Source organism: Janibacter cremeus, assembly GCF_029395675.1.
Lineage (GTDB): Bacteria > Actinomycetota > Actinomycetes > Actinomycetales > Dermatophilaceae > Janibacter > Janibacter cremeus_A.
In genome coordinates, this window is the sequence record NZ_CP115184.1 from 1,934,858 (window position 1) to 1,991,667 (window position 56,810).

Consider the following 56,810-nt stretch of genomic DNA (forward strand, 5'->3'; position numbering starts at 1 on the left):
CTGAAGAATGTGCCACAGCGCGCCTCTGACGTTCAGGTCGCTGCGGCTTTGCTTCCAGATCAATCCCAACGAGATGAACTCGGTGAGCAAGCCACCGGCCGCCGCCCACAGCATGGGTGTAGTGGGCAAGTCAACGGGGTCGGTCATGCGCATGCCGGCCATCACAATCACGACCAGCGCCATGCCCAGCAAGAAGCCGCCGTTGACCAGGGCGCCCACGATCTCGGCGCGATACCAACCGAAGCTGCGGTCCTTATCGGCCGGGCGGCGGGCCAGTCGGGCGGCGATGATGGCCACCAGCACGCCACCCACCGCCGAGAAGGTGTGGAAGGCGTCCGAAATCACCGCCACCGATCCCGTCCACAGGCCGATGCCCAACTCGATGACGAAGTAGATCCCCGTCAGCCACGCCGAAATCGCCAGGGCGGCGCCGCTGGAGGGCAGGTGCCCCGCGTGGCTGCGACCGCCGTTACCGTGAGCCATCGTCATCGGGGACTCCTTCGCAGAATGTTCGAGGCAGGACCAACCCTCACGTCGCGGAATGGTGATTCGATCCCGATCGTATTGAGGTTGGATGAAGGCCACCGCGCTGCCGGTGGAGGATCGGCGCCGCGGAGTCCGAGACCTGGTCGCACAGGCACGACGACTCACTGGACCAATGTCTGGGTGGTCCTTCCTGCATCCGTGGTGCTGATCACGCGCCCGTCGACGGACGCGATGATCTCCAGTTGTCCGTCACTAGTGCGGCCCGCCCACAACGCTTCGGCCGGCCCGATGCTCCCCGGATGAAGGGTCCAGGTCTGGCCGGCGTCGCTGCTGGTTGCCAGTCTGCCCGCGGCTGAAGAGGTGACGATGGTCTCCTCGTCGGCCCAGGCGGCGAGGACGGCGACCTCTGGTGGGGCGAGGGAGGTCCAGGTGGTGCCCTCGTCCTGACTCATGAGCAGGCCAGCGCTTGTGGTGGCCAGCACCTTCCCGGACGTGGGGGAAGCGGCCAGCACCCGTGGCGGTGAGGGAATGTCCCGCGTATCCCAGGTCTCTTTGTCGCTGGTGTGTCGAAGCGTTCCGTCGAACCCGATGACGCCGTTTGGGCCGGCGGTCAGAGCGTGGAAATCCGAGCGCCCGCCGCGTGAGGCGACCTGCCAGGTGCGACCCGTGTCCTGTGACGTGATGAGACCTACTGGCTGGGGGAGGTCGGTACCGGGTGCTGGGTGGCCGGAGGCATACAGAGTGCCGTCGTCGCCGATGGTGAAGCCCATCAGGTCGATGGCAGGACCGTTGCGGACGAGCTTGCCGTCGACCTGCTGGAACAAACCTTGATGGGTCGCCACCAGCACGTCGCCGGTTCGTGGATGTCGAGCGATCCCATGAACATGGATCAAGGGTGCGGGCTGTTGGCTCGCGTCGCTTCCCGCTGGGCTGGACGACTCACCGCCAGTGGACTGCGGTGTCCCGGTCTCGGATGTCGAAGAGCACCCGGCCAGCAGCGCCACCGCAGCCACCACAGCGATACCTCGGGCGACACGTCGTCGACGGGGCCTCATGCGATGTACTCCAACGCGATCATCATGCCGCCCTCTGCGTGGTAGATGTTGTGGCAGTGGATCATCCAGTCGCCCTCGTTGTCGGCGTCGAGGTCGATGGCGAAAGACTGCATGGGGGCCATGAGGACAGTGTCCTTCCTGAGCCCGGAGGGCAGGGCAAAGGTGTGGCCGTGCACATGCACCGGGTGAGTCATCATCGTCATGTTGGTGGCGTTGATCCGCAGTCGTTGCCCGGCCCGGACGGTCAGGGGCTCGTTCTTGCCGAACGGAGCTCCGTTCATCCCCCATGCGTAGGGCTGCATCGATCCGGTGAGAGTGAGCCGCGCGGTTGCATCGGGTCTCCTGCTGGGCAGCTTGGCTGCCTGGGCGGGTCTCAGGTCGGAGCCGATGAGGACCCGTCCGGTCAATTCTCGTGGGCTGGCGTCCCCGCCGGGTGCGGCGCCGCTTCCGGTGCGGGCTACGGCCATGGCCTGACCGCCGCTGGCCTTGCCGACCGGCTTGGCCACCAAGGGGAAGGCCCCGTCGCCGAGGGTGACAATCGCGTCATAACGTTCGCCCATCCCGATATAGAACGCGTCCGTCTCGGTCGGCTCGACCGGGAACCCATCGCTGTGCGTGATCGTCATCCGGTGCCCCCCGAGAGCAACGGTGAAGATGGTGTCGGAGGCGGCGTTGATGATTCGCAGACGAACCTTCTGCCCGGCCTTGGCTCTGAGCGTCTCGGGGTCCGCTGGCGGCCGTCCGTTGATCAGGAAGTGCGGGTAGGTCACGTCTCCGGCGTCGCCCCACGGCTCGGCCTCGTCCATGGCGCCATGGTTCATGCCACCCATCTCGCCGTGGTCCATACCACCCATGCCACCCATGCCCCCGGATCCGGAGTCATTGGCCAAGAGCTTCTCCAGGACCTGCTCGGGCGTGGTGCCTGTTCCGTCGATCCAGTCATCGAGGACAAGGACCCACTCGGCGTCGTAGCCGCCTGGCTCGTTCGGGTCGTCGATGATCAACGGGGCGTACAGTCCCCGGTCGAGCTGAACGCCGACGTGAGGGTGGAAGAAGTACGTGCCCGGATCGGGCGCGGTGAACTCGTAGACGTAGGAGGTCTCCGGCTTCACCGGGTCCTGCGTCATGCCGGGGACGCCGTCGGCCGGGTTGCGCAGACGAATACCGTGCCAGTGGATGGTGGTCTCGTCCGGAAGTTGGTTGTCGAGGGTGACGCGCAGGAAGTCGCCGGCGGTGGCCCGCAGAAGTGGACCAGGCACGGCGTCGCCGTATCCCCAGGTCGAGACGGTGCGGCCCGCTAGATCGAGGGTGATCGGCTTGGCGGTCAAGGACTTGGTCACCACCGTCTGGCCCGGGTCAGGTGAGACCGGCGTCGGAGCGCCGAAGGCCCCCTTCGGCGCGCTGGCACCCGATCCTTTGGTGGCGGCATACGTTCCCAAGCCCGCTGCGCCAGCGGTACCGAGGCCACCGATCAGCAGGCCACGGCGAGTGATAGAGCCCATAGTTCCCTCCAGGGGTCGGTGTACCGACGCGCGTCAGCGCCCATGAATGATCAGGTGACGTCGCTTTTCGTACTCATCGACGCTCAGGTCACCGCGGGCCAGTCCTTCGTCGAGAAGCGTCAGCGCGTCGGTCCGGGTAGGGCCTGTGGCGGTGCTTCTCTGGCCGGGGAACAGTGCGCGCACGGCGAGCACGACGATCACCCAGAAGGCGAGGACGCCTGCGGCCATGCCCAGCCACATCATGTCGCAGCCGTGATTCCACATCATCGGAGACTCCTTCTTGAAGCCGACCTCCCGGCATGCAGACAGGCTCCGGCGGGAAGGTCATGGGTTGGTGGTCGCCGCGTTGAGGTTTGACGAAGATCCTCGTCGATTCGCCGCTGATGTCGGCCGTGGTGCGGCCCTCGGGTGAGACTGTCTGTCGTGAGCACACGAACCCCTGTCGAGCCGTTGGCGAAGGTGCTCATCATCGAGGACGAGAAGACGCTGGCAGAGATGATCGCCGCCTATCTCGCCCGCAGCGGGTACCAGACCACAGTCGAGCACAACGGCGTCGCCGGAGTCGAAGCAGCACGAGAGCAGTCCCCAGACGTGGTGATCCTCGACCTGGGACTGCCCGGACTGGACGGCATCGAGGTCTGCCGCCAGATCCGCACCTTCAGCGACTGCTACGTCATCGTCGTGACCGCCCGATCGGACGAAGTGGACACCCTGATCGGCCTCTCCGTGGGCGCCGATGACTACGTCACCAAACCCTTCAGCGTGCGCGAGCTGGTGGCACGCGTGCAGACGGTCCTGCGTCGCCCACGGGGCGGGAACGCCGGCAACTCCAGCGCTGCGGCAACCCCATGGGTATTCGGCGACCTTCAGGTCGACCCAATCGGGCAGCAGGTCCACCTGAAGGGAGAACCAGTTCCGCTGACACCGACCGAACGGGATCTGCTGATGACCTTGGCCCAACGGCCCTCGATGGCCTTCTCCCGCACGCAGCTCATCGAGGAGGTCTGGGGTGGCGGCTGGGTCGGGGACGAGCACCTGGTCGACGTCCACATCGCTCACCTGCGACGCAAGCTCGGAGACAACCCCGATCTCGCTCGCTACATCACCACGGTGCGCGGCATCGGCTACCGGATGGGGCCCGGATGAACAAGCGCGTCAACACACTCTCCAAGGGTCTGGCGCCTCGACTACTGGCGGGACAGATCCTGGTACTCCTTGCGGGAGCACTGACCACCGGGCTCGTCGCCGCCGTCATCGGCCCCCCGATCTTCCACGACCACCTCCTCCAAGCCGGGCACCAGGAGAACGCACCCGAGCTGGTCCACATCGAGATGGCCTACCGGGACGCCTCGCTCATCGCCCTGGGCGTGAGCCTGCTCATCTCTCTGACTGGGGCGACCGCGGTGGCCTGGTTCCTCGCCCGACGGCTGCGCCAACCGCTGGCGCAGATGACCGATGCCGCGCGCGAACTGAGCCGTGGCCACTACTCCACCCGCGTGCCTCATGTCGGTGCGGGGACTGAGCTCGAGACCCTCACCGGCGCCTTCAACGTGATGGCGGCCCGCATGGAAGGAGTCGAGGACACCAGACGACGGATGCTGTCCGACCTCGCCCACGAACTGCGCACGCCGATCGCGACCTTGAGCGCCTACCACGAGGGACTGCACGACGGCGTGGTGACCCTCGGTGATGACTCTCGTCTCGCGTTGACCGCCCAGACGGAACGGCTGGCGCGACTGGCCGAGGACATCAACGAGGTCTCCACGACCGAAGAAGGACACCTCGCCCTCGACATCCAGCGCCACAAGGTGGCTGACTTGTTGTGGGCGGTCTACGGGGGCATGCGTGACAGCTACTCGGAGAAGGGCCTCAACCTGGCCCTGGACGTTGACGAGGCGACAGGACTCGAGACCCTGGTCGACCGGGTCCGATTCGCCCAAGTCATGACCAACCTCCTCACCAACGCCCTCAGGCACACACCCGCCGGAGGAACGATCACCGTCGCAGCGGGACGCGACGGCGGAGAAGCCATCATCACCGTCACCGACACCGGCGAAGGTATGACACCCGACCAGGTGCTGCACGCATTCGAACGCTTCTACCGCGGCGACTCAGCTCGCACAAACGACCAACGAGGATCCGGTATCGGCCTGACCATCAGCAAGGCCATCATCGATGCGCATCACGGAGGACTCACCGCATCCAGCCCCGGCCCCGGAAAGGGCTCATGCTTCACCATCTCCCTGCCGCTCGTGCGATGACGAGTAAGAGACCAAGGGAAGCCAGGCCTTGAGAACCACTGCCTCCAGCAACTGATCCACGGTGGGGCTCCGTCGGGCCCGTTGGGCGTGAGGAAGACGCGACAGGCTGAAGCCGGTTGCTCGTCACCCCGGGCAAACGGGTTGCGGCCGTCTACGAGGACCGTGGGCGAGCCGATGAAGCCCAGCCGTACGGCGCCCTCTGGTGTTTCGATCAGTACCTTGGTGACGGTCTGCTCGTCTCGGCCGAGTCGCGTTAGAACAGTGACTCGACGCTCGGCCAGTTTCGAGTGCGGGCATCCCTCGAGACATTCGGGAACGGGCGCCACACCGATGATCCCACGTCGTCCCTTCCGTCCCTCGCACCACGAGCTTGGTCTATATCCGCTCTTACTAGGGCAAACAGTTCCCGATCGCCTCAGTACTGCAGATAATGCGACCGGAGGTGGCGTCGCTGTCGGGCCATCCGGGCGATCACCGACGGACAAGCGCCGAGCATGGACTCCTAGATTGCACACGTCTGGGATCCAGGCCGGATCTGTGCAATCTAGGACGCGTGTCGTGTGCAGTCTTCGCTGCATCTCGACAAGTGTCGAGATGCAGCGAAGATTGCACAACGCGCCTTCGTATGCAGCAAAACCGCATTGTCATGAATAGTTGGAGTGTTGCGGTGTACCTCGACCTGATGTCTTCGCGCGGCGACAGTTCATGGGCGGCGCGGGGCGTCGGGTGGTGGGGTACTCAGCGTGACGCCCTCGAGTGACGCCTTCAGTGCGTGGTCCACCGGATGCGTATCGACCTGACGCGCGGCCTTGTCACGTGCGGCGCGCAGTTCGCCCAACCTGTCGAAGTCGTGGGCGTGGTGTTCGTCCACGCACTTCGTGAGCCACTCGCTGTATTGATTGAGCGGTGTCATGACCTCGTCGAGGAGCTCCCGTAGCGGCACCTTCTCGTGTGCTCGGGCGTAATCCTTCCCGGGGTCCTCGAAGGTGCGCAGGTCGACGTGGAGTAGGCGTGACGGGTACAGGGTGATGATTCGTCGGGTGGGCACCCCAATGATCGTGTCGAGCCCGACGCCCTGCTGGTACTTGTGTACGAGGGCGTTTCTCAGTCCTTGGAGGAAGGACAACGCTGGCAACTGCCATAGGGCCTTCGTGTGGGATCGCACGTCGATGCGCACTTCGGTGCCTTTGTAGGCATCGAGCACGTCGCCTTTGAGTATCTGGTCTCGGATGCTGTCGACGCTTGCCGCGAGATTGAATATGCGCTGGTCGAGTTCTAGGTGCTGATCCAAGGAAAGCTGCTCGATCGGGCCCGACTGGCGCTCGATCCGATCGAGCGACGCGACCAAGGTCGTTGCGTTTCGATGAGCGATCGTGATGATCCGGAAGACGTGTGACCACCTCACCTCGGCCAGCCACCCTGTGCTGTCACGGACCGCCTCCTCGGCAGCCTCGAGTGCGGGACCAGGGCGCACCGGCGTGGGTCTAGGGACGGCCGACCAGTCCCCGGTTTCATAGGCCTTGTAGACGGCCTCGGACTCGGAAGACCGCGGCGGGATTGTGCCTCGGCGGCGACCTTCGACACTCCACTCGGTGTCGTACAGTCGCTGGTCATCGACCCAGATGCCCGGGTGCGGCGCACGGATGTCTTCCATGATCTTTGGCGTCACCTGCTTGCCGTCGAGCGTGTACTGCCAGTCCTCGCCGGCGGAGACTGTCTCGAGCCATTGCATAGAAGTGACCGTAGCGATACCGCCTGCAGCGGGGAACCGCTCCACTAGGCCGTATGCCCTGGACGGCCTACTTTGCGCACTGGCGGCGCGTAGCCAAGTCTGTGCAATGTAGGCCGCGTGTCGTGTGCAGTCGGTGACGTTCTATGCAGCAACAGACGGGACTGCTGCACGATGAGATGACCCTGACCATGGACCCATCTACCCCTAACGCGCAGTAGCCCCTACGGGGGCGAAGCCGTTGATCGCTGGTCTACCAGCTGTAGGGCAACGTGACCGACAGACACTGTCGTGCTGAAGTCTGCGATGAAGTGGCCCGGAGCGGAGTCAGTACCAGGAGCCATCCAAGGCCAACCCCACGCGTGTGCGACTCCGCTGTAGACGTGGAAGAGCCATGTGAAGTGTTCAGCGATCTGTCGGGCGGGAAACTCCTCGTGCCCGCTCTCTCGCAGGAGCTTCTCGATAAGACGCGCTGATTCGCTCAGCATCACCTCGTCGCCCACTCTCTTCTTCTTACGCTCGAGGAGTGACTGGCGCATCACCTCCTGCTTCTCGACGAGAGCCGGGGGAGGACGGAGCTGACTCAGGGTTTCAAACTCCTTCATCGCCTCGTAGTGACGGCGTTGGCTCCGGGCGTCTTGGTCAAGCATGTCGAGGGCGTTCTCGATGCGCTCTTCATGGGAGTCGGGCGCCAGGATGTAGCAGCAGCGTGCGGATGCGAGCAGTGCTCGCCTGGCGACCGACTGCAAAACCGTGGGCAAGATTGTGTGCTGGCGCCGAAGGGCAGTAGGCATGAATGAGCGCCTAGGAGGAAGTGCCGCGCGCAGTTCCCGCTGGAGGTGCTCCAAGCTGACTCGTGTCGCTGACCATGCGGCAGGGAGGGTTCGCTTCAGCGGGACGGGATGCGGTGGCATAGCTATTCCCAAGCGATCGATGTCGCTTCCGGGTTCACCCCAATTGCCCCGGCGAGTCACGTTGTCGTGCAGCGCGATGATTAGGTCGATCTGCGCCAGCGACGACTCAAGTTGGTCGTAGTCCTCCTGAGAGTCCAGACCGATGTCCGCAACGTTCTGCATGTAAGGACGCTATAGGAGCAAGAGCAACCGGGAAGCCCGCGTCGCGGGCCGACGGTACCTTGCACACCCACGCTGGCGGGGGCCCGGTTGTGCGTCTCTCGAAGGCGTGTCGTGTGCAGTCTTCGCTGCATCTCGACATCTAGCAATGAACGCGGCTCGGAGTTGTTCGCGGACTTGAGCGTTACTCGTGGTGGGTTCATCGTCGAACGCAGCAGGTTCGCGGCCGTGACACACATGTACGGGACGTCGGATGCCGCTCGACGTGCGGGAAACTACACTCTTGAGCCGATTAACTCGACCAACCCATGGCGACCTACCCGAGCGGCCTCACCCGGACCTTCCCCGAACCCGACGACTTTCCCACCGCGGCCGCCTGGGGCGTCCAGCTCGAGCTCGCCCTCGAGGAACAGCCTCTAGGCCCCAGCGCAGCCTGCATGAACCCCGAGTGCGCCAATCCCGTGGACTACGCCCCGAGCGGCACGACCCTCATCTACTGCTCCTCCTACTGCCGCAACCGCGCATCCGACATCCGTCGCCGCATCACCCACCAACTCCGCGTCATCGACGCCGCCCTGGGACCCGACCACGCACGAGCACGAGGACTCCCCCGCGCCGCCCTCCAAGCACGCGCCCACCACCTCCACTGGTCGCGTCGAGACTCGGTGTGGGTCGGGCGGTCCGGCACCATCGGGCTCGCGCTCACGACGCCCGGCGGCGCGTCGTACGGTCGGCCTGACCTGGCGTGACGACGTCGAACTGGCGCCCGCGGCCGCTCGGTTCCTGGCGTTCGTCGTTCAGAACAAGACGTTCCCGGAGTGAGGTGTCAGATCACGAGCGCGGCGATCAGTCCGGGCGACGAGACGGGCGGCGTCGGACGCTGCGAAGAAGTCGCTGATGATGCTCGGGATCTGGCTCATGAGTCTGCTTGTGGTTGCTGCGCCAGGCGGCGCGCAAGGTACGGCGCGGTGGCACTGCCCTCGGTCGAGGCGACGTCGGTGGGGGTGCCGGTGGCGACCACCCTTCCACCCGCATCGCCGCCGCCGGGGCCGAGGTCGATGGCCCAGTCGGCGGTGGCGATCGTGTCGAGGTCGTGCTCGACGAGGACGACGGTGTTGCCGGCCTCGACGAGCAGGTGCAGTTGTCGCAGCAGCAGGGCGATGTCGGCAGGGTGGAGGCCTGCCGTCGGTTCGTCGAGCAGGTACAGCGCGTGGCCGCGGCGTGCTCGCTGGAGCTCGGTGGCCAGCTTGATGCGTTGCGCCTCACCGCCGCTGAGCTCCGTCGCGGGCTGACCCAGCCGCAAGTAGCCCAGCCCCACCTCGCGCAGCGTCTCGAGGCTCCGGGAGGCCGCGGGGACGTCGGCGAGGAACGTGGCCGCGTCGTCGACCGTCATCGCCAGCACGTCGGCGATGGTCTTGCCCTGGTAGGTCACTTCCAGCGTCTCGGGGTTGTAGCGGGAGCCATGACAGGTCGGGCACGCCGCGTAGGTGCCCGGCAGGAACAACAGCTCGACAGCCACGAAGCCCTCGCCTTGACAGGTCTCGCACCGGCCCTCGGCGACGTTGAAGGAGAACCGACCGGCGCCATAGCCGCGGGCCTTCGCCTCGTCCGTCGCGGCGTACAGCTTGCGCACCGCGTCGAACATCCCCGTGTACGTCGCCAGATTGGACCGCGGCGTGCGCCCGATGGGGCGCTGGTCGACCAGGACGAGACGGTCGAACGACTCGAGCCCCGACGCGTCCTCCACGTCGACCTCGAGGTCGGCCTGGTCGGGGTCCTCGGGGGCCAGGCCGAGGTGGCAGCGCACGAGCTCGGCGAGCACCTGCGTGACCAGCGTCGACTTGCCGGATCCGGAGACCCCGGTGACGGCCGTCAGCACGCAGAGCGGGATGTCGACCGAGACGTCGGTGAGGTTGTGGCGCGAGACGCCGCGCAGGTGCAGGTGGCCGTGCGGGGTCCGCGGGGTGTGGTCGAGGGGCTCGGCGCGCCCGAACAGGTACTGGCTCGTGGCGGACTCCTTGACGGCTTCCAGGCCGGCCACCGGGCCGCTGTAGAGCACCCGACCACCGCCTTCCCCGGCGCCCGGCCCGATGTCGACGACCCAGTCGGCGCGTCGTACGACGTCCATGTCGTGCTCGACCACGAAGAGCGAGTTGCCCGACGCCTTGAGTCGGGCCAGCACGTCGAGCAGCGGCTCGGCATCGGCCGGGTGCAGGCCGGCCGAGGGCTCGTCCAGCACGTACACGACGCCGAACAGGCCGGACCGCAACTGGGTCGCGATGCGTAGGCGCTGGGCCTCGCCGGGCGACAGGGTCGTCGAGGAGCGGCCGAGACTGAGGTAGCCCAGGCCGAGGTCGAGCAGCACCTCGACCCGCGCGACCAGGTCGGCGCAGATCCGCACCGCTACCTCGTTGGACTCCTCGGGCAGCTCGGCGACGGGCCGCAGGAGGGCGACCACTTCGGCGAACGACATCGCGTTGACCTCGGCGATGGAGCGGCCGGCGACGGTGATCGCGAGCGCCTCCGGCCGCAGCCCGCTGCCGTGGCATTCCGGACAGGGCACGCTCCGCACGAACCGCAGCGCCCGTTCGCGCATCCGCTCGCTCGTGGAGTCGGCGAGCACGTGCATGACGTGCTTGCGGGCGCTCCAGAACTTGCCGTAGTAGCCGTGGTCGACGCGGTCACGTTGTGGCTTGATCAGCACGGACGGCTGCTCGTCGGTGTAGAGCAGCCAGTCCCGGTCCTTCTTCTTCAGCCTGCTCCACGGCTTCTCGATGTCGATGCCGAGACCGCTGACGATGCTGCGCAGGTTGGCGCCCTGCCAGGCACCGGGCCAAGCGGCGATCGCGCCGTCGCGGATGCTCAGCGACGGGTCCGGGACGAGGAGGTCCTCGGCCACGTCGTGCACGACGCCCAGCCCGTGGCATCGCAGGCAGGCGCCGGCGGCGGTGTTGGGCGAGAAGGCCTCGGCAGCCAGGTGAGCGGCACCCTCCGGGTAGGTCCCGGCGCGCGAGTAGAGCATCCGCAGAAGGTTCGACAGCGTCGTGATCGTGCCGACCGTCGACCGGGAGCTCGGCGCACCACGCCGCTGCTGGAGGGCCACGGCCGGCGGGAGTCCGGTGATCTCCTGCACGTGCGGCGCACCGACCTGTTGCAGTAGCCGACGGGCGTACGGCGCGACCGACTCGAAGTAGCGGCGCTGCGCCTCGGCATAGAGCGTGCCGAACGCGAGAGACGACTTGCCGGATCCGGAGACCCCGGTGAAGGCGACCATGGCGTCGCGCGGGATGTCGACGTCGACGTCGCGCAGGTTGTGCTCACTGGCGCCCCGCACGTGCACGAAGGTGTCGCTCGGGTCGTAGGTCACCACTCATCTTACCCCCTGCGCCCTGGGGGGAGAACCCCTGGACATGACCTCCTACCGGTTCCTGGACGCCATGGGTGACGTGGTGGAGGAGGGCGACTTCGAGGACCACACCGCAGTGCTCGCCTGGGCGAGGGACGGCGACCACGACGAGGACGTGCAACGGGTCGAGTACCTCGGGCCGCAGCGCGACTGGCGCTGGGCGGGTCCACTGCTCGACTGACGTCCTAGGCCATCGAGGGCGCCGAGGGAATGTACGCGTGCGGCGACGGGGAACTGGCACATGACCAGCAGCTGGCGTGGCCCGCTCGCTCGAAGGCAGGTGGCCGTAGAAGTGGGCCGTCACCAGCCGGTGGAGCGTCCCGGTGGCAAGGGCAGGTCCAGCGCATCGCCGAGTACCACCACCCCTCCCGCAAGTCGCGGCTGGGGCCACTCGGGCCATCGCCGGCTCTGGTCGAGTCCCACCGTGAACCCACGCAGATGCCCGGTCAAGAACCCGGTGCCACAGGCAATGTGCACCGTGCGCCTCGGTGGCAGACCACGCACCAGTTCGACCACCCGGTGCACCTCGGCGTGCCACCTCGGTCGATCGCTATCGGCGAAGGTAAATCTGCCCCTCCTACCATTCGTCGTGGTCCGCGGAATGCCGGTCGTGGTATTACGCGGTCCGGCTCCCGCGCGAAACGCGGGCAAACGAGACGTCATGACCGAAGGACGCCACCTCGCGCGGGCTCATGCCCCTCTCAGACTTCCCGATCCCGTACTCCGATCCGCGTGCGGGTGACCGAACACCCCGAACTCCGGGTGAGCTAGCGTTCCGGTGTGGCGTTGAATCATGTAAGACGAGGGAGCGGCAGCCCACTGTTGCTGGTGCACGGTCTGGGCGCTGGGTGGCGATCCTGGTCCCCGATCCTCGACGAACTGGCTGAGACTCGTGAGGTCATCGCCGTCGACCTGCCGGGGTTCGGCGAAACGCCGCCGTTGACCGGCGAGGTCTCGATCGCCACCCTGACCGACTCCGTCGCGGACTTCATCCGCGAACAGGGCCTGGACGGGGTCTCGACCGTCGGCCAGTCGATGGGCGGCCGAATGGTGCTCGAGCTCGCCCGGCGGGGCGTCGGCGGCGACACCGTGGCGTTGGACCCGGGCGGCTTCTGGAGCGATCGCGAGCTCCTCGTGTTCGGTGCCACGCTGCGGCCGTCGATCGCATTGGTCCGAGCGCTGCGAGGCATGCTGCCAGCACTGCTCGGCAGCTCTGTGGGAAGGACTCTGCTGCTGGCGCAGTTGTCGGCGCGGCCCTGGGCGCTCTCGCGCGAGACCGTGCTGCCGGACGTGCGCGGGCTGGCCGACTCCCCGGCGACGGGCGCTGTCTTGGACGCCCTGACCAAAGGGCCTAAGCAGCAGGGAGCCCCGGCTGGCACAGTGCCCGGCCGGGTCACGATCGGTTGGGGTCGTCGTGACCTGGTGACCGTGCCGAGACAGGCCGCACGTGCTACGGAGCTGTTCCCCGACGCGGTGCTGCACTGGTTTGAGCGGTGCGGTCATTTTCCACAATGGGACGCACCGCACGAAGCGACACGACTAATTCTCGACAGCACCGATTGAGGTCTGTTGCTCGGCATTCCGACGGCCGTACCCGTCGCCGGAGGCGGATCCCTCACCGGAAAGTGCGCCGGCACCACGGCTATGAGGAGGGCGGCACTCAGGTCGGGAGCAACATGCTCGCAGCGATCAGCCTCCGGGTGACAGTGCGTAGCTCGGGATTCTGGAATCGCGTGGAGGTGTCGAGGCGTTGAATCGCCTGCTTGCCGTCCGCGGCGGTGTAGGTGACGACGTGCACCACGGCGTTGCGCAGCTTGTTCGCGGGCCGCCCCTCGCCGTGCACCCAGTCGACTACATCGTGCCGCCCGAATGCCCGAGCGCGGGTCTCTAGTTCAGTGATCGCCTGACCGAGAGTCAACCCAAACGGGTGATCCGATGGCGCACCGTCAAGACAGTTGATCAGGTCGCGCACGCCCGCGTGCAGCCGCGCGGCCGCCCACGTAACCCGGCCGAGCTCCACGAGCACGTCGGGATCGCATGGCATCGTGTCAACGTACGACTCAGGTGGGTCCATCGATCCATCATCGCGCGGAAGCGTGCCCGTGTGGGATCCGCTATCGGGTGGTCTTCTCTGGGCAGGTCAGACGAAACTTTGGTCACGTCGCTCGATTTTCTGGAACAGGCGGGTCGTGGACGGCAACGTGGGTGGTGCGGATCGACATAGACGCACACATGGACGGGAAGATCCCCGGGGGTCGGCTCCCCTCTCGGGCTTGACGGCTCGCACCCATAGAAGGCCGCGACAGTGACTCACTGACTGGATCCGCACCCGCGCCCTCTTCGGGTGTGCCCGGCGTTGAGCGGCTCTGGAACGTCGGTGACCACGTATCGCCGCTCACCCCACAGTCTGGGTGTGCCGCGCGGATCCCAGAGCCGCACTCCTGGTCCGCGTGGCACACCCTCTTTGGTTGGGAGGGGACCGTGGCCACCACAGACACGCCTGCCCCTTCCGCCGGCGAGGACCGCTTCCCCGGCTTCGGTGAGGACGCGCCCCTGGATATTCCCGATCTCAATCACCCCGAGAACGCCAAGCTGATCGCCCAGCGGATGCGCGACGGGTCGATGGATGATTTCTCCCAGGCACTGGGCGCCACGCACAACTGCGCCCACCCTGTCCGGCTGGCCGGGTCATCGGTCACCGTCGACACCAGGACCGGCGAAGTGCTCTCGTCCTTCGACGCGGGGCAGTTGCCGTTCGGGGTGCTCCATCGCCCGTGCGGCAACCGCCGTGCCTCGGTGTGCCCTTCCTGTTCACGCACCTACGCCCGCGACACCTACGCCCTCATCCATGCCGGGGTCGCTGGCGGCAAGACCGTCCCCGAGAAGGTGCGGGACAACCCGCTGCTGTTCGTCACCCTCACCGCCCCCTCGTTTGGGCCGGTCCACGGCCACCGAGGAGGGCGTGCGTGCCGGCCCCGGCGACGCGACGACCGCAGCCGCTGTCCTCACGGCCGGCCGTTGTGGTGCACCCGCGTCCACGACCGGGATGACGAGACCAGTGGGGCGCCGTTGTGCTTCCAGTGCCACGACACGGCGTCGGCGGTGATGTGGCAGTGGCACGCACCCGAGCTGTGGCGACGCTTCACCATCGCCCTGCACCGCGCCGTCGCCCACCACCTGACCATCCCGAGCTCGCGCCTGGGCGACCACGCGTCGATCCAGTACGCCAAGGTCGCCGAGCACCAGGCACGCGGCCTGATCCACTTCCACGCGCTGATCCGCCTCGACGGACCCGCCGCCGGCGGCACCGGTTCGCCCGCTCCCCCATCGCTGGACGGCGACACCCTCGCAGCCCTCGTGCGACAGGTCGTGCCGACCGTCACGACCATCGCCGAGCCCGTCGACTTCGAGGACACCCCACGGGTGCTGGCCTTCGGGACCCAGGTCGACGTGCGCACCGTCCGTGCCGGCTCGCGCACCGACGACCCGGCCGGCCCGCTGACCCCGGGCCAGGTCGCCGGGTATCTGGCGAAGTACTCCACCAAGGACTCCTCCGGTCTGCACGGCCGCGGTCAGCAGCGGCCGCACATCCTCGCCCTGCGCCGGCAGTGCCGGGAGATGGCTGCCCGGGCTGCGACCTTCCACGACCGGGACCACGACTACCAACGGATGGGCAAGTGGGTGCACTGCCTGGGCTTCCGTGGCCACTTCGGCACCAAGTCCCGGCGCTACTCCCTCACCCTCGGCGCGCTGCGTCGTGCCCGGTCGCGGTGGCAGGCACTGGCTGCCGAGTCCCGGCGTACCGGCCAGCCGCTCGACACCCGCGACCTCGAGGCACGGCTGCTCGCCGACGACGCAGAAGAGACCACCCAGGTTGTGGGCAGCTGGACCTACGTCGGCACCGGCTGGCGCGACCACCTCGAACAAGCCCTCGCCCTGGCCGTTGCGGCCCGCAGCCGCGAGTACGACCTGTGGAAAGCCGAACGGCGAAAGGCGCGATCTGGGCTAGAGAGGGGAGATGGCGATGTATGAGCAGGACACGAGGGATGTGCCGACATGATCGAGCGTCGAGTCCTGGACTCGGGACGAGTGCGTTGGCGGGTTCGGTACCGGACACCGGAGCACCGCCAGCGGTCCCGGACGTTCGACCGGCGTGCGGATGCCGAGGCATTCGAGGACGAGCTGCGGGGTCGAATGCGTCGTGGGGAGTTCGTCGACCCCCGACGTGGACTGGTGACGCTTTCGGCGCTGTGGTCAGAGTACGAGCAGGGCGGGATGACCCACCTACGTGTGACGACGCAGCAGAACTACCGCATGGCGTTTCGCCACGTGCTGAACCACTTCGGCACGTGGCCGGTCGCGAAGATCGAGCATGCCGACATCGCGGAGTGGGTTACCGAGCTCGGAAAGACCAAGGGCCCGGAGACCGTGCGCTACGCCCACCGAGTCTTCTGCCTCGTCCTCGACTTCGGCATCCGGACCCGGCGCCTGAGCCACAACGTCGCTCGTGGTGTGCGGTTGCCAGCGAGGCCACCATCGCGCGAGCGGATCCTGACCATGGCCCAGGTCGAGGCCCTGGCGGCACGCCTTGGTCGTGAGGGCGACCTCGTCCTGGCGATGGCCCTGCTCGGTCTGCGGTGGTCCGAGCTGGCCGCCCTCAAGGTCTCGGACGTCGACCTCGAGCGGGGCCGGGCCCGGGTGGTCGAGCGAGCCACCGAGGTCGGCGGTCGGATGGATGTCGCTGCTCCGAAGTCGCGGGCCTCTGCGCGCTCGATCGGGATCCCGCCCTCGATGCGGGAGGTGCTCGCGGCCAGGACCGCGGGTCGGTCTGCGGATGCGTTGGTGTTCCCGGCTCCGGACGGTGGCTACCTGCGCAACGGGAACTGGCGGCACCGGTCAGGATGGAGTGCCGCGCTGAAAGCAACGGGGCTCGAAGGGGTGACTCCGCACGACCTGCGCCGCACCTTCGGAAGTCTGGCGAGGAAAGCCGGCGCGGATCTGCGCTACATCCAACGGGCGATGGGCCACGAGTCGATCACCACCACGGCGCGCATCTACGCGCACCTCTACGACGACGAGCTGGACGAGCTCGCGATCGCGCTGGATGGCCTGCGGGGAGTCCAGCCATGAACCCCCTTCGCCACCCGATGTGCCCAAAGTGTGCCCATTTCGGCCCCGCTGAACTGCTCTTGGCGGCGCTTGCCAGCCTGGTCGCCATCCTTGCCGGCTCGACGAAAACCGCCCCTGACCAGCAAAAACGCCCCCGACCGTGTCGAGGGCGTTCCGCTGAGCCGCCTATCGGAATCGAACCGATGACCTATTCATTACGAGTGAATCGCTCTAGCCGACTGAGCTAAGGCGGCATGCGCCGTGGCGCGAGGCACGAGTATACGGAAGCGGTGGGTCGGGGTGAAATCGCGGGCCCACCCACCCCGGCCGCCGTGGGCACTACCCCAGGTGGTGCCTGTGGGCGAAGGCTGCCGCCTCCGTCCGGGACCTGACGTCGAGCTTGGTGAAGATGTTGGACATGTGCCGGGCGACCGTCTTGACCGAGAGGTGCAGCTCCTTGGCGATCTGGGCGTTGCTCCTGCCGGCCGTCACCAGGCGCAGCACCTCGACCTCCCTCCCGGTGAGTCCGCCGGGTCGGTCCGCCTCACCGAGCTGTCCAGCCACACCAAGTGCGTCAGGGACCGCCCCCTGAGCCACGAAGGTCTGCCTGGCGGCCTGCAGCTCGAGGACCGCGCCGGCCTCATCACCCAGCAGTCGCAGCGCGCGTCCGACGAGCACGCGTGCTCGCGCCGCCTCGTAGTCCGCTTCGAGCGCAGACCACCGCGCCAGCGCCGACCTCCCTGCGGAGAGCGCCGACTCGGGATCGTCACGGGCCAGGGCCACCTGCGCCGCCACGGTCTCGGACCCGGCACGCACCGCCGCGCAGCCGAAGTCCTCGGCGATCCCCGCGAGCTCGTCGGACAGGACGCCCGCCTCGTCCAGCAGACCTCCTGCCACGAGCGCCTCGACGCAACCCGGGATGACCCGGTGGCGGAAGATCGCGCCGTGTGTCCCGGCGAGGGTTCGTCGGACGGCAGCAACGGCCTGGTCGAGCTCACCCCTGGCCAGGGCCAGCAGGGCCCGGCCCGGCTGTGCGTCACTACCGTGCTGCAGTGCCTGCCCGTAGGCCCGGTCCGCCCCGTCGAGGTCCCCGAGCAGACGCAGGACGTCGCCGCGCTCGTGGTGGGCGAGGGCGACGGCCGGATGGCCGCCCGCCGCCTCGTACCTCTGCGCGGACCGCTCCAGCTCGATCACGGCGTCCCGGAGCGAGCCGTGGAGCCGCATCAGCTGCGCCCGGTGGACGGCGCACTGGCCGGTGAAGGCCACGATCGTGGGCTGGGCGTCGCACCACTGGGACAGGGCACGCGTCCACTGCGCCGCTCGTCCCAGGTCACCGACCCACTGGCAGGCCTCGATCATCGAGCAGTAGACCTCGCCCGCCACCAGTGGGTCGACCTCGCCCGCAACCACACCGACCATGGCCTCGTCGAGCAACCGCAGCCCCGCGGCGACCTCCCCGAAGACGGTCAGCACCCGCCCTTCCTGGTTGAGCCCGAGCGCCACGAGGTTGGGGTCGGCGTGGCGGCGTCCGCACGCCGTGATCTGCGCCGGCAGCGGCCGCGCCCCCTCCAGGTCGCCGACGCTCACCCGCTCGAGCATCCGCCCGACGAGCAGGTACCCCCGCTCCACGACGTCATCGTCGACCTCCTCGAGCACGCGTTCCCCGCGGGCCAACCAGCCTCCCGCGACCGCGCTCTCCCCCCTCAGCGCCAACAACGTCCCCAGCCGCGCCGCCGCGCGGGCGGCCAGCAGGGGGTCCGCGGCGTCGAGGGCGGCGTGGTGCGCCCGTTGCAGCGCCTGGACCGCGTCATCGGGACGGCCGAGGAGCTCGGCCGCGTCGGCCAGGGACAGGAAGTCCGTGGCGGCGAGCACGGCGTCGTCGAGGTCGGACAGCGTGCGGTAGGCCGCGAGCCACTCACGGCGCTCGTACGCGTCGCGCGCTCGGTGCAGATCCTCAACCACGCCCATGGCGACTCCCTCACCACCGATGCTAGCGGGACGGAGCACCCCGGACCGGCGTCGCGGTCTCAGGCAGCCGGCACGTGCGCCTGTCGACGGGCGATCCGGTCGGCGACGTGGGCGGCGTCGCGGCCGACACCGCACATCTCCCCCGAGCTGAACGCGTACTGGAAGGCCAGCCCGCAGAAGTACAGGCCGGGCACATCATCGACGACCCCTCGGTACTCGACCGGCCAGCCGTCCTCGACCTCCATGGGCACGTCCAGCCACGAGTGGTCGTGGCGCCACCCAGTGGCCCACACGACACTGGCGACCTCGAAGGCGCGCCCGTCCGCCAGCTGCGGCAGGCCGTCCGTGGACGCCCCGACGACGTGGTCGTCGATCCACTCGACCCCGGCCTCTGCCAGGTGGTGCGCCTTGACCCGCAGCTGCGGAGCGCCGTGGTGACGCATGACCCCGAGCATCTTGCGTCCCATCGGCGTCCGCCTGGTCAGGACGTGCTGGAAGGCGAACTCGATGAAGGGGAAGGCCCGTCGCATCCGCCACGTGCCCCACTCGAGCGGGACACTGCCGTGGACGGGGCCAACCAGCGTGGTCTCGCGCTCGGTGGCCAGCTCGAGTGCGATGTCGAGACCGCTGTGCGACGCACCGACGACGAGGACCGGCCCGGCGGGCAGGTCCCCGGGACCGTGGTACCGACTCGAGTGCACTTGGTGGACGGTCTCGGCGAGATCAGAAGCGAAGGGAGGCAGGTTCGGTCGCTCACCGAAGGTCCCCGTGGCGACGACGACCGCGTCGCAGGTGATCGGACGCTCGGCCGGCTCCTCCAGCTCGACGCGGAACCCCTCCCCGTCCGCGGCCACCCGACTCACCCGGCTGCGCAGGCGCACCGGCAGCTCGTGGGTGAGCGCGTACAGCTCGAGGTAGTCGGCCATCTCGTCCTTCGTCGGGAAGGCCCACGGGTCCCCCGGGAAGGGCAGCCCGTCGAGGTGGCTCCTCCCGGCGGGGGTGAAGAGGCGCAGGCTGTCGTAGCGTCGTCGCCACTCGTCACCGATCCGGGCGTTCCCGTCCAGGACCAGGCACTCGACCCCCTTGCGCCGCAGGTGGTAGGCGGTCGACAGGCCGGCCTGCCCCGCTCCGATGATCACCGTGTCCACGTGCTGTGTCTGCATGACGTCCTCCCGGGTTCGTTCCGTACCCATCACGCTATGGACGTCGGACGACTCCGGCATCGGCCGCAGTGCCCATCCACCGCCGAGGCCACGTGGGTGGTTCTACCCACCTCCACGCCCTGCCCTCGCCTACTCCCGGCAGGTCAGCTCCCCGCCCTCGGGCAGCCCACCCGTGAGCCAGTACTCCTCCACGGCGGAGTCGACGCAGTCGTTCTGTCGCATGTAGGCGGTGTGGCCGTCGCCCTCGTGGGTGACCAGCGCCGAGTTGTCGATCTGCTCGTGCAGCCGCACGGCCCACTCGTAGGGCGTGGCCGGGTCCCGGGTGGTGCCGACGATGAGGAGCGGGTCGGCCCCCTTCGCCTCGACCGGGCCGATGCCCTCGACCGGCTCGACGGGCCACGTGGCGCAGACCAGGCTCTCCCAGGCGAGGAAGGTCCCCCAGATCGGCGCCTCGGCCTCGACCTCGTCGACGACCTGCTGCCACTCCTGCGGGTCCTTGTCGACACCGTCGTCGAGGCAGCTGACCGCGGGCAGTGCCTCCATGATGTTCGAGGTGTAGGTCCCCGACGTGTCGCGCCCGGCGTACGTCATCCCCAGCTGCATCAGCGCACTGCCGTCACCCTGCCCGGCGGCGACGAGGGCCTCGGTGAGCATCGACCACATGCCCTGGTCGTACATGGCCTGGGCGATGCCGACGGAGGCCCACCCCTCGGTGAGCCGGGGGCCGCCACCGGCGGGCACCGGGCTCCGGTCGAGCTCCTGCAGCAGGCCCTTGACCGACGCGAGGACCTCCTCCTCCGTGCCCCCGAGGGGGCAGTCGTCGGTGAGGCAGTCCGCGGCCCAGGCGCGGGTGGCGGTGTCGAAGCCCTTCGCCTGCCCGACTGCCGCCTCGATGCCGCTGAGGTCGGTCGGGAAGACCCCGTCGAGGACCATCCGGCCGACCCGCTCCGGGAAGAGCTCCGCGTAGGTGGCTCCGATGGTGGTCCCGTAGGACTTGCCGAGGTAGGTCAGCTTGCCGTCGTCGAGGGCCGATCGGAGCACGTCGAGGTCCTTGGCGACGTCCTGGGTGGACACGTGCCCGATGAGCTCACCTGTGGTCTCCTCGCACGCCCGGCCGAACTCCGCCGACTGCTCGACCGCCGCCACGCGCTCCGAGGCGTCGTCCGGCGACGGGTCGTTGCCCATCCACTCGTCGAGCTCCGCGTCGCCGACGCAGTCGACCGGCGCCGACCGCTGGACGCCCCGGGGGTCGAAACCGACGACGTCTAAGTGCTCCCGGACCGCCGACCCGACGATCTGGTCGGCCGCGGCCGCGTAGTCCACACCGGAGCCCCCCGGACCGCCCGGGTTCACCACCAGGGAGCCGGCGGCGTCCCCCTTCGCCGGGACGCGGTTGACCGCGATCTCGAGGGTCTCCCCGTCCGGCTCGGACCAGTCGACGGGGACCTCGAGGCTCGCGCACTCCACCGCCGGGCAGTCGCTCCAGTCCAGCTCCTGCTCGTAGTAGCGCTCGAGGCCGTCGGTGCCGGGCGGCGGCTCCTGGTCGCCGGCAGACAGGCCGGTCGGCTCCGGGCCGGGCGCCAGGAGTGAGCAGCCGGTGACCGGCAGCACGAGCGCGACGAGCACCGCGGCGAGGCGAAGGGGGGCACGGCCGGGCGAGAGCATGTCGCCGACGCTATCGCGGCAGCTGCAGCCCGACAGCCATCGCCTCCAGGGCGAGGAGGGGCGCGCCGTTGGCACCGATGCGCTCGCGCGCGGTCGCGATCTCCTCCATCGCGAGGAGCAACCCCTCGGCACTGAAGGCACGGGCGACCTCCTCGACGACCGGCCGGGCGTCCTCGTTGACGAGCTCGACCGGGGTGCCCGCGTGCAGGACGAGCGCATCGCGGTAGACCGACATCAGGTCCACGAGCGCGCGGTCGATCATGTCGCGGGTGAATCGGGTGGCGCGGGTCTTCTGCTCCTTCTCCAGCGAGCTGACCTGGGCGCGGATGTGCGGCGGCTGGGTCCGGGCACTCGGGTCGGCGCCGAGCGTCTCGAGCAGGCGCGCCTTCTCCTGCGTGGCACGGGACTCGAGTGTGCGGTCACGCTCCTGCTCGGCGATCTGGAGCAGGTCGGCCGCGGCCCCCACCGCGTCGGAGACCCCTCGGATGCGCGAGGCCATCATGATGGTGTCGCGGCGCCGGATGCGGGCGCCCTCGTCGGTCGCCAGGCGCTTGGCCAAGCCGATGTGGCTCTGCGCGGCCCGCGCGGCGTACGTCGCCATCCCCGGGTCGATGCCGTCCCGGCGCTGCAAGAGCTCGGCGACCTCCGCGACCGGTGGGGTGCGCAGCCGCACGTGCCGCGCGCGCGAGCGCACGGTGATGAGCACGTCCTCCAGGCTGGGCGCGCACAGCAGCCACACGGTGCGCGGTGTCGGCTCCTCGAGGGCCTTGAGCAGGGCGTTGCCGGACTGCTCGGTCAGCCGGTCGGCGTCCTCGACCAGGATCACCCGGTAGCGCCCCACGCTCGGCGAGCGCCCGGCCAGCTGGACGAGCGCCCGCGTCTCGGCGACACCGATGGACAACGCCTCCGTCGCGAGCACCTCGACGTCGGCGTGGGTCCCGTCCAGGGCGGTGCGGCACTCGCGGCACTCCCCGCACCCGCCGCTCGGGCACAGCAGCGCCCCGGCGAAGGCCCGGGCCGCGACCGAGCGTCCCGACCCGGGCGGGCCGGTGAACAACCACGCATGTGTCATCGACGCCGGCTCGCCGACCGCCCGCTGCAGCGCGGCCACGGTCTGCGGCTGGCCGATGACGTCCCGCCAGATGCCCGGAGTGGTGGGGGGCGCGGTCACACCAGGCCGTCCTCGGTGACGCGCTCCCACACGAGCCGGGCGATCTCGTCCGGGGAGGCCGAGCCGTCGACGACGAGGTAACGGTCCGGCGCCGACTCGGCCAGGGCGAGGAAGTGCCCGCGCACCGCGGCGTGGAACCCCTCGGCCTCCGACTCCATCCGGTCGTGGACGTCGCCGCGGCGGCGCCTCCCTTCGCCCGGGTTGATGTCGACGACCACGGTGAGGTGCGGGACGAGCCCGTCCACGGCCCAGTCCTGCAGCTCGGTGACCTCGGCCGCGCCGAGGTCACGGCCGGCGCCCTGGTAGGCGATGGCGGAGTCGATGTAGCGGTCGGTGATGACCACGGCTCCGTCCTCGAGCGCGGGGAGGACGACCTCCTCGACGTGCTGGGCCTTGTCGGCCGCGAAGATCAGCGCCTCGGCCCGCGGAGTGACCTCGTCACCGTGGAGGACGAGGTCGCGCAGCGCTCCGCCGAGCACGGTCCCGCCCGGCTGCCGGGTGATCACGACCTCACGGCCGGCCTCCTCGAAGGCCCGCGCCAGGCGCCTGACCTGCGTGGACTTGCCGGCCCCGTCGCCCCCTTCGAAGGCGATGAAGGTCCCCTGTGGTTCACTCACCCCGCGAGCCTATGGCAGTGCCCGGACAACCGTGATCGGGGGCACTACGTTGTCCCCCATGGCTTTCACCGAGGAGACCGCACGTGCCCTGACCGCCCGCGCGCTGACGGCGCAGACCGACGGGCGGGTGCCCGGCCTCGCGGCGGGTGTGGCGCGCAAGGGTGGCCTCGAGTGGTTCCGCGGGATCGGGACGATCGACCTGGCCACCCCCGGGGACGCCCCGGACGAGGACACGCAGTACCCCGTGGCGAGCAACTCCAAGACCTTCACCGCCGTCGCGATCATGGCGCTGCGCGACGAGGGTCGCCTGAGCCTCGACGACACCGTCGAGGAGCACCTCTCCGACAGCTCGCACGCCCGCGTGACGATCCGGCAGCTGCTCTCGCACACCTCCGGGATGCAGCGCGAGCCCGTCGGCGACGTCTTCGACACGCTGGAGATGCCCACCCGCGAGGAGCTGCTCGCCGGCTGGTCGGGTGCCGAGCGCGTCGGCCGCCCGCACGACCGCTGGCACTACTCCAACCTGGCCTTCTCCGTCCTCGGTGAGATCATCGCCCGGCTCGACGGCGGCACCTGGGAGGAGTCGATCCGTCGTCGCATCCTCGACCCGCTCGGGATGAGCCGCACCGGGACCGCCCCGAGCGGTCGCGGGGCGAAGGGGTACTACGTCCCGCCCTTCGCCGACGTCCCCGTCGAGGAGCCCGTCCTCGACGCCCGCGCCATGGACCCCGCCGGCGGTCTCCTCTCCACCCCTGCCGACATGGCCCGCTGGGGTGGCTTCATCGCCGACCCCGTCGAGGAGGTCCTCTCCCCCGACACCCTCGAGGAGATGTGCCAGCCGCAGGTCATGGCCGACACGGTCGGCTGGGTCAGCGCGTGGGGCCTGGGATTGCAGCTGGTTCGGCACGAGGGCCGCTTCTGGGTCGGGCACACCGGCGGCTGGCCGGGCTCGATCACCGGGGTCTTCACCGAGCGCTCCTCTGCGACAACCGGCCTGATCATGATGAACAACTCCGCACCCGTGCCGCCGGCCACCGCTGCCGTCGAGATGGGCACCATCGCGATCGAGCGCGAGCCGGTCGAGCCGGAGCCGTGGGAGCCCGGCACCGAGCTGCCCGCCGACCTCGTCCCACTGCTCGGGCACTGGTACTCGGAGGGCACCCACTTCGTCCTGTCGGTCAGGCAGGGCGCGCTCGAGGCGCGCATCGCCGGTCAGCCCAAGGAGCAGCCGCCGTCGGTCTTCGAGCGCGAGGGCGCCGACCGATTCCGCACCGTCTCCGGCCGGGAGCGGGGCGAGCTGCTGCGCGTGCAGCGGGACGCGAAGGGGGAGGTCAGCCACTTCAACTGGGCCACCTACCGTTTCGACCGCCGGCCGATGGCCTTCGGCGAGTGGCTGTGACCGTCCTCAGCTCGTCGCGCGCTCCCAGTCGGCCACCGGCCCGCTGACCACGTCGAAGATCGGGTGGGCCCGCGGCTCATCGAGCATCAGGTCCGCCGCCCAGTCCGGCGAGCGGTGTCGGCACTTGGCGAGCAGGTGGCGCCACTCGAGCCGCAGCTGGTCCTCGGTGACTGTCATCCGCAGCGTCGGGTCGGGCGCCGGGACCACGCGGGAGCGGTCGAACCGGTAGCCGCGTCGGTCCGCCTCCTCGGCGAGCCCGAGGAGCCACGTGGCCACCCCGACGACCGGGTCGTCCAGTTGGCGGAAGCGCACCAGCTGCGGGTGCCGGGTGTACCCCTTCGTCCGGCCGAGCAGGACGGCCTGCGCAAGCAGCCCCTCCCGCCAGCCCGAGACCAGGGCCGCCCGGTCCAGCTGGGCAGGGTCGAGACTCCACAGCCGCATGACGTGAGCGTAACCGGAGGGGACGAAGGGGTGTGGCCGCCGGAGCGGGCGAAGGGGTGGGGTCGTCCGACTCAGGCCGAAGTCCGCGCCGTGCACCCGCGCAGCGCCTGCACCCGCTCGTGCGGACTTCGCGCCAAGGACGACCCCACCCCTTCGTCCGCGACGGTCTCGAGGCTCAGCCGTGGACGGCTTCGCGCCTCGATCATCACTCACGCGAAGTGCTTGCGCAGCTCCCGGTTGAGGACCTTGCCGGTGGCGTTGCGCGGCAGCTCCTCCAGGAAGAGGACCTCGCGCGGGACGCAGTGGCGGGCCCGGTGGGCTCGCACGTGCTCCTTGACCGCGTCCTCGTCGAGGGAGTGCCCCTCGTTGACGGCGACGAAGGCGGCCAGCCGCTGCCCGAAGTCGGGGTCCGGTACGCCGATGACCGAGACCTCGCGCACGGCGGGGTGCTCGGCGAGCAACCACTCGACCTCGGTCGGGTAGACGTTCTCGCCGCCGCTGACGATCATGTCGTCGTCCCGGCCGTCGACGAAGTACAGGTCGCCCTCGACGTGGCCGACGTCGCCGGTGGAGACCAGGCCGTTGATGAAGTCCTTGGACCTGCCCTCGTTGGTGTACCCGTCGAAGACCAGCTCGTTGCCCGCGAAGATGCGGCCCGTCTGGCCGGCGGGGACCTCGCGGCCCTCGTCGTCGTAGATCTTCACGACCGTGCCCAGCGGCGGGGTGCCGGCGGTGTTGGGGTCGCGGCGCATGTCCTCCGGGGTCGCGATGCAGACCCAGGAGGCCTCCGTCGAGCCGTAGAGGTTGTAGAGCACGTCGCCGTAGGCGTCCATGAACTTCGTGGTGAAGCCAGAGGGGAAGGCCGAGCCCGAGGTCGCGACGACCCGCAGGTTGCGCCGGGCCCGGGCGCCCGGGTCCTCCGGGAGCTCCATCATCCGCTGGAGCATCACCGGGATGGCGAACATCGCCTGCGGCTGCTGCTCCTCGAGCGCCGCGCGGGCCGCCTCCGGCGTGAAGCGGCGCTGCAGGATGATCGTGGCGCGCAGGGCCATCGACAGCTGCATCGCGGCGTACCCCCACGTGTGGAAGATCGGCGCGGAGATGAGGATCCGGTCGCCCGCGTGGAGCGGGATCCGGTCGATGATCGAGATCAGCGGGCCGAAGCCGCCCGGGGTCTTGCGGGCGGCTCCCTTCGGCGTCCCCGTCGTGCCCGAGGTGAGGATGATCGTCCTGCCACCGCGGGTGGGCACCGGCAGCTCGTTCGCGCGGGGCGCGGCCTCGACCCGGCGGGCCAGCTCGCTCTCCGTGATCTTCGGCATCGAGTCCGGCAGGTGGCTCACGACCTCGGCGAACTCGTCGTCGTGGACGAGCGCCCTGATCCCCTGCTGCTCGCAGACCTGGGCGAACTGCGGCCCGGACAGGCCGGTGTTGCCCAGCACGAGGTCGATCCCGATGGCCGAGGTGGCGCACATGACCTCGATGGCCTGCACGTGGTTGCGGGCGAGCAGGCCGATGCGGTCACCGGCCGTGAAGCCCATCTCGTTAAGGATGACCGAGATCTTCTCGGAGTTGGCCAGCAGCTCGGCGTAGGTCGTGGCGCCCCTGGTCTCGTCGACGACGGCGACGGCCTTGGGCGAGCGGTTCGCTGCTTGGCGGAGCTCACCGGCGAGGCCGAAGCCCCACTTCTTCAGGGCGGTCAGCTGCTTGACCTGGTTGGTGGGCGGCCCGGGGGCGAGCATGCCCCGCTTGGCCATGGTCTTGGCGACGGTCAGTGCATTGATGGACATGTCAGGCCTTCGGGATGTCGAACATGGAGGGGAAGGTGGCGGCGAGCGCGAGGTCGCCCTTCACCTTGATCTTGCCGCGCATCACCAGCATCGTCGGGTTGCCCCGACCGGTGGTCATCTTGAGGAACTCCGCGGGCGCCATCATCAGGGAGACGTCGTAGTCGTCGCCCGGCTCCTCGGAGACGCGGCACGAGCCGTCGTCGATGACGATCTCGTAGGTGTCGTGGGGCCGGCTCTCGGGGCCCCCGGTGATCCGGAACTGCGTGGTGGCGCTGACGCCCTCCGCCCGATCGGGGCGGAAGAGCGTCGGGAAGCGGGCGAAGACCGCGTCCAGGACGGCGATCCGGTGCTCGCCGCGCATGGTCTCGGCGATCTCACGGTCGGACATGCCCTTGACGAGCGCGGCGAACTCCTCGGGACTCATGGTCGCGAAGCTCGAGGGGTCCAGTTCCATGGCAGCTCCTTCGGTGCGGTGTGCCGCGACCATACCCGCGAGTAACGTGGCCCGCCAATGGTCGCGGCCACACCGCCACGTGCGTCCTGTCACACCGACGAAGGGAGCGTGCCTCGCCTCACGAGGTGGACTTCTTGGCTGCCGTCTTCTTCGTCGCGGCCTTCTTGGTGCCCGTCTTCTTCGCCGTGGTCTTCTTGGCGGTCTTCTTCGTCGACTTCTTCGCACTCTTCTTGCGGGTGCTCGGGCCCTTGGCCCGCTTGTCGGCGAGCAGCTCGAAGGCGCGCTCGGCGGTGATCGTCTCCGGGTCGTCCTCACGACGGAGCGTCGCGTTGGTCTCCCCGTCGGTGACGTACGGGCCGAAGCGGCCGTCCTTGACGATGACGGCCTTGCCGCTGGCCGGGTCCTCGCCGAATTCCTTCAGCGGGGGCTTGGCCGCGCGACCACGTCGCTTCGGCTGCGCGTAGAGGGCCATCGCCTCCTCGAGGGTGATCGTGAAGATCTGCTCCTCGGTCTCCATCGAGCGCGAGTCCGTGCCCTTCTTCAGGTACGGGCCGTAGCGGCCGTTCTGCGCGGTGACCTCCACCTCGACCTGGGTCTCGGTGCCGTCCTCGGCCGTCTTCGTCTCGGTCACGGTGCCCACGACGCGCGGCAGCGAGAGCAGCTCCAGCGCAGTCGGCAGCTCGATGGTCGCCGGGTCCATGCTCTTGAAGAGCGAGGCCGTGCGCGGCTTGACCTTGGCCTTGCCCTTCTTGGGCTTCTCCTCGTCCTCCTCGAGCACCTCGGTGACGAAGGGTCCGTAGCGACCGGTCTTGACGATGATGTCGCGCCCGGTCCCCGGGTCCTGCCCGAGGACGCGACCGTCGTCGGCGGCCTGGGCGAGCAGCTCGCGGGCCATCGCCGGCGTCAGCTCGTCCGGGGGGACGTCGTCGTTGATGGTGGCGCGCTTGGGCTTCGGCTCGGTCGTCGCCCCGTCGGTGACCTCGCCGGTCGCCGGGTCGACCCCGGTGGGCACGACCTCCTCGACGTAGGGGCCGTAGCGGCCGACGCGCACGACGATCCCGTCGCCGATGTCGATGGTGGAGATCGCCCGCGCGTCGATGTCGCCGAGGTCGGAGACGAGGTCCGCCAGCCCCTCGGTGCCGTCGGCGCCGTAGTAGAAGCGCTGCAACCAGGCGGCGCGCTCCGCGGAGCCGGACGCGATCTCGTCGAGGTCCTCCTCCATCGATGCGGTGAAGTCGTAGTCGACGAGGCGGGTGAAGTGCACCTCCATCAGCCGGGTGACGGCGAAGGCCAGCCACGTCGGGACGAGCGCGGACCCCTTCCTGCGCACGTACCCGCGGTCCTGGATCGTGCTGATCGTCGAGGCGTACGTCGAGGGGCGCCCGATCCCCTTCTCCTCCATGGTCTTCACCAGCGAGGCCTCGGTGTAGCGGGCCGGCGGTGAGGTCTCGTGGCCGGACGCGGTGGCGTCGACGACGTCGAGGTCCGCGCCCTCGGTGACCTTCGGGAGGCGGGCCTCGCCCCCCTTCGCCCCCTTGGTCTCGGGCTCGTCGGTGCCCTCCTCGTACGCCGCGAGGAATCCCTTGAAGGTGATGACGGTGCCGGAGGCGGAGTACTCGGCGGTCGTGGCGACCTCGCAGCCGCCGAGGTCCGCGGTGACCTTGATCGTCGCGGTCGAGCCCTTGGCGTCGGCCATCTGGGAGGCGATGGTGCGCTTCCAGATCAGCTCGTAGAGCCGGAACTCGTCGCCGCGCAGCTCACCGGCGACCTGCGCCGGGGTGCGGAATCGGTCACCGGCGGGACGGATCGCCTCGTGCGCCTCCTGGGCGTTCTTGGCCTTCTTGCCGTACATCCGCGGCGACTCCGGGACGAAGTCCGCGCCGTACATGTCGCGGGCCTGCCCGCGGGCGGCGGAGACGGCCGAGCCCGACAGGTTGGTGCTGTCGGTACGCATGTAGGTGATGTAGCCGTTCTCGTACAGCCGCTGGGCGACGCGCATGGCGTCGCGGGAGCCGAGGCCGAGCTTGCGGCCGGCCTCCTGCTGCAGCGTCGAGGTGGTGAAGGGGGCGTACGGGCGGCGCGTGTACGGCTTCTCGGCGACCGAGCCCACCGTGGCGGTGGCGGCGATCGTCGCCTCGGCGACGGCCGTGGCGGCCCGCTCGTCGAGGTGGCGGGCGGCGCCCTTGAGGGCACCGGTGTCGTCGAAGTCACGGCCGGCGGCGACCTTCGTCCCGTCGAGGGAGGACAGGCGGGCGGCGAAGGGGGCGGTGCCGGCGGAGAACTTCCCCTCGACGTCCCAGTAGGAGGCGGTGGTGAAGGCCATCCGCTCCCGCTCGCGCTCGACGACGATGCGGGTGGCGACGGATTGGACGCGGCCGGCCGAGAGCCCGGCCTTGACCTTGCGCCACAGCACCGGCGAGACCTCGTAGCCGTAGAGGCGGTCGAGGATGCGGCGCGACTCCTGGGCGTCGACGAGGTGCAGGTCGAGCTCGCGGGTGTCCTCGACGGCCCTCTCGATGGCCTCCTGGGTGATCTCGTGGAAGACCATCCGCTTGACCGGGACCTTGGGTTTGAGGGTCTCCAGGAGGTGCCAGGCGATGGCCTCGCCCTCCCGGTCCTCATCCGTGGCGAGGTAGAGGGTGTCGGCGTCCTTGAGCAGGCGCTTGAGCTCGGTGACCTTCTTCTTCTTGTCCGGGTCGACGACGTAATAGGGCTCGAAGCCCTCCTCGATGTTGACCCCGAAGCGACCGAAGGGCCCCTTCTTCATCTCCGCGGGCATCTCCGACGGGGTCGGGATGTCCCGGATGTGCCCCACCGACGCCTCGACGACGAAGTCACTGCCGAGGTACCCCGCGATCGTCTTGGCCTTGGCTGGCGACTCGACGATGACGAGCTTGCTGGCCATGTGTGCCCCTTCTCCCGACCCCACGTGCAGCGGATTCGTCGCTGCCTCGACGTGCGGTCACTCTCGCGCAGACCGTACTACGCCCAGCAGGGCGTCCCTGTCGGTCCCCGGGAGGCTGGGACCAGCACACGGCTGGATTTTCATTGAACCTTAAAGTATTATCGGGGTATGACGACGACCCCGCCCGTGCTCTTCCTGTCCCACGGCGCCCCACCGCTGGCCGACGACGCCCGGTGGACCGCCGAGCTCGCCCGCTGGTCCGGCTCCTTCGAGAAGCCGAAGAACATCCTCATGGTGTCTGCCCACTGGGAGAACGCCCCGGTGACGGTCAGCCCCACCCGCACCCGGGTCCCGCTCACGTACGACTTCTGGGGCTTCCCCCAGCACTACTACGAGGTCACCTACGACGCGCCGCTGGCGCCCGACCTCGCCTCCGAGGTCACCTCCCTCCTCGGGGCGAAGGGGGTCGACGTGCGCCGCGACGAGACCCGCGGCCTGGACCACGGCGCCTACGTTCCGCTGGTGGAGATGTACCCCGACGCGGACGTCCCGGTGCTGCAGATGTCCATGCCGACCCTCGACCCGCACGAGCTGACCGAGCTCGGCCGCTCGCTGGCCCCGCTGCGCGACCAGGGCACGCTCATCGTCGGCTCCGGGTTCACCACCCACAACCTGCGCTGGTTCAACCCGCGCCTCGGCCCGGACACGCGGCCGCCGAGCGCCTCCAGCGAGTTCGACCACTGGGCACGCGAGACGGTCGGCTCCGGTGACCTCGACACCCTCGAGCGGATGCTCGAGGTCGCCCCGGCCGCGCACGAGGCGCACCCGCGCACCGAGCACTGGGCACCGCTGTACGTCGCCGCCGGCGCCGCCGACGCCTCCGGCGCCACCGAGCGCACCACCGCGGTCGACGGCTTCTGGTTCGGCCTGTCGAAGCGCTCCTGGCAGTTCGCCTGACCCCTCCGCGGCAGAACGACGAGGAGGGCCGGGCCCCGGAGGGTTCCTGACCCCCTTCCTCACTCCCCCGCCGGCACGGCCCGCGGGTCGAGCAGCACGTCCTCCTGGTCCATCGGTGCGACGAACTGCGCCTCGTACAGGCGCGCGTAGGCGCCGCCGCGCTCGAGCAGCCGCTCGTGCGGTCCCTGCTCGACGATCCGTCCGGACTCCATGACGAGGATGACGTCGGCGTCGCGGATCGTGGACAGCCGGTGCGCGATGACGAAGGACGTCCGCTGCCCCCGCAGGGCGCGCATCGCGTCCTGGACGAGCTTCTCCGTGCGGGTGTCGACCGAGCTGGTGGCCTCGTCGAGGATGAGCAGGTCCGGGTCGGAGAGGAAGGCCCGGGCGATCGTGATCAGCTGCTTCTCCCCCGCGCTGATGTTGGTCGCCCCGTCCGTGAGCACGGTGTCGTAGCCGTCCGGGAGGGAGTGGACGAAGCGATCGACGAAGGTCGCCTCGGCGGCCTCGCGCACGTCCTCGAGCTCTGCACCCGGGCGGCCGTAGGCGATGTTCTCCCCGATGGTCCCGCCGAAGAGCCACGTGTCCTGCAGGACCATGCCGATGCGCGAGCGCAGCCCGGCCCGGGACATCTGCGTGATGTCGACACCGTCGAGGGTGATCCGCCCGGCGTCGAGCTCGTAGAAGCGCAGGACGAGGTTGACCAGCGTCGTCTTGCCCGCACCGGTGGGACCGACGATCGCCACCGTCTGCCCCGGCTCGACGTGCAGGTCGAGGTCCTCGATGAGCGGCGCGTCCGGCGAGTAGGAGAAGGAGACGCCCTCGAGGGCGACACGACCGTCCGAGCGCTCCGGCACCACCGGCGCCACCGGGTCGGGTCGCTGCTCCTGCGCGTCGAGCACCTCGAAGACCCGCTCGGCCGACGCGACCCCGGACTGGACGAGGTTGGCCATCGACGCCAGCTGGGTGATCGGCATCGTGAACTGGCGCGAGTACTGGATGAAGGCGACGACGCTGCCGAGGGTGAGGACTCCGCCGGCGACCTGCAGACCGCCGACGACGGCGACGAGCACGTAGGTGAGGTTCCCGACGAACATCATCACGGGCATGATCACGCCGGAGACGAACTGCGCCCCGAAGGTCGCTCCCCGCAGCGCCTCGTTGCGCTCCTCGAAGGTCGCGGTCACCTCCTCCTGCCGGCCGAAGACCTTGACCAGCTCGTGCCCGCTGAAGGTCTCCTCGACGATCGAGTTCACCTCGCCGGTGGTCGCCCACTGCTCCTTGAAGTAACGCTGGCTGCGGGTGCCGATGACCTTCGTCACCCAGATCGAGACCGGGATGGTCACCAGGGCGATGACCGCCAGCAACGGCGAGATGGAGAACATCATCGCGAGCATCGCCACGACCATGACGAGGTTGGTGAGCATCTGGCCCAGGGTCTGCTGGACCGACTGGGCGAGGTTGTCGATGTCGTTGGTGACCCGACTGAGCAGCTCGCCGCGCGGCTGCCTGTCCAGGTAGGGCAGGGGAAGCGTGTGCAGCTTGTCCTCGACGTCCCGGCGCAGGTCGCTGATCACCCGGTTGACCGCGACGACGACGAGCCGGTTCTGCACGAAGGTGAGCACCCCCGCGCCGGCGTAGAGGGCCGCCGCGAGGAGCAGCACGCGACCGATGGCCTCGAGGTCCATGCCCTGACCGGGCACGAGGTCGGGGACGCCGCTGACCATGTCGGCCACCTGGTCGCGCCCGGCCCGGCGCAACCGCTCGACCGCCTGCTCCTTCGAGGTCCCGGCCGGCAGCCGCTCGCCGACGACACCTGCGAAGACGAGGTCGGTCGCCCGTCCGAGCAGGCGCGGGCCGATGGCGACGAGCACCACGCCGACGACGGCGAAGGAGGTCGCCAGGGCGACGACCGCGCGCTGGGGGCGCAGCAGGCCCGCGAGGCGGCGAGCGGACGCGGCGAAGTCGGCGGGCTTCTCCACCGGCACGCCGAGACCGGCGCCGGGCGGCCCCCCGCGCGGTGCGGGCTGCCTGCGGGCCGCGGCCGCCTTCTCCTCCTCTGTGGGGACCTCGCTCATGCCACCTCCTCGGTGGCCTGCGACTCGACGATCTCCACGTAGGTCGGGCACTCCCGCAACAGCTCCGCGTGGGTGCCGTGCCCCACGACGCGGCCGTCCTCGAGGACGACGATCTGGTCGGCATCCATGATCGAGGCGACACGCTGGGCCACGACGAGGACCGTGGCCTCCCGGGTCCACGGGCGAAGGGCGGCGCGCACCCGGGCGTCGGTCGCGACGTCGAGCGCGGAGAAGGAGTCGTCGAAGAGGTAGACATCGGGTCGTCGCACGATCGCGCGGGCCATCGCGAGGCGCTGGCGCTGCCCTCCTGACAGGGTGCCACCCCCTTGCCCGACGGGGGCGTCGAGGCCGCCCTGCTCGCGGACGAAGTCGGCGGCACGGGCCACCTCCAGGGCCACCCACAGGTCCTCGTCGCTCGCGTCGGGGGCACCCTGTCGCAGGTTGTCGCCGACCGTGCCGGCGAAGAGGAAGGCGCGCTGGGGCACCAGCCCGATACGTGCCCACACGTCCTCGAGGGCCGCGTCGCGGACGTCGACCCCACCGAGCCGCACCGCTCCGGAGGTGACGTCGTAGAGACGGGGGACGAGCCCGACGAGGGTGCTCTTGCCGGCGCCGGTGGACCCGATGACGGCCGTCGTCGTCCCCGGCCGGGCGACGAGGTCGATGTCGTGGAGGACGGGCACGTCGGCACCGGGGTAGGTGAAGGTGACTCCCTCCAGGCGTACCTCGAGCGGACCGTCGGGCACCGCCACCGGGACGGCCGGCGGGGCGACGCCGGACGGGGTGTCGAGCACCTCGACGATGCGCCCGGACGCCACGGCCGCGCGCGGGATCATCATCGTCATCATGGTGGCCATGACGACCGACATGAGGATCTGGGTCAGGTAGGTCATGAAGGCGGTGAGCGACCCGACGCTCATCTGACCGGCGTCGATGCGCTGCGCGCCGAACCAGACGACGACGACGGTCGAGAGGTTGAGCACGAGCATCGCGAAGGGGAAGACGCTCGCGAAGAGGTTGCCGACCCGCACGGCCGAGGCGGTGTACTCCCGGTTGGCCTCGGCGAAGCGGTCGCGCTCGTCCTGCTCGCGCACGAACGCGCGCACGACCCGCACCCCGGTGATCTGCTCCCGCAGGATCCGGTTGACCGAGTCGACGCTCTCCTGCATCGTGCGGAAGCCCGGCAGCATGCGGCTCACGAGCAGCCCGACGCCGACCCCGAGGACCGGCACCGCGACGGCGACGAGCCACGAGAGTCCGACGTCCTCCTGCAGGGCCATGATGATGCCGCCGACCATCATGATCGGCGCGCTGAGCATCATCGACAGGCCGAGGTTGGTCACCAGCTGCACCTGCTGGACGTCGTTGGTGCTGCGGGAGATCAGCGTCGCGGCGCCGAAGCGGTTCACCTCCTGCGCGCTGAACCGGCCGACCCCGGCGAAGACGTCGGAGCGCACCTGCGCCGACAGGCCGGAGGAGCACCGCGAGGCGATCCACGCGACCCCGATCGTGGCGACGACCTGGACCAGCGAGACCCCCAGCATCACCGCGCCGGCGCGCAGGATGAACCCGGTGTCCCCCACCGCCACGCCCTCGTCGATGATCCGGCCGTTGAGGCTCGGCAGGGCCAGGGCCGCGAGGGTGCCCAGGAGCTGGAGCGCGACGAGACCCACGAGCAACCCCGGCCGGGCGCCGAGGTGCGTGCGCCACAGACGGACCAGCACGACTACCCCCTCATCCCCACGCTCGCCCCACCCGCGGTCCCGCTCCCTGAGGACGCCCCACCCGCGGCCCCGCTCCCTGAGGAGGCCCCACCCGCGGTCCCGCTCCCTGAGGAGCTTGCGCAGCAAGCGTCTCGAAGGGACCTCACGGCAGCACGAGGAACCCGTCCGCGACGAGTCCCCGCAGGAGCGTGACGCCCGCCTCGAGCGCCTCGTCGGTGGGCCGCTCGAGCAGCCCGGAGATCGCGACGAGCGACTGGCGTGCGGTCAGCTCGCCATCGCACACCGAGACCAGGGCGGCGTCGAGCGTGTCGAGACGGACGACGCGGCCCAGTCCCCCGCCCTGCCGGAGCAGGATGACGTTGGGGTCGGTGGCGCCGGGCTCCGCGTGCGTCTCCGTGGTGACGTCCGCCGCGGACCGCCAGGCGGTGTCGAGCACCTCGTCGTCGGTCATGCCGGCGAGCCGGTCCCGGGCGGCGAGGCCCGCGGCGACGGTGGGGCCCATCGGTGCCGCGACCGGGCCGGTCGCCTCCACGAGGTCGACGAAGGGGGCCCGCTCGCTCGTCGGTCGGTGCAGCGTGATGATCCCGAAGCCGATCTCACTCACGCCCCGGGTCGCGAAGTCGTCGAGCCATGCGCCGACGAGTGCGTCGTACTCGGGGGTGCCGGGCCGGTGGCCGCCGTCACGGGCCCACAGCTCGGCGTACTCCGCCGGGTCCTGCACGTCCCGCTGGACCACCCAGGCGTCCAGGCCGCTCTCGGCGACCCACTCGCCGACCCGCTCACGCCAGTCCTGCCCGGCGACGGTCTCCCAGTTGCCGAGCAGCTGCGCCACCCCGCCCGGGGAGAGGTGGGCCCCGACTCCCTTCGTCAGGGCCGCGACGACGCCGTCACCGGCGGCACCGCCGTCCCGGTACTCGTAGAGCGGCACGCCCTCCGCCCGCGGCGTGATGACGAAGGGGGGATTGCTCACGATGAGGTCGAAGGTCTCGCCGGCCACCGGGTCGAGGAAGGACCCGGAGCGCAGGTCCCACTCGACGCCGTTGAGGCCGGCGTTGAACTCGGCGTAGCGCAGCGCCCGCTGCGACAGGTCGGTGGCGACGACCGACTCCGCGTGTCCCGACAGGTGGAGCGCCTGCACGCCGGAACCGGTGCCGAGGTCGAGAGCCCGGGCCACCGGGGTCCGGGGCGTCCACGAGGCCAGCGTCGTCGACGCACCGCCGATGCCGAGGACGTGGTCGACCGGCAGGGGCTCGCTGCGCAGGTGCTGGAAGAGCGCAGGGGGGTCGGAGGCGATCCACCAGCTGTGCCCGAGGTCGTCGCCGTAGGGCCGCAGGTCGCAGGTCGCGACGAGGTGCGCACCGTGCGGCTCGACGATGCGCAGGGCGATCGCCCCGGTCACGCCGGTCCGCGGCAGCGCGGCCCCGAGGGTGTCGGCGGGGATGGGCAGCCCCAGCCCGAAGCAGCCGATGAGCACGCCGAGCGGATCACTCGCCCCGACGACGACCCGCCTGGCCGGCAGCGGCTGCTCCCGGCCGAGGGCGTCGGCCGCGAGACCACCCAGGCGCTCCCGGACGGCGTCGACGCGGAAGTCTGCCGCGGCCAGGTCCTCGCGGAGCTGCTCGAGGAGGGCTGGGTCGATACGGAGGTTCGCCGAGGAGGTCACGGCACGAGCCTAGGCCCGGTCGCCCACGGTCTCCTCCTGCACCTCGGCGATCGCGACATCATCGCGCTTGGCGACCACGAGGGCGATCACGAGGACGAGGAGGGCGACGAGGGCGATCGCCCACCTGATCATCTGCGAGCCCTCGTCACCGAGGTAGAGGGTGACGATGGCCGGCGCGATGAGCACGGCGACGAGGTTCATCACCTTGATCAGCGGGTTGATCGCGGGTCCGGCGGTGTCCTTGAAGGGGTCGCCGACCGTGTCGCCGATGACCGCGGCCTCGTGCGCCGGCGAGCCCTTGCCGCCGTGGCGCCCGTCCTCGACGATCTTCTTCGCGTTGTCCCACGCGCCACCGGAGTTGGCGAGGAAGACCGCCATGAGGGCGCCACAGGCGATCGCGCCGGCGAGGAACCCGGCGAGCGCTCCGATGCCCAGGCCGAAGCCGACGACGACCGGGGTGAGGGCGGCGAGCAGACCCGGGGTCGCCAGCTTGGTCAGCGAGTCCCGGGTGCAGATGTCGACGACGCGGGCGTAGTCGGGCTTCTCGGTCCCGGCCATGATCCCGGGGTGGTCGCGGAACTGGCGGCGCACCTCGTGGACGATCGATCCCGCGGCGACGGTCACCGCGTTGATCGCGAGCCCGGAGAAGAGGAAGACGACCGCGGCGCCGAGGAGCAGGCCGACGAGCACGCTCGGGGTGACGATCTGGGTGTTGACCATCTGCTCGAAGCCGCCGACGCGGTCCTGGGAGACCGCGCCCTCCTCGAGTGCCCGCACCGTGGAGGTCCACGCGTCGGTGTAGCTGCCGAAGAGCGCGGTGGCCGCGAGCACGGCCGTCGCGATCGCGATGCCCTTGGTGATCGCCTTGGTCGTGTTGCCCACGGCGTCGAGCTCGGTGAGGACCTGCGCGGCCTCCTCGTCGACGTCGCCGGACATCTCGGCGATGCCCTGGGCGTTGTCGGAGACCGGGCCGAAGGTGTCCATCGCGACGATGACACCGACCGTGGTCAGCAGGCCGCAGCCGGCGAGTGCGATGAAGAACAGCCCGAGGACCACGGAGGAGCCCCCGAGCAGGAAGGCCAGGTAGATGACGACGGCGATCGTCGTCGTCATGTAGACCGCGGACTCCAGGCCGAGGCTGATGCCGGAGAGGATGACCGTCGCGGCGCCGGTCTCGGTCGTGCGGGCGACGTCCTCGGTCGGGCGCTTGTCGGTGCCCGTGAAGTGCCCGGTCATCCGCAGGATGACGGCGGCCAGGACGATGCCGAGGATGACCGCCAGGAGCGCGGCGCGCCGCGGGTCGCCGACGAGGGCGGCGACGTCCTGGTCGGAGGAGCCCAGCTGCTCGTAGCTGCCGGGGAGGTAGAGGTAGGCGGCGGCCGCGCAGAGCACCGCGGAGATGACCGCCGAGATGTAGAAGCCGCGGTTGATCGCGTCCAGGGCCGACTCGCCGGCGCGGGCACGGGTGATGAAGATGCCGATCATGGCGGTCACGGCGCCGATCGCCGGGATGAGCAGCGGGAAGACCAGGCCATAGGCGCCGAAGGCCGCCGAGCCGAGGATCAGTGCGGCGACGAGCATGACGGCGTAGGACTCGAAGAGGTCGGCGGCCATGCCGGCGCAGTCACCGACGTTGTCACCGACGTTGTCGGCGATCGTCGCGGCGTTGCGCGGGTCGTCCTCGGGGATACCGGCCTCGACCTTGCCGACGAGGTCGGCGCCGACGTCGGCGGCCTTGGTGAAGATGCCACCACCGACGCGCATGAACATCGCGAGCAGGGCGGCGCCGAAGCCGAAGCCCTCGAGGACACGGGGCGCGTCACCGCGGTAGGCCAGCACGACGATGGCCGCACCGAGCAGACCGAGCCCGACGGTGAACATGCCGACCGTGCCACCGGTCCGGAAGGCGATCTGCATGCCGTCATCGCGTCCGGTCGTGCGGGCCGCCTCGGCGACACGCACGTTGGCCTTGACCGCCAGGCTCATGCCCAGGTAGCCGATGGCCGCGGAGAAGACGGCACCGAGGACGAAGAAGCCGGACCGGCCCCATCGCACCCCAGCGGAGTCGGCCGGCAGGAAGAGCAGCAGGACGAAGACGAGGACGACGAAGATGATGAGCGTCCTGAACTGCCGTCGCAGGTAGGCGTGGGCCCCCTCCTCGACCGCACCGGCGATCTCCTGCATCCGTTGGGTGCCGGCGCCGGCCGCGATCACCTGGCGTCGCAGGACGACGCCCAGAACGAGCGCGGCGAGACCGATGACGGCCACACCACTGATGAGGGTCAGGTTGGCGCCGTCGAGCTCGAGCGCCGACGACGCCGCGGTCAGGGACACCTGCATACCGGCCATGCCATCCTCCTTGATGGACGAGCGTCACGGCCGGAGTCACGTGTGAGGGCGACCACAGCCGTGGGCACACCCTAGCGCCGGAAGGCTTCTCGCGTGGGAACTGCGGATGACGGGTGGTCACTCCCCCTTCGCCTCCACGCAGGGCGAAGGGGGCGCACCCCCCGTCAGACCCGCTCGGGCACCCGGTCGGGGACGGGCGGTCGCACGTGCTCGGTGAGCAGACCCAGCAGGCGCAGTCCGACCGCGCCGAGGAAGGCCAGGCCCGCCCCGAGCTCGATCACCTCCTCGAGCGTCTGCTGGACCCGCTCGGCCGCCACCGACCACGTGTGCGGGTCGATCGAGTCCGTGCCCACGGTCACGCACGCCAGGGCGACGCCGACGACGAGCAGGACCGTGGCCCAGCGGTCCGCGCGCATGCTGCGCACGACGAGTGGCAGCAGCGCCAGCCCGACCACCCCGACGAGCAGGAGGAGGAAGTCCCCCGGCGCCACCCAGGCCAGGAGCGGCAGCCGGACGTCGCGCGGGGCGAGGTAGCCGTCGCGCAGGCGCTCGTGGATCGCGAAGCGTTCGTCGAAGGCCAGGACGCAGAAACCGACGGCCAGCACAGCCAGACCGGCTCGCGGACGCAGGTCGCGCAGCCGCGCGACGAACCACGCGAGCGCGGAGAGGACCCCGGCCACGACGAGCGTCACCGACTGGAACCAGGTCATCGGCACCTGCTCCTGGGCGATCCACGCCCACCATGTCGGGTAGCGGGCGGCGAAGAGCAGCCCCGGGACGAGCAACCACGTCAGCAGCAGGGCGCCGAGCAGCACGGCCCGGGCGCTCATGCACTCCTCCGCCCGGTCAGCGCACCGGTCGTGACCACGTCGACCGGGGTGCCCCGGACCGCGGCGAGGACCGCCCGGCCGAACTGCTCCGCGCCGCGCTCGAGCACCTCGTCGCGCCACCAGGCGCTGTGGCCCGTCTGCAGGACCCTCCCCTCGGTGACGAGGTCGCACCCGGGGTCGAGCACGGCGTCGTCGACGCCGTACCCGCGCAGGTGGCCGGAGCGGATGGCCCTGCCCACCGCGCCGTCGTCGACCAGACCCGGTCGACCGATGTTGACCAGGAGCCCACCGGGACGCATGCGCTGCAGCTCCGGCGCGCCGAGGACGAGGGGTCGCTGCGGGTCGGTGGAGCAGCACAGCGCGACCGCGTCCGCACGCTCGAGCAGCTCGGCGGTGTGGGTCATGATCATCCCTCGCTCCTGGGCGGCGACACGAGCACCCGGGTCCGGGTCGCTGCCGATGACCCGCATGCCGATCCCGTCGGCGAGCCCCGCGAGGCGCGTGCCGATCCGACCCACGCCGATGATGCCCAGGGTGCGCCCGCCGAGCTCGATGCCCCGCAGGGAGGTCGCCGCGGGGACGAGGTCCCGGGAGCGGTCGTTGGCCAGGTGGATCCGCGCTGCCAGACCGAGCAGGAGGGCGAGCGCGTGCTCGGCCACGGCCGTGGTGGCGTACTCGGGCAGCACCGAGAGGCTCACCCCGTGGTCGTCGAGGAGGTCGAGGTCGATGTGCTCGTACCCGGTGGCGTACAGCACGATCCGGCGCAGTCGGGGACAGGCCCGCAGCAGGTCGGCGTCGAGGCGGGGCAGGGTGACGTTCGTCGTGGCCAGGACGGTGGCCGTGCGCAGCAGGTCGGCCGCCTCACGGCCGTCCGGCGCGTCCTTCCGGGTGACGAAGCCCAGCCTCGCGTGCTCCTGTATCTGCGCTGTCAGGGCCGCGGGCACCGATCGGGTGCCTGCGCGGCTGAGTACGACGACGTCCTCCACGTGTTCCTCCTGTGTCCGGGGGTTGGCCACCCAGACGCACGAGGTGCTCGCGTGGTTGCGTCAGCAGACCGGCGCCTCCGCCGCACCGACGGCGGACTCGAGGTCGGGCCGGATGTCCAGCAACCGGTCGAGGCCCGTGATGCCGAAGACACGCAGCACCCGTTGGTTCGAGGCGGCGACGGTCATGGTCCCGCCGTGGCGCGCCAGACGCTTGAGCCGACCGACGACGATCCCCAGCCCGGTGGAGTCGAGGAAGGTGACGTCGGTCAGGTCGAGGGTCAGCCGACGACGCCCGTCGGCGATGAGCGCCTCGAGGGCATCGCGCAGCACGGCGGCGGAGGTCACATCGATCTCACCAGCGACGTGGACGATGTGGACCTCCCCGGCTTCGCTGGTCGTGACGGAGATGGACACCGGCCTACCGTAGAGCACATGACCGCCCCCCGCCCAGAGGCCGACGAGCTGCTCGACCTGCTGACCCGCGGGCGCGAGGGGCGGCTGCGGCACGTCGAGCGCATCCCGGCCCGGCCGGCCACGGCGGTGGAGCTGCCCGACTGGGTGGCCCCACCCCTTCGCCAGTCGTTGGCCGGCGCCGGGATCCACCGGCTGTGGTCGCACCAGGCGAGCGCGGCGCAGGCGGCCCGGGAGGGCCGGCACGTCGTGCTCTCCACGGGGACCGCCTCGGGCAAGTCGCTCGGCTACCTCCTCCCGTCGCTCACGTCGGTGCTGGAGGGCCGGTCCGCGGCGAACGGCCGGGGCGCGACCGCGCTCTACCTCTCCCCCACCAAGGCCCTGGCCGCCGACCAGCTCGCCCGGTTGCAGTCCTGGGCGGTGCCCGGGGTCCGCGCGGCGACGTACGACGGGGACACCCCCACCGACGAGCGCCGGTGGATCCGCGACCACGCCGACGTCATCCTCACCAATCCCGACCTGGTGCACCACTCCCTGCTGCCGGGCCACCGCAGCTGGGCGCACGTCCTGCGGCGCCTGCGCTACATCGTCATCGACGAGTGCCACGTCTACCGGGGGATCTTCGGCTCGCACGTCGCGCTGCTGCTGCGCCGGCTGCGGCGGGTGGCGCGACGCTACGGCGCCGACCCGACCTTCGTCCTGGCCTCCGCCACCGTCGGCGATCCCGGCGGGCACGCCTCCCGGCTCATCGGTGACGACGTGCTCGCCGTGACCGAGGACGGGTCGCCGCGAGGAGCACTCACCTTCGGGCTGTGGCAACCACCGGAGGACGACGACGGGGGTCGGCGCTCCCCCACCACCGAGGCCGCCGAGCTCATGGCCGAGCTGGTGGGCCGGGACGTGCAGACGCTCGCCTTCGCCCGGTCGCGTTCGGGCGTGGAGGCACTGGCCTCGTCCGCGTCGCGGCAGGTCAGCATCGTCGACGAAGGGAGGATCGCCGCCTACCGCGGCGGGTACCTCCCCGAGGAGAGACGAGTCATCGAGCGCCGGCTGCGCGAGCGCGACCTGCTCGGTCTCGCGGCGACCAATGCCCTCGAGCTGGGCATCGACATCGCCGGCCTGGACGTCGTGCTCATGGCCGGGTGGCCGGGGCGGCTCGCCTCCGTGTGGCAGCAGGCGGGGCGCGCCGGTCGTGACGGGCGGGACGCCCTCGCCGTGCTGCTCGCCGCCGACGACCCCCTCGACTCGTGGGTCGTGGAGCACCCGGAGGCGGTCTTCTCGGCCCCGGTCGAGGCGAGCGTGCTCGACCCGATGAACCTGCGCGTGCTCGTCCCGCACCTGGCCTGCGCCGCCGCCGAGATCCCCGTGACGCTCGCCGACGAGGCGTGGTTCGGCGACTCCCTCGAGGGCGTGCTGGCCATGCTCGTGGAGCGCGGTATCCTGCGGGCCCGACCGGGCGGGTGGTTCTGGACCCGACCGGACCGGCCGGGTGAGCACGTCTCCCTGCGCGGCATCGGCGAGGTCGTCAGCATCGTCGAGGGGAGGTCCGGCCGGGTCATCGGCACCATCGACGAAGCGGCGGCGCACGCCCAGGTGCACACCGGGGCGGTCCACGTGCACCAGGGGCAGACATGGGTGGTCACCGACCTCGACCTCGAGGGCGCGACCGCCACGGTCGTGCGCGGCGACCCGGGGTGGACGACGCAGTCGCAGTCGGTGTCGGCCTTCGACATCGTCGCCGAGGAGAGCGGCGTCGACCACGGACCGGTGCGGGTCAGCTTCGGCCGGGTCGACGTGCGGCGGCAGGTGACCGGCTTCCTGCGGCGGCTGCCGGGTGGTGAGGTCCTCGGGACGCACCCGTTGGAGCTGCCCGAGCGCACCCTGTCGACGCGGGCCGTGTGGTGGACGATGACACCGGAGTCGTTGGCGGCGGCCGGGGTCGACGAGGTCGATGTCCCGGGAGCGGCGCACGCGGCCGAGCACGCCGCCATCGGGATGCTGCCGCTGCTGGCGACCTGCGACCGATGGGACATCGGCGGGGTCTCCACGGACTGCCACCCCGACACCGGACTGCCGACGATCATGGTCTACGACGGCCACCCCGGGGGCGCGGGCTTCGCGGCACGGGCCCACGAGCGGATCGAGCAGTGGCTGACGATGACCCGCGAGACGATCGCGGGCTGCGGGTGCGGCGCCGCCGGGTGCCCCGCCTGCGTCGTCTCCCCGAAGTGCGGCAACGGCAACGAGCCCCTCGACGCACCGGGAGCGGTGGCGCTGCTCGACCTGATGATCGGTGCGCTGCGCCCTACAGTTGGGACAGGGGCCCACTCGGGTCGCGCCACCCGACCAGCGGAAAGGACCTCGTGATGGTCGTCCTCGGACTCGTCCTCGTGCTGCTCGCCCTCCTCCTCGGGGCCGCCCTGATCACGGGGACCTCCGCCCCGGAGACCGTGGGGCAGGACGTCGACGTCCACGTCCTCGATGCCGTCACGTTCACCCTCAACCCGCTGACCCTCGTCATCTCCGGCATGGTCGTGATGTTCCTCCTGTGGCTCGGGCTGGTCCTGATCAAGACCACGCTGGCGCGCAAGGCCCGCCTGCGCCGGGAGCGCAAGGCGGCCGAGCTCGAGGCCCGCGACCGTCACCGGCGCGAGGAGGCCGAGGCCGCCGAGCGCGCGCGGCACGAGGAGGGGGAGCGCCAGCTCGAGGAGCGCCGCCTCCGGGAGGAGCGCCGCCTCGGGGAGGAACGCCGTGCAGGAGGGTCCACAGCGCTGCCCCCGAAGGAGAGCACCGCGACCTCGTCGACCGACGAGACACGCCCACTCCCTCGTGAGGGCGCCGGTGGGTCCACGCGTCCGTTCACCCGGGGGCCCGGCGGGCCGGGAGAGAACCAGCGGTAGGGAATGTTGACGTGATGGACGAGGACCGGGCGGTCGTACTCTCCCGACTGGCGCGGGGGGTGGCGGACCGACGGGCGGATGCGCCGTTGTCGGAGCGCCTGGCGGCGGTCTGCGCCGAGATCCTCGAGGCGGAGGGGGCCGCACTCACCATCGGCTTCGACGAGCAGAGCCGGCTGACGGTGGTCGCAGCGGACGAGGCGTCCGCACGGTTGGCACAGCTGCAGGACGTCATCGGCGAGGGCCCCGTGCCCGACGCGTACCGTGAGGGGAGACCCGTCGACGGGGACCTCGAGAGCCGCACGCGATGGCCCGTGCTGGCCGAGGCCGCGCGCGGCGAGCTGGGCCCCCTGCGGATCCTGGCGGTGCCGATGCGACCCGGAGGACGGATGATGGGCGCCCTCACCGTGCACCACACGGGCTCCTATCCACGCCACTTCGACCTGCGACGGGCGCAGTACCTGGCCGATGCGGTCGGCGCGGCGCTGCTGCGCGACCCGGAGTGGGAGACCGACGAGCAAGGGAGTCCGTGGGCCAGTCGCGCGCCGGTGTACCAGGCGACGGGGATGGTGATCGCCCAGCTGGGGATCGGTCCGGACGACGCGCTGGCCCTCCTCCGGGCCCACGCCTACACGCAGGATGTCGGTCTCAACGCGATCGCCGAACGCGTGCTGAGCAGAGAGCTCGACTTCAGCCAGATCGACATCTCCGGAAACGAGGACTCATGATCGCGCGAACCGCCGCCCAGTCGTTGGCCCAGACCACCTCGGCGCTGGTCGCCGAGCACGACACCCTGGACGTGCTGACCCACTTGGTGGACGACTGCGCCCGGGCCGTGAGCGCGGACGCGGTCGGCCTGGTGGTGAGCACCGGGCCCGAGGACCTGGAGCTGCTCGCCGCCACCTCGCACCGCGCGGCCGAGCTGGAGATCTTCCAGGTCGAGCAGACCGACGGTCCGTGCATCGACTGCATCCGCAGTGGGCAGCTCACCTCGGCGACCGGGCGCGAGGAGCTGCGCTCGCGCTGGCCGACGGTGGGCGGCGCGATCGTGGACGCCGGCTTCCTCACGGCGCACGCCCAGCCGTTGCGCTGGCGCAGACAGGTGCTCGGGGGACTCAACATCTTCCGCAGTCATCCGACGCCGTTGTCGCAGCACGACGCCGAGTGGGCTGTCGCGTTCGCCGACGTGGCCACCCTCGCTCTGGTGCAGGTGCCCTCGCTGGGCCTGACCGAGGTGTACGAGCGCACCGCGGAGGTCCTGCGCGAACGGGTGGTGATCGAGCAGGCGAAGGGGGTCCTGGCACACACCGAGGGCGTGGACATGGCCACCGCCTACCGCCGCGTCGTCGACCGTGCCGCGGCCGACGGGAGGAGCGTGACGGAGGTGGCGGAGCAGGTCGTCGCCGACGCGCAGCGGCGGAGCACGACGTGACGGACCCTGGCGACGGTCCCGGTGCAGACGCCAACGGCACCGCGGATGCGCGGTTCGCTGCGGTCGTGCGGGCCCTGCACGCCGAGCAGGGCATGCAGGACACGCTCCAGCGAGCCGTGGACGTCGCGGTCGAGCTCTTCCCCGGGTGCGACCACGCGTGCGTGTCGCTGGTGCACCGCAGCCACCGGATCGACACCCCCGCCTTCACCGACGAGGCCGCCCGTCGCGGCGACGAGCTGCAGTACCGCCTGCAGGAGGGACCCTGCCTGGATGCGATCTGGACCGAGGACACGGTCCACAGCCGGGACCTGACCACCGAGGAGCGGTGGTCCACCTGGGGTCCGCTCGCGGCCGACGAGCTGGGGATCCGCTCGATGCTCTGCTTCCAGCTCTTCACCAGCCGCGACAGCCTGGGAGCGCTGAACCTGTACGGGGACAGGACATCGGCGTTCAGCGAGGCCGACGTCACCATGGGGTACGCGCTGGCCGCCCACGTGTCGATCGCCCTGGCCGGCGAACGCGACCTCAGTGACGCCAACCTGGCCATGGCCGGCAAGATCCTCATCGGGCAGGCCGAGGGCATCCTCATGGAGCGGCATGCGCTCAGTGGCCAGCAGGCGTGGGAGGCGCTGGCCCGCATCGCCGTCAACGAGCAGATCAGCATGGAGACCGCTGCCGCGCAGGTGATCGAGGACCGCGCGGACCGACGTCCTCGGTGACGGGAAGCACGCGGTCAGCCATCGGCGGGGACGGTTCCTGCAGGGCCCGCCCGGGCCGTGCCCTCTGCATGACCAGAACCGATCCCGGTGAGACGGTGGCCGATCCGCACGGACGTCGTCACGGTCACGACTCCTCTCGGGTCGACGGAGCAGGCCAGCACCCGCGCCTCGTGGCGGCGGGCGATCCGGTCGGCCTGACCACAGGCGGCAGCCGGGTCCGCTCCTTCCTGGAAGTGGCCCGCGGCCGCGAGCGCGCCGAGGTCCGCTGCGGCGCGGGCCACGTGCATCGAGCGCACGGCGTCCAGGACCGCCAGTGCGCCGAGGGTCACCGTGAGCACGGCCGCGATCAACCCGACGGCGAGCACCGTCGCGGACCCGGTCTCGCCGGGACCGCACCGTACAGCGGTGCGCGGCCGTTCGGCCCGGAGCTCATGGTGCGACATCGACCGACTCCGTGCGGGCGGTGGAGGAACATCGCGTGTCCGGCCCGATCCAGGCCACTCCGGCCGGCGCAGGCGCCACCACGGTGACCGTCACGTGGTCATCGGCCCGCGCGATCTCGACGGTCGCCGACCCCGGTGCGGCTTGCCGGGCGTCCCGCACGGCCCGGGCGGAGGACTCGGCCCTGGCCAACTCACGGACGGCGACCCTCGCAGCGTCGACGCACCGGACCTGATCGACGCCCCAGGCGAGGGCCGACAGGCAGGTCACGAGGACGAGGACGACCGCAGGGAAGGTGAGGGCCAGCTCGGCCGTCACCATCCCCGCGTCGTCGATCGTCCTAGCGGATACCGAGCGCCTCGAGGATGACACCGGAGAGTCCTGACTCGACCGACCCGGACTTCACGACCGCCAGCAGCACGATCGCGAAGGTGCACGCGGCCAGTGTGCCGACCGCGTACTCGGCGGTGGTCATACCGGCCTCGCGGGCCCGGTGTACCCGGTGACGCCATCGCACGATGCTTCTCTTCATGGGGTGCTCCTCACCTCGGGCGGCGCGGGGTGCGCCGCGGTGAGGTCCACCCTTCGCCGACTGACCGGTCCGCGGGCGCCGGACGGAAAACCTGTGCACGGCGAGTGGGTGCGGCCGCCGGGTGTGGACCGCCCCGGCTCCCGTCCCGCGGCCACGTGAGCCTAGGGTGCGCGCATGGAATCCGTGACCGATGCCGTCGTCGGGCTCAACGACATCTACTGGTACCTCGTCATTGTCCTGCTCGTCGTCGCCGGGTTGACCTTCACCATCTGGTCCGTGGTGGTGCAGATCCGCTTCGTGCCGGAGATGTTCCGCACGATCGTCGAGCGGCCAACGGGCACGAAGGACGAGGACAGCATCTCGCCCTTCCGCGCCTTCACGATCTCGGCGGCCTCCCGCGTGGGCACCGGCAATGTCGCCGGTGTGGCGATCGCCATCACCCTCGGCGGCCCGGGCGCGGTGTTCTGGATGTGGATGCTCGCGCTCATCGGCGGCGCGACCGCCTTCGTGGAGTCCACGCTCGCCCAGCTGTACAAGGTCCGTGGTGGCGACAGCTACGTCGGCGGTCCGGCCTACTACATCCGTGACGGTCTCCGGCTGCCGTGGCTGGCCGCCATCTTCGCCGTGCTCATCACCGTCACCTACGGTTTCGTCTTCAACTCGGTCCAGGCGAACTCGATCTCCGCCTCCGTCCAGGGCAACGTCGGCGGCAACAGCACGGTGACCGCATGGGCCGTCGGCCTGGGACTCGCCGTCATCACCGCCGTGGTCATCTTCGGCGGTGTCCGCCGGGTCTCCGCGGTCACCGAGGTGATCGTGCCGCTCATGGCGGTCGCGTACATCGCCGTCGCGCTCGTCGTGGTCGCGATCAACATCCAGCACGTCCCCGCGATGTTCAGCCTCATCGTGGAGCACGCGCTCGGGTTCCGCGAGATCGCCGGCGCCGCCTTCGGTGCGGCCGTCATGCAGGGCATGCGCCGCGGCCTCTTCTCCAACGAGGCAGGCATGGGTTCGGTGCCCAACGCCGCCGCGACCGCATCCGTCTCGCACCCGGTCAAGCAGGGCCTCGTCCAGACGCTCGGCGTCTACTTCGACACGATCCTCGTCTGCTCGGCGACTGCGTTCGTCATCCTGCTGAGCGACCCGTCCTTCGGCCTGGACGACCCCGAGGGCATCCAGCTGACGCAGAGCGCCCTGCAGGGCCAGGTCGGTGACTGGGCGGGGCCGTTCCTGTCCGTGGTGATCTTCTTCCTCGCGTGGTCCTCGGTGCTGGGCAACACCTACTACGGCGAGGCCAACATCCGTTTCCTCAGCGGCTCCGGGCGCATGCTCACGGCCTTCCGGGTGCTGGTCCTCCTCTGCGTCGTCGGCGGGTCCCTCGGCTCGGTGGCGCTCGTGTGGAGCCTGGCCGATCTCTTCATGGGCCTGATGGCGACCATCAACCTCATCGCCATCCTGCCCCTGGCCGGACTGACGATGGCGTTGCTGAGGAACTACAGCGAGCAGAAGGCGCAGGGACACAACCCGGTCTTCCACCGCGAGGACCTGCCGCAGGCACGAGGGGTGATCCTCTGGGACGACGCGGACATCGAGGTCTGGACCAGGGACAAGGAACCGGCCCGGTAGACGTCGCCCTCGCCCTCCTCACGACAGCTGGGTCCCGACCAGCACGGCGACGAGGGGCACCACCGCGGTCGCGACGAAGGCCGGCAGGAAGCACAGCCCCAGCGGGAGCACGAGCATGACCGCGGCCGTGCCACCGGCCTGCTCGAGGCGCCGGGACTCCGTCTCGCGCAACGTCGTCGCCGCGTCGAGGAGCACCGTGGCCGAGGGCGCACCGACGGCATCGGCGACGACGAAGGCGGTCGCCGTGGGGCCCCACACGGCACGGGCGTATCCCCAGGCCTGCCCCATCGGGCGTCCCCAGCGAAGGGCGGCCCCCACCCGGGTCAGGTCCTCCGCGGCTCCGGGCGCGGCCACCTCCGCGACCTCCTCGAGGGCCTGGACGAGGCCGCGGCCGGACTTCAGTGCCAGGGCGAGCAGGACACTGGCGTCCGCCACGTCCTCGACGGTGACACCGACTCGTGCCGCAGAGCGCCGCGGGTCGGCACCACATGACCACCACGCACGTCGCGCGGAGGTCCCGGGCCAGACGATGACCGCCGCGAGCACGAGCACCACGACCACCCCGCTCACCGGTGCACCTCGGCGGCCACGGCCCGGGCGAGCACCCACCGGCAGACGAGCCAGCCGACGCCGGTCAGACCCAGCCCGACGGCCGCGCTGACCATCGTCGCGACGCTGTGGCCGTACACCTCCCAGGGCGTGAGGCCGAAGGTGAGCCCGGCCAGCATCCCGACGAGCGGCAGCAGGGTGAGCATCCGCATCGTCGCCCGCGCACCGGAGGTCGCCGCGTCGAGCCGGCGCCGCGCCTGGACCTGCGCCCGCAGCACCTGGGCGCTCGTCGTCATCGACGGCGCCAGGGCCACGCCCAGGTCCTCGCTGAGGGTCCAGGCACCCGCGAGTGCGTTCAGCTCGGGTCGCTCCAGGGCGTGCGTGCGCCACACCTCGCCTGCGCGACCGCCCGAGGACAGCTGGTCGTGCACCTCGGCGAGGACGCCGGCCCACGGCTGCGGTGCCTCCCCCGCGACGATCCGTACCGCCGTGGTCGGCGTCGCGCCGGAGCGCAGTGTCATGGCGAGCAGGTCGGCGACGCGGGCCAGGCCCTCGAGGTCGACCAGGGGTGAGCCGCGCCGGCCGGGCCGCCATCCCACGCGCAGCCGTGGCTCGCCACCGGGGACTCCCGCGGCGGCAGCCCGCCCGGGCCAGCACAGCGCCGCGACGAGGACCAGCATGACGACGAGCAGGCTCACGACGTCGCACCCGGGAGCGTGCCGATGGAGTCCACGACGCGCCGACCGCCGACCCGCCGCAGGTGGACGACCACCTCAAGGGCACTGACCACCTGCGCGCGCACGGCGTCACGACTCATCCCGGCCAGCGCCCCGAGTGCCTCCAGGCGGCTCATCACGTCCTCCGCACGGTTGGCGTGGAGGGTGCCACAACCCCCCTCGTGCCCCGTGTTGAGTGCGAGGAGCAGATCGCGCACCTCGGCCCCACGCACCTCACCGACCACGAGGCGGTCCGGTCTCATGCGCAGGGCCTGGCGCACGAGGTCGACCATCGTCACCTCGCCGGCACCCTCGGTGTTCGCCGAGCGCGCCTGCAGCAGGACGACGTGCGGATGATCCACCTGGATCTCACCGACGTCCTCGACGACGAGCAGTCGCTCGTGCGCCGGGACCTCTGCCAGGAGGGCGGCCAGCAGCGTCGTCTTGCCCGTGCCGGTCCCGCCGGTGATGACGTGGGCGCGCCGCTCGGCGACGACCTCGCGCAGCTGCCCGGCCTGCAGCGGCGTGGCCATCCCGAGGTCGACCAACCGGTCCAACCCGCCGCCGCGGTGCCGTGGGATGCGCAGGCTCAGGTGTGGGCCGCCGGCGACGAGCGGCGGCAGCACCGCGTGCAGGCGGATGCCGCGGGGCAGCAACCCGTCCACCCACGGCTGGGCATCGTCCAACCGCCGTGCGGCCATCGCCGCGAGCCGCGTCGCCAGCCGGCGCACGGCAGCGGCGTCACCGACCTCGACGCCCACGGCTCGGGTGACGCCCGCACCGCGATCGACCCACACCGAGCCGTCTCCGTTGACCAAGACGTCCGTGACGCTCTCGTCCGCCACCAGCGGCTCGAGCACCCCCAGCCCCATCAGCTCGGCCTGCAGCTCGTCCGAACGTCGTCGGGCACCCGCGACGCCCAGCCGCACCGCCTCGGAGTGGGCCACGTCCGCGATGGCCGAGTCGTCCGGCGTCCGTCCGGCCCGTACCTGCGCGTCCATGGCACTCGACCACCTCACGAGACCAGCCCCAGCACCCCGTCGGCCCGGACACCGGCATCGGCAACGCCCGTGACGGGCAGGGACTCCACCACCACGCGAGCCACCTCACCGACCGCCCCGCGGGGCCGTGGCGCGCGGCCACGGGCCTCGTCCCGCAGGACCCCGGGATCGTCGGCGCAGTGCTCCAGCAGCGGCAGGCCCAGGTGGTCCGCGGCTCGCGCGGCCACCCGCTCGGCCCGGCGCGGGCCGCGGGTGACCACGAGGGTCCGGTCGGACAGGTCACCCAGGCCGGCGGCCCACCGCTCACCATCCCGCAACCAGCGCGGGCGCACCCCGACGAGCCCGACGGCGACGTCCACGAGCCGGCACAGCTCCTCGGGCAGCACGGGTCCGGGGGGCGCGTCGAGGACGACGGGCCCGATGGCGGTCAGGGCCTCGACGACCGCCGCGGTCGTCGCGGCGGACGGCCGTGCCCCTCGGGCCGCGAGCGCCGGTACCGGCCCTGCCGGGAGTCGCCGCCGCAGCCCCTCGGCATCAACCGGTCCCTCGTGGTCGGCGAGGTCGCCCCACCGCAGCCCCTCGAGGTGCTCGACCGCCAGGGTCGCGTCCAGCCCCCCACCCCGGAAGTCGGTGTCGACGAGCGTCGGCGCACAGCCGCGGCCCAGGACGGTGCCGGTGACGGCGGTGAGAGTCGAGGCGCCCAACCCGCCGGAGGCGCCGGTCACGAGGATCACGGGGTGCATGCCCTCGAGGCTGCCGCCCTGCCGGGCCGCCCACGGCCGTCACCGCCACCCTGGGGAGAACCGTGTCCCCTCGTGCCTGCTTGTGGACACGGGCGTCGGAATGGACACGGGCACCGGGATGGACACGGGCACCGGGACAAAGGACGGCCCCGGCGGGGGAGCGCCGGGGCCGTCAACGCTCGGACTCCGGGGGGAGGGAGCCGCGCGTCGCCGCTCAACCCTCAGGGAGCGGCTATGTCCAACTTTATCGGACTCCGAACGCAACGCAATTCCAAACGACTGTCACATTTGCGACGGGTGTTCACGCGCCCGGAGGGCCCTCCGGGGGAACCCGGGCAGGCGGTCGGGAAGGTCGCCGGGAAGGCCTCAGCCGATGCGTCCGGCCCGGACCGAGTCGGCGATCCGCCACCCCTCCTCGGCGCCGGCCACGAGCGAGTCCCCGCAGTGCTTCAACCACAGCACCAGACCCGGCTGGCCCCCGTGGACGTAGCCGTTCAACGAGCCGAGGTAGGCCGGGCCCCCTTCGTGCCCGTGCCCGGCCTCGGGAACGGCGACACCGGTCGGGTCGAGCCCGGTCTCCGCGATGAGGGCGCGCTCCACGGCGCGGGCGACGAGGCCGTTGCCCACGACGAAGGGACGCACCGTGGTGATCTCCGCGTGGACGATCGAGGCGACGACGAGCGCTGGGGCCTCGCTCGCGCCCTGCATGAGCTCGATGATGCCGTTCAGGCGGTCGCGCAGCTCGGCGCCGGTGGGGGCCGTACCCAGGTCGGCGAACTCCTCGCAGCCCTCCCCCGCGCGACGCGGCCGGCCCAGCTGGTCGTGGTCGTCGACGAGCTGGACCGCCGCGACGGTGTGCAGCCGGGCCAGCGCCTGGCCGGGCGAGCGGGTGATGAGCTGGCCCAGGTGCTCCGTCTCGGCCGTCGCGGAGATCGCCCCGTGGATGACCCGCTCCGCGGGGTCCGGGTGCGGGTTGCGCTCACGGGCGCCTCGCATGAGGTCACGCACGATGGAGGCTGTCGACCGGGCCCCGTCGAGCTCGGCACTCGCCCACGCGCCCCGCACCCGCGACTCGGCGGCCGCCTCGGGGATGCGCCGCCGCAGAGCCTCGTGCCACCGCAGCTGCGTACACACCTCCCGGGCCTTCGCGGACGCGTCGGCGACCTCGGGCAGGGCGGCGATCGTGGTCAGTGCGGACAGGAGGGGACTGGAGTCGGCCACCCCCACAGCGTAGGCCGCACTAGTCTGCGCCCATGGCCGCCGGACTGCACCTTCCCACTGTGGTGGTCGTCTCAGGGGCCTTCATCGCCTTCGGTCTGGTCATCGCGTTCCTGCGCTGGAGACGCCACCGCCCGGGGTTCATCTCGGTCACCGACCAGGCGACGTACGAGACCCTGCACACGGCGTCGGTGGCAGCACGTCACCTCGCCGACGGGTTCACCGACGAGGGCTGCGAGCGGGCGGCCCCCTTCCTGCGGGCGATGCTCGCCACGCCCGCCCTGGCGATCTGCGACCGGACCAGTGTGCTCGTCTGGGACGGCGAAGGGAGGCACCACCTGCCCGGCGTCATGGACCAGGGGCAGTCGGTCTTCTCCTCCGGACGGACGCTCGTCCTCGGGCCGGAGTCGGTCACCTGCAGCTCGCTGGAGTGCCCGGTGCGCTCGGCCGTCCTCGCCCCGGTGTCCGTCGAGGGCCGGGTGATCGGGATGATCGCCGGGTTCGGACCGGCGGCGTCCGCAGGTCTCGCCCGCGCCGCGGAGGAGGTCGCCTCGTGGGTGGCCACCCAGGTCGAGCTGGCCGAGCTCTCCCACCAGCGCACCCGCGCCATGGAGGCCGAGCTGCGTGCCCTGCGTGCCCAGATCTCACCCCACTTCATCTACAACAGCCTCGCGGCGATCGCCTCGTTCGTGCGCACGGACCCGGGTCGCGCCCGCGAGCTGCTGCTCGAGTTCGCCGACTTCACCCGTTACGCCCTGCGACGCGACGGCGCCTTCACCACCGTCAGCGAGGAGCTGCGCAATGTCGAGCGCTACCTCGTCCTCGAGCAGGCCCGCTTCGGCGAGCGTCTCGGCATCACGCTGAAGGTCGCGCCCGAGGTGCTCCCGGTCCGGGTGCCCTACCTCGCCATCCAGCCCCTCGTGGAGAACGCCGTGCGCCACGGGCTCGCCCCCAAGGAGGGACCCGGGCACATCACCCTGAGCGCCATCGACCACGGCACCGATGCCGAGTTCGCGGTCGACGACGACGGCGTCGGGGCCGACCCCGAGGCCATCCGCAAGATCCTCGACGGGCAGTCACGCACCGACTCCGTCGGGCTGGGCAACGTCGACGCCCGGCTGCGCCAGGTCTACGGCGAGGAGTTCGGGCTCGTCGTCGACACGGCACCGGACGCAGGCATGCGGGTCTCGTTCCGGGTACCCAAGTACTCGCCCGCCCTCGAGGAACCGGCCTAGTGTGGTCCCCATGTCGCGAGCGTCACTCCCCGGGCTGACCGTCCTCGTCGTCGACGACGAGGCCCCGGCACGCAACGAGGTCGCCTGGCTGCTCGACCAGGACGGCCGGGTCAGTCGTGTCCTCACCGCCTCCAGCGGCACGGCGGCACTCGCCGCGCTCGAGCGCGAGCAGATCGACGTCGTCTTCAGCGACATCGCCATGCCGGGCCTCGACGGCATGGCCCTCGCCCGCGTCATCCGACGCTTCGCGGAGCGACCCCGGGTCGTCTTCGTCACGGCCTACGACACCCACGCCGTCGACGCCTTCGACCTGGACGCGGTGGACTACCTGATGAAGCCGGTGCGCCCGGAGCGGATCGGCGAGGCGGTCCGACGCTGCCTCGCGTCCGCCGAGCGGGAGACGGGGACCCCCGAGATCGGCGAGTCCGACGAGACGATCCCGGTCGAGCTCGGCGGGGTGACGCGCTTCATCCCACGCAGCGAGATTCGGTGGGTGCAGGCCCAGGGTGACTACGCCCGGCTGCACACACCGTCGGGCTCGCACCTCGTGCGCATCCCGCTGGCCACGCTCGAGGACCGGTGGGCCGAGGCCGGGTTCGTCCGGATCCACCGCTCGACCCTCGTCTCCACCCGGCACATCAGCGAGGTCCACAACGACGGCGGACGCTGCTCGGTCGTCGTCGACGGCAACGAGCTGCAGGTGAGCCGCCGGCACACCCGGGCGCTGCGCACCACCCTGCTGCGTCCCCGCACCGACTCCGTCGACGGGTGACGCCCCCACCGGAGCGGGTCCGGGTCACCCGCACCCGCAGGAACGCCGAGAGCGACTACCCGCGCACGGTCCGCGAGGAGATCGTCGGGGAGTCCGGGCTCGGGGCGACGTATGTCTCCTCGCTCATGCGCGCCCAGCTCCATCTCACGCTCGGGGTGCTCGCGGTCGGCGTGATGACCCTCGGCGCCCTCCCGCTGATCTTCGCGCTCGTCCCGCCCGTACGGTCGCTGTCCGTACTCGGGATCCCGGTCGCCTGGCCCGTCCTCGGTGTGGTCGTCTACCCCGTCGTCGTGCTCGTCGCCCGGTGGTACACCCGCTCCGGTGAGCGGCTGGAGGCGGAGTTCGAGGACCTCGTGAGCCGCCGGTGAGCGACCCGCTGAGCGTCGCCGCGATCGCCGTCGTCTGCATCACCACCCTCGCGCTCGGGGCCCTGGGGCTGCGGCTGGCGACGGGGACGAGCGACTTCTACGTGGCCGGTCGTGCCGTCACCCCGTGGCGCAACGCGAGCGCCATCGGGGGCGAGTACCTCTCCGCCGCGAGCTACCTCGGTGTCGCCGGACTCGTCTACGAGAACGGCGTCGACATGCTGTGGATGCCCGTCGGGTACACGGTCGGGTACCTCGTCCTGCTCGTCTTCATCGCCGCGCCCCTGCGCCGGTCCGGCGCGTACACGCTCCCGGACTTCGCCGAGTCCCGGCTGGAGTCCTCGACGCTGCGGCGCGGCTGCGCGCTGCTCGTCGTCGGCATCGGGTGGCTCTACCTCCTGCCGCAGATGCAGGGAGCCGGCCTGGCGCTACGGCACGTCTCCGGGCTGCCCACGTGGGTGGGTGTCACCGTCCTCACCGTGATCGTCACCCTCAACGTCGCCTCCGGCGGCATGCGGGCGGTCACCCTCGTGCAGTCGGTCCAGTACTGGATCAAGCTGTCGGCCATCGCCGTCCCCGCCTTCGTCCTGCTCGCCGTCTGGGCGCAGTCGGGGGCGCCGCCACCGCAGGCCGATGACTCCTGGTGGGAGCCGCTCACCTCGACCGAGCCGGTGACCCGCTCGCTCTTCACCACCTACAGCACCCTCGCCGCCCTGTGCCTGGGCACCATGGGGCTGCCGCACATCGCCGTGCGCTTCTACACCAACCCCGACGGTGTGGCTGCCCGCCGCACGACGGTCGCCGTGCTGGCGCTGCTCGGGCTGTTCTACCTCTTCCCACCGGTCTACGGCTTCCTCGGGCGGGCGTACCTCGACGCCCCCGACCTGCTCAACGACCCCGGCCGCACGGTCGTCCTCGCCCTCCCCGGGGCGATGCTGCCCGGCCTCGAGGGGCGGCTGCTGACGGCCCTCGTCGCCGGCGGCGCCTTCGCCGCCTTCCTCTCCACCGCCTCGGGCGTGACCATGTCGGTGGCGGGAGCGATCGACCAGGACGTCATCCGCCCCCTCCTGGGCCGACTGACCAAGAGCGATGCGACGCCCGCCGGTTCCTTCCGTCTCGCTGCCGGGATCGGGGTGCTCGCCCCCTTCGCCGTGGCGGCCTCGACCGCGCCGGTGGGGATCTCGTCCGCGGTCGGCCACGCCTTCGCCATCGCGGCGGCCACCTTCGCCCCCCTGCTGATCCTCGGCGTCTGGTGGCCCCGGCTGACGGCGAAGGGGGCCGCCGCCGGGGTCTTCGTCGGTGGCCTGACCACGGGGGCCGCGGCGCTGGCCTCCGTCCTCGGCCTCGTCCCGGACGGTTGGACCGGCGCGCTCGT

The 56,810-nt window shown here is 70.8% G+C and carries 51 protein-coding genes and 1 tRNA gene (2 of these 52 running past the window's edge); 19 read left to right on the plus strand and 33 right to left on the minus strand.

Annotated features, from left to right (window positions below; translation table 11 throughout):
- The 4 genes from O9K63_RS09070 to O9K63_RS09085 form a co-directional block, all read right to left on the minus strand.
- Positions 1–489: the 5' portion of a cation diffusion facilitator family transporter gene (locus tag O9K63_RS09070; protein WP_277237211.1), read on the minus strand. 459 nt of this gene lie to the left of the window's left edge; 489 of the gene's 948 nt are visible here — the first part of the coding sequence; it begins with the start codon at positions 487–489; the stop codon falls past the left edge of the window.
- A 158-nt stretch (positions 490–647) separates the two neighbouring features.
- Positions 648–1,541: a F510_1955 family glycosylhydrolase gene (locus O9K63_RS09075; RefSeq protein ID WP_370893351.1), complete on the minus strand. Its 894-nt coding sequence runs from the start codon at positions 1,539–1,541 to the stop codon at positions 648–650.
- On the minus strand, positions 1,538–3,043 hold the full coding sequence (locus tag O9K63_RS09080) for a multicopper oxidase family protein (RefSeq protein ID WP_277237215.1): 1,506 nt from the start codon (positions 3,041–3,043) through the stop codon (positions 1,538–1,540). Before O9K63_RS09080 ends, O9K63_RS09075 begins: the two co-directional genes overlap by 4 nt.
- Positions 3,044–3,076: 33 nt before the next feature.
- The gene (locus O9K63_RS09085; RefSeq protein WP_007924950.1) at positions 3,077–3,310 is read right to left on the minus strand and encodes a hypothetical protein; all 234 of its coding nucleotides are present in this window, start codon (positions 3,308–3,310) and stop codon (positions 3,077–3,079) included.
- A gap of 156 nt (positions 3,311–3,466) precedes the next feature.
- Between O9K63_RS09085 and O9K63_RS09090 the strand changes: the two genes are divergently transcribed.
- Both O9K63_RS09090 and O9K63_RS09095 read left to right on the plus strand, forming a co-directional pair.
- Entirely contained in the window at positions 3,467–4,189 is a 723-nt protein-coding gene (locus O9K63_RS09090; RefSeq protein WP_282072945.1) for a response regulator transcription factor, read from the plus strand.
- Positions 4,186–5,304, plus strand: coding sequence for a sensor histidine kinase (locus O9K63_RS09095; RefSeq protein ID WP_277237219.1), 1,119 nt, complete (start codon positions 4,186–4,188; stop codon positions 5,302–5,304). The genes O9K63_RS09090 and O9K63_RS09095 overlap by 4 nt, the downstream gene beginning before the upstream one ends.
- A gap of 703 nt (positions 5,305–6,007) precedes the next feature.
- On the opposite strand, the gene O9K63_RS09100 is transcribed toward O9K63_RS09095, so the two are convergent.
- Positions 6,008–7,036 (minus strand): hypothetical protein, encoded by a 1,029-nt coding sequence (locus tag O9K63_RS09100; RefSeq protein WP_277237221.1) that lies wholly within the window; start codon positions 7,034–7,036, stop codon positions 6,008–6,010.
- A 221-nt stretch (positions 7,037–7,257) separates the two neighbouring features.
- Positions 7,258–8,109: a hypothetical protein gene (locus O9K63_RS09105; protein ID WP_277237223.1), complete on the minus strand. Its 852-nt coding sequence runs from the start codon at positions 8,107–8,109 to the stop codon at positions 7,258–7,260.
- Positions 8,110–8,414: 305 nt separating this feature from the next.
- Between O9K63_RS09105 and O9K63_RS09110 the strand changes: the two genes are divergently transcribed.
- The gene (locus O9K63_RS09110; RefSeq protein WP_277237225.1) at positions 8,415–8,855 is read left to right on the plus strand and encodes a hypothetical protein; all 441 of its coding nucleotides are present in this window, start codon (positions 8,415–8,417) and stop codon (positions 8,853–8,855) included.
- A 167-nt stretch (positions 8,856–9,022) separates the two neighbouring features.
- Here the strand turns inward: O9K63_RS09110 and uvrA are convergent, their stop codons facing one another.
- Positions 9,023–11,473: an excinuclease ABC subunit UvrA gene (gene uvrA, locus O9K63_RS09115; RefSeq protein WP_277237227.1), complete on the minus strand. Its 2,451-nt coding sequence runs from the start codon at positions 11,471–11,473 to the stop codon at positions 9,023–9,025.
- A gap of 43 nt (positions 11,474–11,516) precedes the next feature.
- On the opposite strand from uvrA, the gene O9K63_RS09120 reads away from it, so the two are divergent.
- Together O9K63_RS09120 and O9K63_RS09125 are read left to right on the plus strand one after the other, a co-directional pair.
- Positions 11,517–11,693, plus strand: coding sequence for a hypothetical protein (locus O9K63_RS09120; protein ID WP_277237229.1), 177 nt, complete (start codon positions 11,517–11,519; stop codon positions 11,691–11,693).
- A gap of 647 nt (positions 11,694–12,340) precedes the next feature.
- A complete protein-coding gene (locus O9K63_RS09125) occupies positions 12,341–13,075 on the plus strand; it encodes an alpha/beta fold hydrolase (RefSeq protein ID WP_277242301.1) in 735 nt (244 codons plus the stop codon).
- A 97-nt stretch (positions 13,076–13,172) separates the two neighbouring features.
- Here O9K63_RS09125 and O9K63_RS09130 read toward each other — a convergent pair whose 3' ends face one another.
- Positions 13,173–13,586 (minus strand): hypothetical protein, encoded by a 414-nt coding sequence (locus O9K63_RS09130; RefSeq protein WP_277237231.1) that lies wholly within the window; start codon positions 13,584–13,586, stop codon positions 13,173–13,175.
- Positions 13,587–13,993: 407 nt separating this feature from the next.
- Between O9K63_RS09130 and O9K63_RS09135 the strand changes: the two genes are divergently transcribed.
- Positions 13,994–15,544 (plus strand): replication initiator, encoded by a 1,551-nt coding sequence (locus O9K63_RS09135; protein WP_277237233.1) that lies wholly within the window; start codon positions 13,994–13,996, stop codon positions 15,542–15,544.
- A 162-nt stretch (positions 15,545–15,706) separates the two neighbouring features.
- A complete protein-coding gene (locus O9K63_RS09140; protein WP_431190389.1) occupies positions 15,707–16,642 on the plus strand; it encodes a tyrosine-type recombinase/integrase in 936 nt (311 codons plus the stop codon).
- A 159-nt stretch (positions 16,643–16,801) separates the two neighbouring features.
- Here O9K63_RS09140 and O9K63_RS09145 read toward each other — a convergent pair.
- The 6 genes from O9K63_RS09145 to tmk form a co-directional block, all read right to left on the minus strand.
- A tRNA-Thr gene (locus O9K63_RS09145) sits at positions 16,802–16,875 on the minus strand.
- A gap of 85 nt (positions 16,876–16,960) precedes the next feature.
- Positions 16,961–18,589, minus strand: a complete 1,629-nt coding sequence (locus O9K63_RS09150) for a helix-turn-helix transcriptional regulator (protein WP_277237237.1) — start codon at positions 18,587–18,589, stop codon at positions 16,961–16,963.
- A 59-nt stretch (positions 18,590–18,648) separates the two neighbouring features.
- On the minus strand, positions 18,649–19,752 hold the full coding sequence (locus tag O9K63_RS09155; RefSeq protein WP_277237239.1) for a flavin-containing monooxygenase: 1,104 nt from the start codon (positions 19,750–19,752) through the stop codon (positions 18,649–18,651).
- 129 nt (positions 19,753–19,881) lie between these two features.
- Positions 19,882–21,417 (minus strand): alpha/beta hydrolase, encoded by a 1,536-nt coding sequence (locus O9K63_RS09160; protein ID WP_277237241.1) that lies wholly within the window; start codon positions 21,415–21,417, stop codon positions 19,882–19,884.
- A gap of 10 nt (positions 21,418–21,427) precedes the next feature.
- Positions 21,428–22,588, minus strand: a complete 1,161-nt coding sequence (locus O9K63_RS09165; RefSeq protein ID WP_277237243.1) for a DNA polymerase III subunit delta' — start codon at positions 22,586–22,588, stop codon at positions 21,428–21,430.
- A complete protein-coding gene (gene tmk / locus O9K63_RS09170; RefSeq protein ID WP_277237245.1) occupies positions 22,585–23,205 on the minus strand; it encodes a dTMP kinase in 621 nt (206 codons plus the stop codon). Before tmk ends, O9K63_RS09165 begins: the two co-directional genes overlap by 4 nt.
- Positions 23,206–23,263: 58 nt before the next feature.
- Here tmk and O9K63_RS09175 point away from each other — a divergent pair, with 58 nt between their 5' ends.
- Positions 23,264–24,604 (plus strand): serine hydrolase domain-containing protein, encoded by a 1,341-nt coding sequence (locus O9K63_RS09175; protein WP_277237246.1) that lies wholly within the window; start codon positions 23,264–23,266, stop codon positions 24,602–24,604.
- 6 nt (positions 24,605–24,610) lie between these two features.
- Here the strand turns inward: O9K63_RS09175 and O9K63_RS09180 are convergent, their stop codons facing one another.
- From O9K63_RS09180 to topA, 4 genes are all read right to left on the minus strand, one after another.
- Positions 24,611–25,045: a pyrimidine dimer DNA glycosylase/endonuclease V gene (locus O9K63_RS09180; protein ID WP_277237247.1), complete on the minus strand. Its 435-nt coding sequence runs from the start codon at positions 25,043–25,045 to the stop codon at positions 24,611–24,613.
- Between the two features lie 209 nt (positions 25,046–25,254).
- Entirely contained in the window at positions 25,255–26,832 is a 1,578-nt protein-coding gene (locus O9K63_RS09185) for an AMP-binding protein (RefSeq protein WP_277237248.1), read from the minus strand.
- 1 nt (position 26,833) lies between these two features.
- Positions 26,834–27,286 (minus strand): SCP2 sterol-binding domain-containing protein, encoded by a 453-nt coding sequence (locus tag O9K63_RS09190; RefSeq protein ID WP_277237249.1) that lies wholly within the window; start codon positions 27,284–27,286, stop codon positions 26,834–26,836.
- A gap of 118 nt (positions 27,287–27,404) precedes the next feature.
- Entirely contained in the window at positions 27,405–30,191 is a 2,787-nt protein-coding gene (topA, locus tag O9K63_RS09195) for a type I DNA topoisomerase (RefSeq protein ID WP_277237251.1), read from the minus strand.
- A gap of 168 nt (positions 30,192–30,359) precedes the next feature.
- On the opposite strand from topA, the gene O9K63_RS09200 reads away from it, so the two are divergent.
- Entirely contained in the window at positions 30,360–31,148 is a 789-nt protein-coding gene (locus tag O9K63_RS09200; protein WP_277237253.1) for a dioxygenase family protein, read from the plus strand.
- A gap of 59 nt (positions 31,149–31,207) precedes the next feature.
- On the opposite strand, the gene O9K63_RS09205 is transcribed toward O9K63_RS09200, so the two are convergent.
- The 7 genes from O9K63_RS09205 to O9K63_RS09235 all read right to left on the minus strand — a co-directional run bounded on the left by O9K63_RS09205 (position 31,208) and on the right by O9K63_RS09235 (position 41,192).
- On the minus strand, positions 31,208–33,226 hold the full coding sequence (locus O9K63_RS09205; RefSeq protein WP_277237255.1) for an ABC transporter ATP-binding protein: 2,019 nt from the start codon (positions 33,224–33,226) through the stop codon (positions 31,208–31,210).
- A complete protein-coding gene (locus tag O9K63_RS09210; protein WP_277237256.1) occupies positions 33,223–34,950 on the minus strand; it encodes an ABC transporter ATP-binding protein in 1,728 nt (575 codons plus the stop codon). Before O9K63_RS09210 ends, O9K63_RS09205 begins: the two co-directional genes overlap by 4 nt.
- Before the next feature lie 142 nt (positions 34,951–35,092).
- Positions 35,093–36,613, minus strand: a complete 1,521-nt coding sequence (locus tag O9K63_RS09215) for a class I SAM-dependent methyltransferase (RefSeq protein WP_277237257.1) — start codon at positions 36,611–36,613, stop codon at positions 35,093–35,095.
- A gap of 9 nt (positions 36,614–36,622) precedes the next feature.
- Positions 36,623–38,962: a sodium-translocating pyrophosphatase gene (locus O9K63_RS09220; protein WP_277237258.1), complete on the minus strand. Its 2,340-nt coding sequence runs from the start codon at positions 38,960–38,962 to the stop codon at positions 36,623–36,625.
- A 164-nt stretch (positions 38,963–39,126) separates the two neighbouring features.
- Positions 39,127–39,792: a hypothetical protein gene (locus tag O9K63_RS09225; RefSeq protein ID WP_277237260.1), complete on the minus strand. Its 666-nt coding sequence runs from the start codon at positions 39,790–39,792 to the stop codon at positions 39,127–39,129.
- Positions 39,789–40,778 (minus strand): NAD(P)-dependent oxidoreductase, encoded by a 990-nt coding sequence (locus tag O9K63_RS09230; protein WP_277237261.1) that lies wholly within the window; start codon positions 40,776–40,778, stop codon positions 39,789–39,791. Before O9K63_RS09230 ends, O9K63_RS09225 begins: the two co-directional genes overlap by 4 nt.
- A 60-nt stretch (positions 40,779–40,838) precedes the next feature.
- Positions 40,839–41,192: an STAS domain-containing protein gene (locus tag O9K63_RS09235; protein ID WP_277237262.1), complete on the minus strand. Its 354-nt coding sequence runs from the start codon at positions 41,190–41,192 to the stop codon at positions 40,839–40,841.
- 18 nt (positions 41,193–41,210) lie between these two features.
- Between O9K63_RS09235 and O9K63_RS09240 the strand changes: the two genes are divergently transcribed.
- Genes O9K63_RS09240 through O9K63_RS09260 form a run of 5 tightly spaced genes read left to right on the plus strand, consistent with a single transcriptional unit; the run spans position 41,211 to position 46,237 of the window.
- Positions 41,211–43,556 carry a DEAD/DEAH box helicase gene (locus O9K63_RS09240; RefSeq protein ID WP_277237263.1) on the plus strand — a complete coding sequence of 782 codons (2,346 nt, stop codon included), beginning with the start codon at positions 41,211–41,213 and terminating at the stop codon, positions 43,554–43,556.
- Positions 43,556–44,089: a hypothetical protein gene (locus O9K63_RS09245; RefSeq protein WP_277237265.1), complete on the plus strand. Its 534-nt coding sequence runs from the start codon at positions 43,556–43,558 to the stop codon at positions 44,087–44,089. Before O9K63_RS09240 ends, O9K63_RS09245 begins: the two co-directional genes overlap by 1 nt.
- A 14-nt stretch (positions 44,090–44,103) precedes the next feature.
- Positions 44,104–44,814 carry a GAF and ANTAR domain-containing protein gene (locus tag O9K63_RS09250; RefSeq protein ID WP_277237266.1) on the plus strand — a complete coding sequence of 237 codons (711 nt, stop codon included), beginning with the start codon at positions 44,104–44,106 and terminating at the stop codon, positions 44,812–44,814.
- Positions 44,811–45,518 (plus strand): GAF and ANTAR domain-containing protein, encoded by a 708-nt coding sequence (locus O9K63_RS09255; RefSeq protein WP_277237267.1) that lies wholly within the window; start codon positions 44,811–44,813, stop codon positions 45,516–45,518. The genes O9K63_RS09250 and O9K63_RS09255 overlap by 4 nt, the downstream gene beginning before the upstream one ends.
- On the plus strand, positions 45,515–46,237 hold the full coding sequence (locus O9K63_RS09260; RefSeq protein WP_277237268.1) for a GAF and ANTAR domain-containing protein: 723 nt from the start codon (positions 45,515–45,517) through the stop codon (positions 46,235–46,237). Before O9K63_RS09255 ends, O9K63_RS09260 begins: the two co-directional genes overlap by 4 nt.
- A gap of 14 nt (positions 46,238–46,251) precedes the next feature.
- On the opposite strand, the gene O9K63_RS09265 is transcribed toward O9K63_RS09260, so the two are convergent.
- From O9K63_RS09265 to O9K63_RS09275, 3 genes are read right to left on the minus strand one after another with little or no spacing between them, the layout of a single operon-like run.
- Positions 46,252–46,680 (minus strand): Rv3654c family TadE-like protein, encoded by a 429-nt coding sequence (locus tag O9K63_RS09265; RefSeq protein WP_277237270.1) that lies wholly within the window; start codon positions 46,678–46,680, stop codon positions 46,252–46,254.
- A complete protein-coding gene (locus tag O9K63_RS09270; protein ID WP_277237272.1) occupies positions 46,667–46,999 on the minus strand; it encodes a TadE family type IV pilus minor pilin in 333 nt (110 codons plus the stop codon). Before O9K63_RS09270 ends, O9K63_RS09265 begins: the two co-directional genes overlap by 14 nt.
- A 19-nt stretch (positions 47,000–47,018) precedes the next feature.
- A complete protein-coding gene (locus tag O9K63_RS09275) occupies positions 47,019–47,210 on the minus strand; it encodes a DUF4244 domain-containing protein (RefSeq protein WP_277237274.1) in 192 nt (63 codons plus the stop codon).
- 174 nt (positions 47,211–47,384) lie between these two features.
- Here O9K63_RS09275 and O9K63_RS09280 point away from each other — a divergent pair, with 174 nt between their 5' ends.
- On the plus strand, positions 47,385–48,836 hold the full coding sequence (locus O9K63_RS09280) for an alanine/glycine:cation symporter family protein (protein WP_277237276.1): 1,452 nt from the start codon (positions 47,385–47,387) through the stop codon (positions 48,834–48,836).
- Between the two features lie 18 nt (positions 48,837–48,854).
- Here the strand turns inward: O9K63_RS09280 and O9K63_RS09285 are convergent, their stop codons facing one another.
- The 5 genes from O9K63_RS09285 to O9K63_RS09305 form a co-directional block, all read right to left on the minus strand.
- Complete coding sequence (locus O9K63_RS09285; protein ID WP_277237277.1) at positions 48,855–49,406, minus strand: type II secretion system F family protein; 552 nt, start codon at positions 49,404–49,406, stop codon at positions 48,855–48,857.
- Positions 49,403–50,083: a type II secretion system F family protein gene (locus tag O9K63_RS09290; protein ID WP_277237279.1), complete on the minus strand. Its 681-nt coding sequence runs from the start codon at positions 50,081–50,083 to the stop codon at positions 49,403–49,405. Before O9K63_RS09290 ends, O9K63_RS09285 begins: the two co-directional genes overlap by 4 nt.
- Positions 50,080–51,102, minus strand: a complete 1,023-nt coding sequence (locus tag O9K63_RS09295) for a TadA family conjugal transfer-associated ATPase (protein WP_277237281.1) — start codon at positions 51,100–51,102, stop codon at positions 50,080–50,082. Before O9K63_RS09295 ends, O9K63_RS09290 begins: the two co-directional genes overlap by 4 nt.
- Positions 51,103–51,116: 14 nt before the next feature.
- Positions 51,117–51,845 (minus strand): hypothetical protein, encoded by a 729-nt coding sequence (locus O9K63_RS09300; protein WP_277237282.1) that lies wholly within the window; start codon positions 51,843–51,845, stop codon positions 51,117–51,119.
- 366 nt (positions 51,846–52,211) lie between these two features.
- Positions 52,212–53,066: a Fic family protein gene (locus O9K63_RS09305; RefSeq protein ID WP_277237283.1), complete on the minus strand. Its 855-nt coding sequence runs from the start codon at positions 53,064–53,066 to the stop codon at positions 52,212–52,214.
- A 32-nt stretch (positions 53,067–53,098) separates the two neighbouring features.
- On the opposite strand from O9K63_RS09305, the gene O9K63_RS09310 reads away from it, so the two are divergent.
- The 4 genes in view from O9K63_RS09310 to O9K63_RS09325 are tightly spaced (at most 10 nt apart) and all read left to right on the plus strand, a layout consistent with a single transcriptional unit that may run on beyond the window.
- Complete coding sequence (locus O9K63_RS09310) at positions 53,099–54,298, plus strand: sensor histidine kinase (protein ID WP_277237285.1); 1,200 nt, start codon at positions 53,099–53,101, stop codon at positions 54,296–54,298.
- A gap of 10 nt (positions 54,299–54,308) precedes the next feature.
- Entirely contained in the window at positions 54,309–55,070 is a 762-nt protein-coding gene (locus tag O9K63_RS09315) for a LytR/AlgR family response regulator transcription factor (RefSeq protein ID WP_277237287.1), read from the plus strand.
- Complete coding sequence (locus O9K63_RS09320; protein WP_277237288.1) at positions 55,067–55,438, plus strand: hypothetical protein; 372 nt, start codon at positions 55,067–55,069, stop codon at positions 55,436–55,438. The genes O9K63_RS09315 and O9K63_RS09320 overlap by 4 nt, the downstream gene beginning before the upstream one ends.
- Positions 55,435–56,810, plus strand: partial view of a cation acetate symporter gene (locus O9K63_RS09325; protein WP_277237290.1) — the 5' portion only. It continues 148 nt past the right edge of the window; the window shows 1,376 of its 1,524 coding nt (coding positions 1–1,376); its start codon is at positions 55,435–55,437; its stop codon lies off the right edge, out of view. The genes O9K63_RS09320 and O9K63_RS09325 overlap by 4 nt, the downstream gene beginning before the upstream one ends.

Excerpts from the sequence above, each read along its gene's own strand:
- O9K63_RS09075 (WP_370893351.1), bottom strand. The coding sequence starts at position 1,541 with ATGAGGCCCCGTCGACGACGTGTCGCCCGAGGTATCGCTGTGGTGGCT.
- O9K63_RS09080 (WP_277237215.1), bottom strand. The coding sequence starts at position 3,043 with ATGGGCTCTATCACTCGCCGTGGCCTGCTGATCGGTGGCCTCGGTACC.
- O9K63_RS09085 (WP_007924950.1), bottom strand. The coding sequence starts at position 3,310 with ATGATGTGGAATCACGGCTGCGACATGATGTGGCTGGGCATGGCCGCA.
- O9K63_RS09095 (WP_277237219.1), top strand. The coding sequence starts at position 4,186 with ATGAACAAGCGCGTCAACACACTCTCCAAGGGTCTGGCGCCTCGACTA.
- O9K63_RS09100 (WP_277237221.1), bottom strand. The coding sequence starts at position 7,036 with ATGCAATGGCTCGAGACAGTCTCCGCCGGCGAGGACTGGCAGTACACG.
- O9K63_RS09105 (WP_277237223.1), bottom strand. The coding sequence starts at position 8,109 with ATGCAGAACGTTGCGGACATCGGTCTGGACTCTCAGGAGGACTACGAC.
- O9K63_RS09110 (WP_277237225.1), top strand. The coding sequence starts at position 8,415 with ATGGCGACCTACCCGAGCGGCCTCACCCGGACCTTCCCCGAACCCGAC.
- O9K63_RS09120 (WP_277237229.1), top strand. The coding sequence starts at position 11,517 with ATGACCTCCTACCGGTTCCTGGACGCCATGGGTGACGTGGTGGAGGAG.
- O9K63_RS09130 (WP_277237231.1), bottom strand. The coding sequence starts at position 13,586 with ATGGACCCACCTGAGTCGTACGTTGACACGATGCCATGCGATCCCGAC.
- O9K63_RS09140 (WP_431190389.1), top strand. The coding sequence starts at position 15,707 with ATGCGTCGTGGGGAGTTCGTCGACCCCCGACGTGGACTGGTGACGCTT.
- O9K63_RS09150 (WP_277237237.1), bottom strand. The coding sequence starts at position 18,589 with ATGGGCGTGGTTGAGGATCTGCACCGAGCGCGCGACGCGTACGAGCGC.
- O9K63_RS09155 (WP_277237239.1), bottom strand. The coding sequence starts at position 19,752 with ATGCAGACACAGCACGTGGACACGGTGATCATCGGAGCGGGGCAGGCC.
- O9K63_RS09160 (WP_277237241.1), bottom strand. The coding sequence starts at position 21,417 with ATGCTCTCGCCCGGCCGTGCCCCCCTTCGCCTCGCCGCGGTGCTCGTC.
- O9K63_RS09175 (WP_277237246.1), top strand. The coding sequence starts at position 23,264 with ATGGCTTTCACCGAGGAGACCGCACGTGCCCTGACCGCCCGCGCGCTG.
- O9K63_RS09180 (WP_277237247.1), bottom strand. The coding sequence starts at position 25,045 with ATGCGGCTGTGGAGTCTCGACCCTGCCCAGCTGGACCGGGCGGCCCTG.
- O9K63_RS09185 (WP_277237248.1), bottom strand. The coding sequence starts at position 26,832 with ATGTCCATCAATGCACTGACCGTCGCCAAGACCATGGCCAAGCGGGGC.
- O9K63_RS09190 (WP_277237249.1), bottom strand. The coding sequence starts at position 27,286 with ATGGAACTGGACCCCTCGAGCTTCGCGACCATGAGTCCCGAGGAGTTC.
- topA (WP_277237251.1), bottom strand. The coding sequence starts at position 30,191 with ATGGCCAGCAAGCTCGTCATCGTCGAGTCGCCAGCCAAGGCCAAGACG.
- O9K63_RS09200 (WP_277237253.1), top strand. The coding sequence starts at position 30,360 with ATGACGACGACCCCGCCCGTGCTCTTCCTGTCCCACGGCGCCCCACCG.
- O9K63_RS09205 (WP_277237255.1), bottom strand. The coding sequence starts at position 33,226 with ATGAGCGAGGTCCCCACAGAGGAGGAGAAGGCGGCCGCGGCCCGCAGG.
- O9K63_RS09220 (WP_277237258.1), bottom strand. The coding sequence starts at position 38,962 with ATGGCCGGTATGCAGGTGTCCCTGACCGCGGCGTCGTCGGCGCTCGAG.
- O9K63_RS09225 (WP_277237260.1), bottom strand. The coding sequence starts at position 39,792 with ATGAGCGCCCGGGCCGTGCTGCTCGGCGCCCTGCTGCTGACGTGGTTG.
- O9K63_RS09240 (WP_277237263.1), top strand. The coding sequence starts at position 41,211 with ATGACCGCCCCCCGCCCAGAGGCCGACGAGCTGCTCGACCTGCTGACC.
- O9K63_RS09245 (WP_277237265.1), top strand. The coding sequence starts at position 43,556 with ATGGTCGTCCTCGGACTCGTCCTCGTGCTGCTCGCCCTCCTCCTCGGG.
- O9K63_RS09250 (WP_277237266.1), top strand. The coding sequence starts at position 44,104 with ATGGACGAGGACCGGGCGGTCGTACTCTCCCGACTGGCGCGGGGGGTG.
- O9K63_RS09255 (WP_277237267.1), top strand. The coding sequence starts at position 44,811 with ATGATCGCGCGAACCGCCGCCCAGTCGTTGGCCCAGACCACCTCGGCG.
- O9K63_RS09265 (WP_277237270.1), bottom strand. The coding sequence starts at position 46,680 with ATGTCGCACCATGAGCTCCGGGCCGAACGGCCGCGCACCGCTGTACGG.
- O9K63_RS09270 (WP_277237272.1), bottom strand. The coding sequence starts at position 46,999 with ATGGTGACGGCCGAGCTGGCCCTCACCTTCCCTGCGGTCGTCCTCGTC.
- O9K63_RS09275 (WP_277237274.1), bottom strand. The coding sequence starts at position 47,210 with ATGAAGAGAAGCATCGTGCGATGGCGTCACCGGGTACACCGGGCCCGC.
- O9K63_RS09280 (WP_277237276.1), top strand. The coding sequence starts at position 47,385 with ATGGAATCCGTGACCGATGCCGTCGTCGGGCTCAACGACATCTACTGG.
- O9K63_RS09295 (WP_277237281.1), bottom strand. The coding sequence starts at position 51,102 with ATGGACGCGCAGGTACGGGCCGGACGGACGCCGGACGACTCGGCCATC.
- O9K63_RS09300 (WP_277237282.1), bottom strand. The coding sequence starts at position 51,845 with ATGCACCCCGTGATCCTCGTGACCGGCGCCTCCGGCGGGTTGGGCGCC.
- O9K63_RS09310 (WP_277237285.1), top strand. The coding sequence starts at position 53,099 with ATGGCCGCCGGACTGCACCTTCCCACTGTGGTGGTCGTCTCAGGGGCC.
- O9K63_RS09315 (WP_277237287.1), top strand. The coding sequence starts at position 54,309 with ATGTCGCGAGCGTCACTCCCCGGGCTGACCGTCCTCGTCGTCGACGAC.